The sequence below is a fragment of the Microvirga soli genome, from assembly GCF_016734765.1.
Lineage (GTDB): Bacteria > Pseudomonadota > Alphaproteobacteria > Rhizobiales > Beijerinckiaceae > Microvirga > Microvirga soli.
This window is the reverse complement of sequence record NZ_JAERQE010000036.1, coordinates 1-43,790: the sequence shown is the minus strand read 5'-3', so window position 1 is coordinate 43,790 and position 43,790 is coordinate 1. Positions and strand designations below refer to the sequence as shown.

General features: G+C 59.8%; 36 protein-coding genes and 2 pseudogenes. 14 read left to right on the top strand and 24 right to left on the bottom strand.

What is annotated here, in order from left to right:
* Positions 1–441: 441 nt before the first annotated feature.
* Complete coding sequence (locus JKL45_RS22425) at positions 442–687, top strand: hypothetical protein (RefSeq protein WP_201863893.1); 246 nt, start codon at positions 442–444, stop codon at positions 685–687.
* Between the two features lie 299 nt (positions 688–986).
* Here the strand turns inward: JKL45_RS22425 and JKL45_RS22420 are convergent, their stop codons facing one another.
* Complete coding sequence (locus tag JKL45_RS22420) at positions 987–2,267, bottom strand: PRC-barrel domain-containing protein (protein WP_201863892.1); 1,281 nt, start codon at positions 2,265–2,267, stop codon at positions 987–989.
* A 783-nt stretch (positions 2,268–3,050) separates the two neighbouring features.
* Between JKL45_RS22420 and JKL45_RS22415 the strand changes: the two genes are divergently transcribed.
* Positions 3,051–3,509: a hypothetical protein gene (locus JKL45_RS22415; protein ID WP_246498815.1), complete on the top strand. Its 459-nt coding sequence runs from the start codon at positions 3,051–3,053 to the stop codon at positions 3,507–3,509.
* A gap of 399 nt (positions 3,510–3,908) precedes the next feature.
* On the opposite strand, the gene JKL45_RS22410 is transcribed toward JKL45_RS22415, so the two are convergent.
* The gene (locus JKL45_RS22410) at positions 3,909–4,718 is read right to left on the bottom strand and encodes a hypothetical protein (protein ID WP_201863887.1); all 810 of its coding nucleotides are present in this window, start codon (positions 4,716–4,718) and stop codon (positions 3,909–3,911) included.
* A gap of 261 nt (positions 4,719–4,979) precedes the next feature.
* Positions 4,980–5,924: an endonuclease/exonuclease/phosphatase family protein gene (locus JKL45_RS30110; protein ID WP_201863885.1), complete on the bottom strand. Its 945-nt coding sequence runs from the start codon at positions 5,922–5,924 to the stop codon at positions 4,980–4,982.
* Between the two features lie 745 nt (positions 5,925–6,669).
* On the opposite strand from JKL45_RS30110, the gene JKL45_RS22400 reads away from it, so the two are divergent.
* The 4 genes and pseudogenes from JKL45_RS22400 (at position 6,670) to JKL45_RS22385 (ending at position 11,007) form a co-directional block, all read left to right on the top strand.
* Positions 6,670–7,101, top strand: a complete 432-nt coding sequence (locus JKL45_RS22400) for an EF-hand domain-containing protein (protein WP_201863880.1) — start codon at positions 6,670–6,672, stop codon at positions 7,099–7,101.
* A 154-nt stretch (positions 7,102–7,255) separates the two neighbouring features.
* Positions 7,256–8,497: a DUF1236 domain-containing protein gene (locus JKL45_RS22395; RefSeq protein ID WP_201863877.1), complete on the top strand. Its 1,242-nt coding sequence runs from the start codon at positions 7,256–7,258 to the stop codon at positions 8,495–8,497.
* 166 nt (positions 8,498–8,663) lie between these two features.
* A pseudogene (locus tag JKL45_RS22390) lies at positions 8,664–9,036 on the top strand (transposase); the annotation flags it as partial.
* A gap of 294 nt (positions 9,037–9,330) precedes the next feature.
* Positions 9,331–11,007: a DUF4118 domain-containing protein gene (locus JKL45_RS22385; RefSeq protein WP_201863875.1), complete on the top strand. Its 1,677-nt coding sequence runs from the start codon at positions 9,331–9,333 to the stop codon at positions 11,005–11,007.
* A 257-nt stretch (positions 11,008–11,264) separates the two neighbouring features.
* On the opposite strand, the gene JKL45_RS22380 is transcribed toward JKL45_RS22385, so the two are convergent.
* The 4 genes from JKL45_RS22380 to JKL45_RS22365 all read right to left on the bottom strand — a co-directional run bounded on the left by JKL45_RS22380 (position 11,265) and on the right by JKL45_RS22365 (position 15,347).
* The gene (locus JKL45_RS22380) at positions 11,265–11,447 is read right to left on the bottom strand and encodes a hypothetical protein (protein ID WP_201863874.1); all 183 of its coding nucleotides are present in this window, start codon (positions 11,445–11,447) and stop codon (positions 11,265–11,267) included.
* A gap of 252 nt (positions 11,448–11,699) precedes the next feature.
* Positions 11,700–11,840 carry a hypothetical protein gene (locus tag JKL45_RS22375; protein ID WP_201863873.1) on the bottom strand — a complete coding sequence of 47 codons (141 nt, stop codon included), beginning with the start codon at positions 11,838–11,840 and terminating at the stop codon, positions 11,700–11,702.
* 703 nt (positions 11,841–12,543) lie between these two features.
* A complete protein-coding gene (locus JKL45_RS22370; protein WP_201863871.1) occupies positions 12,544–13,212 on the bottom strand; it encodes a response regulator transcription factor in 669 nt (222 codons plus the stop codon).
* Positions 13,209–15,347: an ATP-binding protein gene (locus JKL45_RS22365; protein WP_246498813.1), complete on the bottom strand. Its 2,139-nt coding sequence runs from the start codon at positions 15,345–15,347 to the stop codon at positions 13,209–13,211. The genes JKL45_RS22370 and JKL45_RS22365 overlap by 4 nt, the downstream gene beginning before the upstream one ends.
* 265 nt (positions 15,348–15,612) lie before the next feature.
* Here JKL45_RS22365 and JKL45_RS30880 point away from each other — a divergent pair, with 265 nt between their 5' ends.
* From JKL45_RS30880 to JKL45_RS22350, 3 genes are all read left to right on the top strand, one after another.
* Positions 15,613–16,443, top strand: coding sequence for a Crp/Fnr family transcriptional regulator (locus tag JKL45_RS30880; protein WP_376771061.1), 831 nt, complete (start codon positions 15,613–15,615; stop codon positions 16,441–16,443).
* A 239-nt stretch (positions 16,444–16,682) separates the two neighbouring features.
* Positions 16,683–17,240 carry a PRC-barrel domain-containing protein gene (locus JKL45_RS22355; RefSeq protein WP_201863869.1) on the top strand — a complete coding sequence of 186 codons (558 nt, stop codon included), beginning with the start codon at positions 16,683–16,685 and terminating at the stop codon, positions 17,238–17,240.
* 118 nt (positions 17,241–17,358) lie between these two features.
* A complete protein-coding gene (locus tag JKL45_RS22350) occupies positions 17,359–18,825 on the top strand; it encodes a phospholipase D-like domain-containing protein (protein ID WP_201863868.1) in 1,467 nt (488 codons plus the stop codon).
* An 81-nt stretch (positions 18,826–18,906) separates the two neighbouring features.
* On the opposite strand, the gene JKL45_RS22345 is transcribed toward JKL45_RS22350, so the two are convergent.
* Entirely contained in the window at positions 18,907–19,620 is a 714-nt protein-coding gene (locus JKL45_RS22345; protein WP_201863867.1) for a PRC-barrel domain-containing protein, read from the bottom strand.
* 350 nt (positions 19,621–19,970) lie between these two features.
* Between JKL45_RS22345 and JKL45_RS22340 the strand changes: the two genes are divergently transcribed.
* The gene (locus JKL45_RS22340; protein ID WP_201863866.1) at positions 19,971–21,506 is read left to right on the top strand and encodes a Do family serine endopeptidase; all 1,536 of its coding nucleotides are present in this window, start codon (positions 19,971–19,973) and stop codon (positions 21,504–21,506) included.
* A 242-nt stretch (positions 21,507–21,748) separates the two neighbouring features.
* Here the strand turns inward: JKL45_RS22340 and JKL45_RS30875 are convergent.
* The 10 genes and pseudogenes from JKL45_RS30875 to JKL45_RS22290 form a co-directional block, all read right to left on the bottom strand.
* A pseudogene (locus JKL45_RS30875) lies at positions 21,749–21,988 on the bottom strand (superoxide dismutase family protein); the annotation flags it as partial.
* A 399-nt stretch (positions 21,989–22,387) separates the two neighbouring features.
* A complete protein-coding gene (locus tag JKL45_RS30870; protein WP_376771062.1) occupies positions 22,388–23,275 on the bottom strand; it encodes a cytochrome c oxidase assembly protein in 888 nt (295 codons plus the stop codon).
* A gap of 37 nt (positions 23,276–23,312) precedes the next feature.
* Positions 23,313–23,678, bottom strand: coding sequence for a hypothetical protein (locus JKL45_RS22325; RefSeq protein ID WP_201863863.1), 366 nt, complete (start codon positions 23,676–23,678; stop codon positions 23,313–23,315).
* Positions 23,679–23,683: 5 nt separating this feature from the next.
* Positions 23,684–26,239 (bottom strand): cytochrome c oxidase subunit I, encoded by a 2,556-nt coding sequence (ctaD, locus tag JKL45_RS22320; RefSeq protein ID WP_201863898.1) that lies wholly within the window; start codon positions 26,237–26,239, stop codon positions 23,684–23,686.
* Between the two features lie 23 nt (positions 26,240–26,262).
* Positions 26,263–27,174 (bottom strand): cytochrome c oxidase subunit II, encoded by a 912-nt coding sequence (coxB, locus tag JKL45_RS22315; protein WP_201863862.1) that lies wholly within the window; start codon positions 27,172–27,174, stop codon positions 26,263–26,265.
* Positions 27,175–27,305: 131 nt separating this feature from the next.
* A complete protein-coding gene (locus JKL45_RS22310) occupies positions 27,306–27,734 on the bottom strand; it encodes a c-type cytochrome (RefSeq protein ID WP_201863860.1) in 429 nt (142 codons plus the stop codon).
* Positions 27,735–27,744: 10 nt separating this feature from the next.
* Positions 27,745–28,752 carry a c-type cytochrome gene (locus JKL45_RS22305; protein ID WP_201863858.1) on the bottom strand — a complete coding sequence of 336 codons (1,008 nt, stop codon included), beginning with the start codon at positions 28,750–28,752 and terminating at the stop codon, positions 27,745–27,747.
* Positions 28,749–30,398 (bottom strand): GMC family oxidoreductase, encoded by a 1,650-nt coding sequence (locus JKL45_RS22300; protein ID WP_312897017.1) that lies wholly within the window; start codon positions 30,396–30,398, stop codon positions 28,749–28,751. The genes JKL45_RS22305 and JKL45_RS22300 overlap by 4 nt, the downstream gene beginning before the upstream one ends.
* 132 nt (positions 30,399–30,530) lie before the next feature.
* On the bottom strand, positions 30,531–31,325 hold the full coding sequence (locus JKL45_RS22295) for a gluconate 2-dehydrogenase subunit 3 family protein (RefSeq protein WP_201863854.1): 795 nt from the start codon (positions 31,323–31,325) through the stop codon (positions 30,531–30,533).
* 361 nt (positions 31,326–31,686) lie between these two features.
* Positions 31,687–32,241 (bottom strand): c-type cytochrome, encoded by a 555-nt coding sequence (locus JKL45_RS22290; protein ID WP_246498810.1) that lies wholly within the window; start codon positions 32,239–32,241, stop codon positions 31,687–31,689.
* 30 nt (positions 32,242–32,271) lie between these two features.
* Here JKL45_RS22290 and JKL45_RS22285 point away from each other — a divergent pair, with 30 nt between their 5' ends.
* Both JKL45_RS22285 and JKL45_RS22280 read left to right on the top strand, forming a co-directional pair.
* On the top strand, positions 32,272–32,448 hold the full coding sequence (locus tag JKL45_RS22285; protein WP_201863850.1) for a hypothetical protein: 177 nt from the start codon (positions 32,272–32,274) through the stop codon (positions 32,446–32,448).
* A gap of 271 nt (positions 32,449–32,719) precedes the next feature.
* The gene (locus JKL45_RS22280; protein ID WP_201863847.1) at positions 32,720–33,322 is read left to right on the top strand and encodes a DedA family protein; all 603 of its coding nucleotides are present in this window, start codon (positions 32,720–32,722) and stop codon (positions 33,320–33,322) included.
* On the opposite strand, the gene JKL45_RS22275 is transcribed toward JKL45_RS22280, so the two are convergent.
* The 4 genes from JKL45_RS22275 to JKL45_RS22260 all read right to left on the bottom strand — a co-directional run bounded on the left by JKL45_RS22275 (position 33,308) and on the right by JKL45_RS22260 (position 38,901).
* On the bottom strand, positions 33,308–35,047 hold the full coding sequence (locus JKL45_RS22275; RefSeq protein WP_281401795.1) for an ABC transporter ATP-binding protein/permease: 1,740 nt from the start codon (positions 35,045–35,047) through the stop codon (positions 33,308–33,310). The two genes, JKL45_RS22280 and JKL45_RS22275, sit on opposite strands and share 15 nt — an antisense overlap.
* 403 nt (positions 35,048–35,450) lie before the next feature.
* On the bottom strand, positions 35,451–35,603 hold the full coding sequence (locus tag JKL45_RS22270) for a DUF3309 family protein (RefSeq protein ID WP_201863896.1): 153 nt from the start codon (positions 35,601–35,603) through the stop codon (positions 35,451–35,453).
* 1,767 nt (positions 35,604–37,370) lie between these two features.
* A complete protein-coding gene (locus tag JKL45_RS22265) occupies positions 37,371–38,147 on the bottom strand; it encodes a hypothetical protein (RefSeq protein ID WP_201863843.1) in 777 nt (258 codons plus the stop codon).
* Positions 38,148–38,295: 148 nt separating this feature from the next.
* The gene (locus JKL45_RS22260) at positions 38,296–38,901 is read right to left on the bottom strand and encodes a cupredoxin domain-containing protein (RefSeq protein WP_201863841.1); all 606 of its coding nucleotides are present in this window, start codon (positions 38,899–38,901) and stop codon (positions 38,296–38,298) included.
* 105 nt (positions 38,902–39,006) lie between these two features.
* Between JKL45_RS22260 and JKL45_RS22255 the strand changes: the two genes are divergently transcribed.
* Together JKL45_RS22255 and JKL45_RS22250 are read left to right on the top strand one after the other, a co-directional pair.
* On the top strand, positions 39,007–39,726 hold the full coding sequence (locus JKL45_RS22255) for a BON domain-containing protein (RefSeq protein ID WP_201863840.1): 720 nt from the start codon (positions 39,007–39,009) through the stop codon (positions 39,724–39,726).
* Positions 39,727–39,914: 188 nt separating this feature from the next.
* Positions 39,915–40,685 (top strand): PRC-barrel domain-containing protein, encoded by a 771-nt coding sequence (locus JKL45_RS22250; protein WP_201863839.1) that lies wholly within the window; start codon positions 39,915–39,917, stop codon positions 40,683–40,685.
* A gap of 502 nt (positions 40,686–41,187) precedes the next feature.
* Here JKL45_RS22250 and JKL45_RS22245 read toward each other — a convergent pair.
* Together JKL45_RS22245 and JKL45_RS22240 are read right to left on the bottom strand one after the other, a co-directional pair.
* Positions 41,188–41,670, bottom strand: a complete 483-nt coding sequence (locus JKL45_RS22245; RefSeq protein ID WP_201863838.1) for a PRC-barrel domain-containing protein — start codon at positions 41,668–41,670, stop codon at positions 41,188–41,190.
* 508 nt (positions 41,671–42,178) lie between these two features.
* Positions 42,179–43,317, bottom strand: a protein-coding gene (locus JKL45_RS22240) for an IS3 family transposase (RefSeq protein ID WP_201863837.1) whose coding sequence is annotated in 2 segments (ribosomal slippage) — positions 42,179–43,050 and positions 43,050–43,317 — 1,140 coding nt in all. Because the reading frame shifts where the segments join, the coding sequence is not laid out codon by codon here.
* Between the last annotated feature and the right edge of the window lie 473 nt (positions 43,318–43,790).

The following is a 43,790-nucleotide window of genomic DNA, read 5'->3' as shown; positions in this document are numbered from 1 at the left end:
AGATCGCCGGAGCTCAGCATCGTCGGCTTGGGTCCCATGGCAAAACACCGGTTTTGATCGGGGCACTTCCCAGATGCTGGCATTCTACAATGCTTCGCAAAGGTGAAGAATCCTTCAACCTCAATCAGTTGTGGGTTATTCAGGGTCGACTACAGTACATCGTGGTCCGGGCCCCTCTGGCAATCGCTGCCGAGGGTGCTATGTCGGACTCTCTCACCTGACGAGCTCGAGTGACGTGTTCTGAACTTGAGAGATATCTATGCAGCATTCTTGCGATTGAGCTCTGGGGCTGAGGAGCGTCTCTTCAGGTGCGCCTCATGCAGGCAGTTGTGCCGAGCGCGTGAGGGCTGCACCTGGCTCTGCTTTCTCTGGCCGATGCGGCCCCGGGCGCAAGCGCCCCAACCGAACTGTCTATGACAGCCACTACGAATGGGATCTCGAATGATCAAGACTATTGCCAAACTCATCTTCGCTATCTGGCAAAGTCGACAGCACGGCTATCACGATAGCCATGGCAAGCCATGGAAGTCCGAAAAGCGGCAAGGGTACAAGCATGGCCGGAACTGGGGTCACCGCGGATATCCACCTTATGGAAATGAGTACGGATACCCAGGGTATCATCGCCCGCAGGGTGTGAAGGGACTCATCCTTGAGGCCGTTCTGCGCCAACTGCTGCATCGCCGCTGATCAACAGATACCAGTCAACGGACTACGCCAAGGCTGCGACGGTGCCACAGCGGGTCCGCGATCTTCGAAACCCGGCCACGTGGCGTGTGCCGGGTGTTTTTGTCCGTAGCCGTTCCATGCGCATGCTCTCAGCCAAGGGATTGCCGATGATTTTGCTGCCAGCGGGTGGAGCGCGACGGCGAAGGACAACAGGAGCGCGGAAATCTAATCCGGTTCTCCGATCCGGACATGGCGATGGAGCGCAGCATGGCCGGGCCACTCGTGCCCGGCCATGCTGGTTTCAGCTAACCTTCGAACACTCAGAACCACTTGCGCTCTGCGAGGTCGTTGAACTCGTTCTGGGCCAGGGCTCCATCCGAGTCAGCGTCCCATATGTCGTACATCCCGGTGCTGAACTCGCTCTCAGCCAACAAGCCGTCGCGGTTGACATCCCAGCGGCCGTAGTAGCCGATGCGGTCGAACCCGGAGCGGAATTCGTTCTGATCGAGAACGCCGTCGCCATTCGCGTCGAACGTGCCGTAGGAGACCTGCTGGTTGGTCAGGCCCCAGTTGCGCCAGCCTCGGTTGAACTCGTTTTGCGCAACGCGCCCGTCGCGATTCATGTCGAATACATTGTAGACGCCGTTGTAGAACTCGTTCTCCTCCAGCCGCGAATTCTGGTTGGCGTCCCAACGGCCGTAGATGCTGCCAACGACGCGTGAGAATTCCCGGTCGGTCAGTTCGAGGTTCTGGTCCCTGTCGACGTTTCGGAACGTCCACTGGGTCGGAACGGCCCCGGTGACGTCTGTCCGGGTGCCCGTCGGCGCGGTGTTGCTGGCCACCGCCTTGTTCTGCATCTCAAGCCGGTTCGGCAGCCGGTCGTAGTCGAAGCGCGCCAGATTGACGATGTCGGCGTCGGCATAAGGCAGATTGTAGTTGGCCAACCCCGGGCTCCAGGCATAGCCATCGTAGTACGGGAAGGCGCGGAAGCCGGCACCGTAGGCGGGCGTGGCGTTCACAACCAACGCCTGGAGCATGCCGTCGGCCGAGAAGATCAGGTCGTTGACGTAGCCATAGCCGCGGCGGTTGGCGAGATAGGCATAGTCATCGATGAGGTCCGTCGCCTTCCAAAGCCGGGAGCTGGTGTCAAGATCGTCATTCACCACCTGGGTGCGCTGAGTGTCGGAGCGGGTCAGGAAGAAGTCAGCGGCATAGGTATAGTCCTCGACATTCTCCTGGGTGACCGGAATGGTTACCCGGTCGAGAGTTGGGCTGACCTGTACCTGATCCCAGGGGACGAACACATGCGTGTCACCGATGTCCCAGAAGCCGCCGACCTCGGCAACGATGCCTTGGATACGCCCTCCCTGCCCGATGATGATGTTCTCGACATCGCCGATCTCCTCGCCCGTCACGCCGTACACCTCGGCGTTGTCCATGAGCCGCTCGGCGCTCCAGCCGTTCTGGTAGAGACCGTTGTAGGTCCAGTTGTTCAAGGCAGCGCCTGGACTGGTTCCAACTTGGGCCCCCACGGGAGATATGGATCCTAATCCGAGTGCCAGTGCGAGCACGGCGGGAGGGATCAAACGCCTGAATTCCATGGTGTTGCTCCTGTCCGGTTCTCAATGGGAACGTGGAATGCGGCCAAGTGCGGAGGCGGTCCGCCTCCATGGATCGGGCCACGCGCACGGTCGAGGGAACAACCGGGATCTCGGACCGGGGGTTCGGCGCGAATCCCTGAAATGGGTACGGTAACAGACGCAGCAGGCGTCATGTGCCGTCGGGAGCCCTGGGGCCGCTGCCTCTCCGAGCTTCTCGCGTACAAGGGGTAGACCGCCACGGCTCACACAGGCGTTGCCGCTGACAGTGCAATGGTCTGCTTCCGTACCGGAATTGCCCGGGCTAGCCGCCGTCGGCCAGAACCGCCACAGGTGCAGGGCATTATCTCTCCAGCTCGTGCGTGCGTATCTTACAGAAGTTCCACTGGTCTTGAGCCGCGCTGGCTGTCTGGAGGGCATGAGCCAACATGTCGAGCCGGCCTCGTTCCCGCGACGGGAATCGGGACCAATAAGCACCTGGGAGTACCCGCGCCGCAGGACTGGGTGACGGCCGGGCATAAGGGAGATGGCGATGGTGTTTCAGCGTGATCCATACGATCCCGCCGCTCCTGCTGGCCAGCCTCGCTATCGGAGCGAATCCCCGTGGAGCTGGGCCATCGGCGCATTGGCAATGATCCTTGTCGTTGCCGCCATATTCGTCTGGGGCCTGCCTGCCGACGAGCCCCTCACGACAGGTGCTGTATCTCCCGTCTGTTGATGCAGCCGCGCCAGCCGCTAGGCCATAGCGGTGCCGCCTTACGATCATCCTCTGGAAAGGAGAGTTCGATGGAACACAGGGATATCGATCAGATCCGCGGTCTCGCAGACGTGCAATCGAGCCCGCCACAAGTGCTGACCCGGCGCGAGCGCCTGGGGCGCTGGGCCGAACTGCTCGAGCGCGATCCCAACCGCCGGCTCAGCACCCTGGGGGAGATCGAGTTCGCGCCGAGGGCCGAGCGCCCCTCCATGCGGGCCGACAATTCCCCCTTGGCGGTTGCCTTCGAGGATCCGGTCCTGCGCACTGCCGGACTCAGGAGCGACAGGCTTGGCGACGCAATGGCCTTCTTTCAGATCTCGGAGGACGGCGCTCATTACATCATGTGCTCCTGCCTTTTCGGCCAATCCATGTCTGCCGGCACGGCTGCCGCCCGGGTGAGAAGCCTGGATCAAGTGCATTGGCTCGTTCCAGCCAGTGTCATGGCCGGGCTGGCCAGTATTCCTGTTCTTCTCCACCTGCTCGGATGAAGAGCGTCCCGATGGCTCCATGCGCTTCGGATAAAAACGGCACGCGGGTTTACACCGCTACGGCTCCTGTGCTCGCTCCTGCCGCACATTCCTGAGAGCAAAATGGAGGCGGCCTGGATGATCATCCAGGCCGCCTCGCAGATGGTAAAGGCGTTGCTACAGGGAGCGTCTGCCTGCAGAATCCGGGCACTTGATCGGTATGTGGAGTCAATCAGATTCGGCGCCCTCATTAAACCTCGCTCTTCAGGCTGGGGGTGCCCTGACCAACCCCCTCCACCGTCCTGCGTCGGCCATCCCTCTCCCTTGGCTGCGCCGTGATCGGACCTTGAGAGTGTCCGCAGCCAGCTGGGTTCCGCCGGCAACCTTTGGGTACAGCCCCATCATGGCCGAGGAGCGGGGTTACCCGCCTCTTAGGGTATTCAAATCTTCACGCATGCCCTGCATCTGGTTGGGCGTGAGTGGGCGTGGTTCATAGATGAAGCCCGTGCGCCCATCCACCCGAATGTTCACCTCCCGGCCGCGCCAATCCGCCGTCGCGGTATAGCTGTAGCCTTCCCTGCTCAGGTTCGAGATGTTGGAGAACCCGCGCGACTGCAGATCTCGCCGCACCTGGTCAGGATTCAACAGGGGAGCGGAGAACTGGTCCTGATTGGACGCTGTTTCAGGGGTGCCGTTTGAGCCGAACTGCTGGCCAGGAGCGGATGCGCCACCTTGGCGCTGATTTGAGTCGGAAGGCTGGACCCGCTGGCCTATGGAGGCGGTCGCTCCCGACGCGGCCGTTGGCGGAGGATCGACCAACATCAGCACAGACCTTCCATCTGGGATGCGGGCTTGAACCAGATAGGTGGCATTCAGGATCCGGATGTTCTGGAAACCGGCTTGGCGCAGCTGGTGGCGCAGCGCAGCGCGCTGGTTGAGGCGGCTATGCCCGTCGAGACGACTTTGGCTTTGTGGGCTCTCGCCCGCAGCCGAAAGATCGCCCGCAGGCCAGGTCCTGTTGTACTGCACCGAATCCCCGTGGCGCTTCGCGGCGGGAGAGAGCGGACCGGGGATCCAGTCCCGTTTGATGCCCGGCGCATTGGAGCCGAAGATCTGGTTCCGCACGCCTTGGTTCTCGTGAGAGTCGCCGGACCTCGATTGGGCGAGCGCGACAGTCGAGCCGCCCGCCAGCAAGGTGGCCGCGAGTGCGGCAACTGGCATCTTCCGCATGTTCACCTCCTGTGACGTCCTAATTCTGACTAATGGCTGCTGATGTCAGGAGATCCAGGCAGGGCTACGTATCAGTACGACACCGGACAGAGAACCGGTTGGCGCCACCCTCATGGCCAGCTTCGGGGCGGCGGCCATTCCGGACCGCAAGGGACATACCGCAAGGGACATGAAGTGTCTTGTTCATCTCCACAGGCACACTCTGTTGAAATCTCAGCCTGTGGAGATGGCCGGTGCGGTCTGACCTGGAGCGCCTTTTTGTCAGTTGGCCGCCTTGGTTTGGCGGTCGTCAAGGATCAGGTCCGCCACAACGGGGAGATGGTCCGAGCCCACACTCGGACCTGTCTCAACAGCCGTGAGCACGACGCCCTTTGGAACCAGCACATGGTCGAGCAGGACGATCGGGATCAGCCGATTGGCTGGCCAACTCGCTGCAAACGTCTGTCCCCATCGCAAGTCCGCCCACTCGGCCAGCTTGATGAGCTTCCATGAGAACGGTGTCAGGTTGAAGTCGCCACCAAGGATCAACGGCGCTCGTCTTGAGCGAGCAAACCTGATGAGCCGGTCGATGTCACCAGGTTGGTGCCGCCACTCGAACGGATTTGCAGTATGCACGCTTGCGATCTCGAACAAACGGCCATCCTGCTCAAAGCGGGCCCAGACGGCCAATGGCCGGCCCCGTCCGCTTGGAATGATCCCACTGTCGGACCAACGCCACTTCGACAGTAAAGCAGGCCCGGAGCGGGAGTGCTCGTCGAACAGAACATAAGGGTAAGCGGAGGCAAGCTGATCGAGGACAGCGGCCTGGTCACCTTGACCGACTTCTTGGAGCAGGATCACATCCGCATCGGTCTGTTTGATGAAATCCATGATCCTGTTTGCCTGTCCCCTCATGACCCAGGTGTTGAGGGTCGCCACCCTCAAATTGGGCTCAGCGGCCGGATCTTCCGGTGCGCCATAGCTGAGGGCAGGGACGATCAGCAGTGCGAGGTTGACGGCAAATAGGACAACTGCGGTGGCAGTGAGCCTCCGGGAGCGGAGCCCGAGCAGGAGAATCAGCAGCAAGCCCGCGCCCAGAGCCAGGAACGGACGGAAATGGTTGATCAACTCAAGGGCTGGCCACAATGGCGCCAGCAGCCCTGCGACAGTCAGGGCGGTGCCGAGGCTCAAGCCTGCGTCAATCAGGTATGAGGAGAGTTCCCGCACGGATTCCTACCGCAATTGGCAGGGGTGATTGCGCGTCACAACCGCCACCCCTGTACGACAGTGCTGCCACAGCGACACGACTGGCGCGGGTCGGTCATGCTAAGACAGGGTTAATTCCCGAGCCGGTCCCTGATCTTGGTCCTGTCAGAGATCTACAGGGCCCACTCCATCGCAAGGCCAAGGCTGAGCAGGGTGGCGGCGTCCCGTCCTCGCGTGATGATGTCTGGAGTGTCAGATGGGTTGCCGACATTGTGATAGCGCTTGCTGACGTTTCAGCTTTCCTTCTCGTACAGCCCCTCTCATCAGCGCCGTCGATCGCCTTGCGCGCTGGCCGATTGCCATCTCCATGGAGGCCGAGGCCCCTAGGCCTCCTGCCGAATGAACCCGAGTGCGGATCCGACCAAAGCTGCTCACTCTTTTGGCCCGGAAGGCTATCGAAGACGAGAGAGGACGGTTGAATTTGCTTCACCATGAGGGGGACCTCGACTGGCTCCAATAGGAACCAACTCTTTTCTGATCAGAGACATTGTCAAATATAAAGTACCTTAAGCTGCATATAGTGGCACACCAATCAGGTAAAACCTGAGTGAGTTCTTCTATAAAGCAAGCAGAGTACGCTATTGTACAATCCAAAGATCGAACAAGTAGGGAAATCGCTCGTTGCTTTTTTAGTGTCTGAGTGTTGTGACGCGATGATGTCTTGCGTACCTGAGCTCAGTCCCCACTAAGCAAAGGAGATTATCCCATGAAACTGTTCAGCAATGTTTCCCGTCTCGGAGTGTGCGCCTTTGGTCTGATGCTGTTCGCAGCTCCCGTGAGCGCTGCGGAATTCGGCGACTGGGACGCGAATGCAGATGCGCGGCTGACGAGCGAGGAGTTCCGGATGAACTTTGAAGAGGTTGGTGTCTTCAACGCCTGGGACGAAAACGACGACCTGGGTCTGACGGAAAGCGAGTTTGAAACCGGCCTTGGAGACGATGCTACAGCTTTTAACACCCGCTTCGGCGATAAGGCGTTTGACGAGTGGGATGTGAACGACGACGACAGGCTGTCGAACGATGAGTTCTACGACGGTGTCTATGCCTCCTACGACAGCGACGACGACAAGATCATTGAGGAGCCCGAATTCGGCGACATTGGCGACGACATCGGCGACGGCGGCTTCTGGGACGTCTAAGCCCATCACAAGCGGAGGCGGGCTGCGGATACCCTGGGCCGATAGGACAACGCAGCAAGGGCCACCACACCGCAACTGTGGTTTGCAGACCCGCCTCTTCCAGCATCGGGCAAGCCTTGGGCTCGCCCACCTCAACAGATGTGGAAGGTTCCTCATGCATACGATCCTGCTTTCGACCGTCGCCGCCTTTGCCGCCGCCGTGTCATCCTCCTCGTTTGCTCAAGAAGCGTCAGCCCCAAAGAAACAACCGATCCCGCAGTCGGCATCCGACGGCGCGAATGCCACGCCCAGTGGAGCCGCTTCGCAAGGGTCGGCCCCGACCAAGCTTCCGCAGACCAGCGGCCCTTCGACCGACAGGGTTCAACCTGATTCCGGGAAGGCGAACTCCTCGGCAAGTTCGCCCTCAAGCGGATCCGATCAGAAGAAGCCGATCACGGGGGCTGGGGGGGAGCGGAACGGGTCACCAACCGGACAGGCCCGCCACCAAGCTTCGGAGCAGCCGTCCGCGGCACAGGCTCAAGATGCCGGCAAGTCCAACAGCTCCGATGCTACGAAGAAGACAACCGCGTCCAATGGGGAGGGGCAGGACAAGTCCCGCAAGCGCGCGGTCGACAAGAACGGCAATGCCGACCAGAAGACATCGCCGAGCACAAGCGCCAGCGATGATAATGGCGACAGCGGCAAGACCGAGCAGAGGATGCCGACCTCGGGAACCCCGCGCGGGACCAGCACCGAAAGCAACAGGGCTGGTCAGGCCACGACCACGGAGACTGCACCCTCGGAGACTAGCCGCTCGTCCTCCAGCACGCAGCAGAAGTCCTCGAATTCCGCTCAAGAGCAGAACGCCGGTGCCGATACCGCAAGCTCGACCTCTACCAAGCTTTCAAGCGAGGAGAAGACGCGTGTTGTGCAATCGTTCACCACTCGGGAGGTTAAGCCCGTCGAAAATGTCAGCTTCTCGGTCTCGGTTGGCGTAAGCGTGCCTCAAGACCTGAACCTGCATCCAGTGCCAGCCGACGTCGTGGAGATCATTCCAGCGTACCGCGATTATCGCTATGTGGTGGTCCAGGATCAGATCGTGATTGTGAACCCGAAGACCCGCAAGGTCGTGGAAGTCATTGAGCAGGGCGCCACAATGGCACGCGTCGGGACCTCCCAAGGATCGGGCTCGCTGAGCCTCTCGCAGGAAGAGGAGACTACCGTCATCAAGACCCTTCGCAGCAATACCTCGGCCGTGTTCCACGAGGGGGCGACCGTGCCGCAATGCGTGGAGCTGAGGCCGATTCCAAGCGCCATCGACGTGCCGGAGCTCCGGTCGTATCGCTACGTGGTGGTCGAGGACAGTGTCATTCTCGTCGAGCCGGACTCCCGGCGCATCGTGAAAATTCTCGAGTAGAGGTCCGACAGGCCAGGGTCGACAATCTCGGCCCGGCTGGGCCGAGATCTTTACTGGCATTGCCGGAGCCATCGGCAGAGCGGCAGCCTACAGAGGCCACTCGACCGGAAGGATACGCATGCCTACCGTGAGCAACCGCGCCGGCAGCGTGGCGTCCGGCTCCCGGGTCTATGACCGCCGCTCGGTCGAGGAGGCCCGGCGCGATCTGGCGGCCTGGATTGCCAAGTGGGAGGCGCGCTACCCGCGCTTGGTCGCCTGGGCCGAGGAGACGATCGAGGAGACGCTGACCTTCTATCGCCTGCCGCGCCAGCACCACAAGCACCTCAAGAGCACCAACATGCTCGAGCGCCTAAACGAGGAGATCAGAAGACGCACCTATGTGGTGCGGATCTTCCCCAGTGCGGCCTCATGCTGCCGGTTGGTACGGGCTGGCGGTGGAGACGCACGAGAACTGGCTTGAAGCCCACCGCTACCTCAACATGGACGACTTGAAGGAGCATAAGAAAAGCACTCTGCGCGAAGCCGCTTGGCCAGCCTGACCGGTCGCCCCGCTTTGCAGAACTTGACGCACACAATCTAGCATCTGAGCCGGCTATTCCTCCGGAGTTTGGAAGTCCGCCTTGAAGCAATACCATGGCAGTTGATGCGGGCGCGGTCGATCGGGAAGATGTTGCCGTCGACTATTTACCCGCTTAGGCTTGGCTACAAAGTTGCGCAAGTCGTTGTCGCACGCCGACCTAGAACAGACCGATTCTAAGTAACTTGGCATAACGACAACTCAGGCCTACAGTGGGCCCGCCGCATGTGGCCAGTTGCAACAGGTGGTTCCCACCATGGTTGGATCAGACTCCCCAAACCGCGATGTTGCCCGGTTCCCTTTGGTAGGAACCGACAAGTCCGAGTTGACTGGCCTTGAAGCTGTCCTTCGGAGGCTCGCAATCTCCATCTCCTCTCAAGAGGTGATGGAGATCATCGCACAAGCAGCCCGTGCCCTCCTGCACGCGGATGGCGTCACCTTTGTGCTACGGGACGGCGACCGCTGCTACTACGCGGAGGAAGACGCAATCTCCCCCTTATGGAAGGGTAAGCGATTCCCTATGGAAGCATGCATTTCCGGATGGTGCATGATCAACGGGCAAGGTGTCATCATTCCTGATATCTATGCTGACGCCCGGATCCCGCACGACGCATATAGGCCAACGTTCGTGCGCAGCTTGGCAATGGTGCCGATTGGACAGGATAATCCAATAGCAGCAGTCGGGGCCTATTGGTCTCGGTTACGGGAGATTCCGCCTCCCGAGCTGGACCTATTACAGGCGCTTGGGAACGCCGCCGCCCTAGCCCTCTCCCATGTAGAGCTCCGGCGGGCGCGGGAGCACGAACGAGAGCTTCACAATGCTGAAGGTTCAGTCGGCCAGCCTTCAGAGAGGTGTCCTACTCCGCCAGCGTCAGGCCCGCCACATCAGGGGCTCACGACTTCGGCCGGTTGGCAACCCGCTGGCGGGCAAGTGTCTGCGTCTTCCGTGAGCACCGTCTCGGGGAGTCGCGTCGCACCTCCAGCGAATGCGGAGAGCTGGCTTTCATTCGATATACAGCCACATTCGCCAGCCGCCTACGCGGCAGCTATCACGTGCGTCTTGTTAGCGACTTTGACTCGCCTCTCATTCGGGTGGTGGTCGACGGCAGAGTTAGCCCCATTCACCACGTACTTTCCTGCCGTTCTCGCGACAACGCTCATTGCCGGAGTGCCGAGCGGTGTGCTTTGCTTAGTGTTAGGAGGAGCTGTCAGCTGGTGGGCCTTCATGCCTCCCGAGTTCAGTTTTGCTGTGGGATCGCCGGCTCACATTGTGAACTTCTCACTTTATGTCATCTCATCCATCATGATTCTTTGGGTCGCTGAAAGGTACAGGCGCGCCCATCGCAGCCTGAGGCAAGAGCAGGGATGGAGGACGCTCCTGCACGAAGAACTCCAGAATCGTTTGAAAAATGCGCTAGCTGTCGCGCAAGCAGTCGTCAGCCATACCCTTGAGACTTCTCCCCAGAAGGCTCGCAAGATCAACAGGCGACTTGCGGCGCTGATGGCGACTACCAGTTCCGCCGGGGTGCCGCGCCAGCAGGAAGTTGACCTTAAGAGCCTGGTAGCAGCTGAACTGGAGCCCTATGGAACGGCTCGTATCGAGATCAAAGGTCCACACGTCGGCTTAGAACCTAAGCTCGGTCAGGCCCTTGCTCTCGCCCTTCACGAACTCGCGACGAACGCAGCGAAATTCGGTGCCCTCTCCGTTCCGGAGGGAAATCTAGCAGTCATTTGGTCGATTTCCGCTGGTCAAGTCCACCTCACATGGGCCGAACATGGCGGCCCGCATGTAGTCATTCCAAAGACACGGGGATTCGGCACGTCTTTCCTTGAACGGATCCTATCTGATGTTGATGCCACGATCGTAATGAGTTTCGAGCCCGAAGGCTTGGTTTGCGGGGTCAGGTTTGTCGCTGGCCCAGCAGGCAGGTAACTAGCAGAATCAGACCGAGTTCGTGCCCGCAATCCTGCCATCGAATGTCTTCTGACTCATGCATTGGATTGCCATTCCCGAGATCGAAGATCATCTACAACATACTCGGGCCGCGCTGACGTGATGACCTGATCGTCTTTCATTTCCCAATCTGTCTGCCATGCCAATCACATCCGACCCACCGGAAGGCACACGTTGAGCGGCGGCACCGCAACCACCTCGAAGGTGGCTGATGCAATCCCGATGCACGCTTGCTCCTAGGCGGTCAGAATGTCCCGGGTCATCACGTCCTTAAGTTCACGCACCCCATGGTCTCGAGCGATGAAGCGCACCGTCAGCTCCAACCAGTTGTCCGTCATGCGCCAGTATACGCGCGGCTCGAACTCGGACTCCTGCATGAAGTAGCGGCGTTGCAGTCCCTTCTTCTCAGCCGCCTTCATCTTTATCAACGATATGGTGTACCGCCGTGCCACCTCCAGCATAATCAACTTGTTGAAGACGCTTCGGGTCCCACTTGCAGCAGGCCCCACCCTTAAGGCCCTCGAAGTTAGTAGATCCTGGAATGTGATCCAGCTTGGGAAGGCAATCGATGCTCATCTCCTGACAAGCATTCTCTTCCGACGGAAGAGTTGGGTAGTGGACTAGGAAGCCCACCTCCTCTTTACAATGCACTCGCGCTCGGAGCGAGTACGTCAACGATCCACAGGCACGATAGTATGTCCGCCATTGCTCGAGGTTCCCAAAGCCCCGTCGATCGCCCCGAGCAAGTCCTCGACCTCGGCGAGTTCGAGTTCCATCGTCACATGTGCATCATCACCGAACTCGATGCTCAACGTCACAGCTCCGTTGCTCGACCACGCGTGGGAACGTCTCGTGCTGTTGGTCATTAATACCCTTGCTTTCGACGGGCCAAAGTATGACCGTTCTACTCTGAGAGATGCTCCTCAATGGTTCAGGCGTCATCTGGCAGCCGCACGATCTCGGTCCGCGTCCGTACTGAGACGGGCGGTCAGCCGCGATATGGTGGACAGCCACCCCTCAATGGACGCATTTCCCTTTGAACGGCATCATCGAAGGAGCATCCAATGAGATGGCAAGCGAGAGCCATGCGCTGAGTGCTGCGCGAACTTAAGCGTATCGAAGAAGCCAATTGTAGCAACAAACCAGATGGTTGCGACCGTGGCAACCATCTATCCCGCATGATCGGTGTGCGCCGGCTGCAGGCGGTTCAGAGATTTGAGGTGCTATTTCTTGACGGGAGCTCCTGCTGCAGGCGGAACTTGGTGCGGGAATACGGGCGCTCAACGAGGCGAGTTAACCTGTCCTAGTTAGACGATAGGCAAGGGTGTGACCCGCAATCTGGAGCCGTCCTGTACCTGCATATTTTGAGTGTAGCTTTTTGGCAGCTCCGCCTCCCACGATCTGAAAGTTCCCAGCCCCAGCGTGAGCCGAGGGTCCGAACCTTCCTCGCGAAAGCCCGGCCGATATTGCTGCGGCGCCGAAAGGTCAACAGAAGTCGAGCGAAATACCTACTCTTCAATCATGATTGAGATCTACGAGCCAACCTTGCGATGCACCGTAGCGCACGATATCAGCGCGCGTTCGCAATCCCAGTTTCTCGGCCGCTCGGGCCTTGTACGTCTCAATTGTCTTGACGCTGATGTTGAGGCGCGCGGCAACTTCCTTGTTGCTGTAGCCCTGAGCAGTCAGCTTCAACACTTCAGTCTCTCGTTGGCTAAGCGCCTCTACGTCATCGGATGGTATCATCCCGCCCCTGCTTCCACGGACTGCATTAGATAGCGCTCGGTCCGCAACAGCAGGATCCAAGTAGACGCCTCCGGCTGCCACGGCTCGGATTGCACGTACGAGGTCTTCAGCGGCAGAGCGCTTCAAGAGATACCCCCTGGCTCCTGCCTGCAGCAGAGGCTGGACGTACGCTCGATCCTCGTGAACAGTCAGGGCCAGCAGTTTCACTTGAGGACAGGTTGATGCGACCCGCTTTGCCAGATCGATGCCGTTCAAGTCTGGCATCGAGATGTCAATTACTGCCACGTCGGGCAGTTGTTCGCATATCATCTGGAGAGCAGCGGCCCCATTCTTAGCCTCTCCGACGAGCTCAATTTCAGGAGCCTCCTGAAGGAGAGCCCTCACGCCAGCTAGTACGACGGGATGATCGTCCGCAAGAGCGACTCGGATCTGGGTCATGGCCTCAGCTCGTAATGAGAAAGCGGGATTTGGATGAAGAGGGCTGTTCCCTCGCCAGGAGTCGACTCGATCTCCAGGGTGCCGTTGACCAACGTCAAGCGTTCTCTGGCGCCCGAGAGGCCTAAAGGCGGCCCGTTGACCCGGCTGCCTTCCGCGGACATTCCAGCCGTCTCATCAGGGTCAAATCCCACCCCGTCATCCTCAATAATTATCCGGAGCCTTTGCCCACGGCGCTCGACGACCACGCTTACATTGTTGGCCCTCGCGTGCTTCAGAATGTTAGTAAATGCTTCTTGAACTACTCGGTACACAACGGTCCCGATTTCGGGAGGCAACTGCTCGTCCACACCCACAAAGTGAGTGTCCACCTTAATGCCAAAGCGTTCACCCCAATCGGAAGTGAACGCGATAAGAGACTCTCGAAGGCCAAGATCGTCAAGAGCCGTCGGCCGAAGGTCCGCTGCCGCGCGATGAATATCACGCCCGATATCGGCCGTCAGCGATTGGAGCCAGCGTACATGCTCCTGGATGCTCGCCGCCTCAACCTTCTGCTCAAGGGCCTTCAAACCCAGCGACAGACCAGTGACTGTTTGCCCGACTTGATCGTGGAGTTCACGTGCGATGCGACGTTGCTCGTTCTCCTGCGCCTCAGCGAGACGTCGCAGAAGATCAAGACGTTCTGCCTGAGCTCTCTTTTCGGGCTCGATGTCGGCGATCACCCCATGGATGACTGACTGGTGCTCACCCGATGCATTGAGTGCCCGTCCGGTAATCCTCACCCAATGAAGGCTGCCATCCCGCCGTTCAACGCGGATCTCGCTGTTGAGCGTGGAGCCATCTCCGAGACAGCGTTTCGCAGCAGTTTGAATTGTGGCGCGATCATCTAAATGTATCGTTTCAAGGAAGCGCACTGTCGGCACGCTTTCTTCAGGGCCGGGAACCGGTCCTCTTGGCAAATCCAGCAGAACCCAGCACCTCTCCGAGCCAAAATACTCGGCGCGATCAAGCTCCCACCGCCAAGTGCCTAGCTCTGCGGCCTCAATGGCGACAGCGCCCCGTTCCTCGCTGAGGGCGAGTGCAAGATTGGTACGTTCCGCCTCGGTTTGCCTGCGTTGGGCGATATCCCGCGCCATGAGGGATGCAAGGACCAGCGCGAGCATAAAGCTCGCGATCCCTCCACCAGCCAAAAAGTACACCGATCTGGATACCGGAGCGTTCAGAACGTCGCTTGGCACACCTAGATGAACGGACCATTCACCGGTTCTCGGAAGGGTCCGGTAGAACGTCTCCACCTCGACTCCCTCCAGCGTGGGCGCGACATAAAACCCTGCCGGAGCTCGCTGGATCGCCTCCCGCAGACCGGGCGATGCCGGACGTCCAAGCTCTGTATCCTGAGCAAGCGTCCGGGCGATGAAGTTGCCGCGCGCGTCCACGACAGCGCCTACCCAATCGTTAGGAACGCCGGTGCTTTTAAGAATTTCGCTTATGGCGTTCGGAATGAACGATATAGTAATAACATAGATGAGCTGCCCCCCGCGAATGACGGGAGCGCGAATGGCAACAAGGCGCTTGCCCGAGATTACCCCGACCGGACCGACGCCGCCCACGGCGGACTGGCGGGTTTGGAGGACTTCGTCGAAGCTTTCCCGGTCAGCCGTTGGGCCAAGCCTCACCCCGAGAGGCCGCAGGAGATTGACTAACTGGGTCCCGGAAGGATCCGCAAGCTCGACTGTCTCCCACAAAGGATGGGTCGCTTTCACGCGCTGGGCTTCCGTGTAAAAGCTTTGCAGTGATGGTGTGTCGAGAGACGCGGAGGAAGCAAGGGTCTCGACAACTTGGAGCTGCGCGTCCATTTCGGAGGCGATCCGCTCCGCCACCTTGTTAACCGTCTCCACCGCCCGCTGACGCGCCTGCTCACGCTGCTGGGTCGCAGTGATGTAGGCGACCCAGCTGCCGAACAGGAGGAGCGGAATGACGGCAGCAATGATAAGAGACAGGAGGGGCCGCCGGTTAAACCCGAGCGACAACCAGAGCCGGCGCCCCAGAGGATCTGATTCGTCCCCGTCCATTAAGCGCGATCCCGCACGGAGCTGATCGTTGCTGTGCATCATGCTGGCCTTGATCGGATATTGCATCCAGGGTGGGCAGCGCTGGCCTGGGTACACCAAAGCGCTTTCCTTTCTAAATGGTCTCTCATCTAGCCTACAATGTCACCTTTCTGCCCTACACGCCTGAAAGGGATTAGCGACGTCGCGGTCAGGGAAAACCTGACAGCCGTGCGGTATCACCCGACTGCCAATCCGGCCCGCCTTCCACGACATTATGGTCATGCACGGTTGCTTCGGAAGTGACCTGAGCTGAAGCCGACTTCAACCTGACCGTTAGGACGGGAGCCCGGAAATGTTCGTTCAACCGCAAGACCTTAGCCTTAGCAGCCAAAGGCCACTCAGGCCCGCTGCCCAGCTCAAGTCCGTTCATGCACCTCCTTCTCGGCTCGACAAGGGGCCGGTGAGGAATGGATTGTTGAATACTCTGTCGGCTGAAGTCCTCGAGGAGTTGCAGCCTTATCTCGAACGAGTGGTTCTTAAGCGCCGCCAGGTGCTGTACGAGCGTAATCTACCAATCGCGCATGTTTATTTCATCGAACGAGGACTGGCCTCATTGTTGGCGCGATCCGGCGATCAGAGCACGTTGGAGGTCGGAACGCTCGGCCATATGGACTTTGTTGGAATACCCCTTGTTCTTGGAACCGCACGGACGCCATACAGATGCGTTGTACAGGTCCCAGGCGAGGCCCTGCGCATTACGGCAGAAGATCTTCGTCGAGTGCTGAGCGGCATTCCATCGTTGCACCAGCTCCTGTTGCGATACATTCAAGTAAGAACGGTGCAGAGCACCCAGCTCGTGGTCTGCAATACCCGGCACACCCTGAAGCAAAGGCTCGCTCGATGGCTGCTCTTCGCTCAGGATCGGACCCATGGCAACGAGCTGCCCTTAACCCATCAATTCCTCGGGCGTGCCCTCGGCGTCCGCCGGGCCGGCGTGACGACCGCAATGGGACGGATGGAGGAAACTGGCCTGCTTCATCGGGGACGCGGCCGGATCGTCATCTTGGACCGCGCTGGTCTCGAGTCCGAGGCTTGCGACTGCTACCGCACTCTTCGGGCAGAGCATGGGCGAATTGTATGTGACGAAATTGCTGCGCCGCCACTTGTCGCCTTTCGGCAGTAGCAGGTGCCCGTCAAGTCAAAAGCTTGCGCCAATCGCCTTCCCGATCCTATGTCGACGTGGCGAGGAGACGGGCGCAGGCCGGGCATAGCTTCCTGCAACACGCAAGGAAGCCCTGAGTACGTTGTCGTACGTAGAATATCGTTGGATGGCTGACACGTGAAAACTGCCCGCCGCCAGACCCGTTCTTTCACTTCAAGGAGAATGGGATGCCGGCCACCTGATACGTCATGGAGGTAACGATGCTTAGATTTGCCTGGGAAGGTTCCAAGACGAGCGCGGACGCCCTGCCGATATTCCTCACCGCGATAGCTTTGTCGATGGCCACAATGACGTTAAATGAGGCGCGGGCGCAGACGACCGCACCAGCTCCCTCGCCGCAACCGAACCAAGCTGCCCCTAACCAGCCAGCCGCTCCCAATCAGCAACAACCGAACTCCCCGCCAGCGCAGCCCGGAATCCGTGCAGTCGACCCGACCACCGTCCGACTTACATTCTACACTGTCCAGCCCGCCGACATGCTCGTCTCGAACCTCCTCGACGCAGACGTTTACAACCTGCAGAACGAGGAAATCGGAGAAGTTGAGGATATCATTGTCGATCAAGGACGCGTCATTCGAGCCGTTATCATCTCGGTTGGAGGTTTCCTAGGCCTGGGCGAACGCAATGTCGCGGCTGATCCCGGTTCTCTCGTCCTCATGCGTGAGGCCGGGGGTGACATCCGCGTCGTCGCCAACACGACACGCGAGGATCTTCAGAATGCACCCGAGTTTAAGTTCGAGGGCAATATGAGTCGATAAGGTGTGTAGGGCTCAATCTGCACAGCTGGTTGTGCCTGCGCGTCACGGCCAAGTTACCTTCCGAACCAAGGGTCGGCCAATCACAACAGTACCGCCGCGGTCCTTGACGAGTGCCCCGATGGAAAAGCCGATCGTGGAACCGGGCGAAACGTGCTGGCGAATGGCCAAGGCGGGCCGGCTCGCCTTAATCATTGATGCAGCCTCCTATTTCGCGAGCTTGCGGAGAGCGATGATCCACGCCAAACGCTCGATTTACCTGATCGGATGGGACTTCGACACGCGTATACGCCTCGACCCGAGCGTCGAGGATGAATGGCCACTCAAGCTTGGCCACTTGCTAAATGTCCTTGTAAAGGCGCGGCCGGAGCTGGAGGTTCGCGTGCTCAAATGGGACGTCGGCGTTCTCCAAACTCTCGGACGTGGTGCGACACCTCTGTTTATCCTCAATTGGATGGCAAGCAGGCGGGTCCACTTTCGACTCGATCACGTTCACCCAGCCGATGCATGTCACCACCAGAAGCTCGCTGTGATCGACGATGTGCTGGCATTCTGCGGCGGCATCGATATCACGGTCGGCCGGTGGGACACTCGCGAGCATTGCGAACAGGATCCGCGCCGGACCAGCCCCTGGGGCTTCACTCAGCCCCCCTGGCACGACGCGACAGCTGCTGTTGACGGAGAGGCTGCATCGGCTCTCGGCGACTTGGCCCGCGAGCGCTGGAAGCATGCAACCGGAGAGGATCTCGCCCCGCCTGGATTCGCCGACGAGATTTGGCCGGAGACCCTCCCTCCCACTCTCATGGATGTTGAGGTCGGCATTGCCCGTACTCAGCCCGCCTATGATGGGCAGCCCGAAGCACGGGAGATCGAGGCTCTCAATCTCCGCGCAATCGGCAGTGCGCAGGATGTCATCTATATCGAGAGCCAGTATCTCGCGTCTCACACGATCGGCGAGGCTTTGGCCGCACGTTTGGAACAGAATGGGGGGCCGGAGGTCATCATTGTCGCGCCTCTAACAGCTGAGGGATGGCTTGAGGAGGAGGCGATGGGGACGGCTCGTGCACTCATCGTCCGACGCCTACGCGGAGCAGACCGGGAAAGCCGGCTCCGCCTGCTCTACCCAGCGAATGCGAGTGGAACACCGATTTACGTGCATGCCAAAATCATGATCGTTGATGACCGCTTCCTGCGTGTCGGATCCTCTAACTTGAACAATCGCTCCATGGGTCTCGACACTGAGTGTGACATTGCCGTGGAGGTCCGGCCTGGAGCGCGAAATGAGGAAGCCTCGCGAGCAGCGATCCGTACGGCCCGCAACGATCTCCTCGCGGAGCACTCTGGTGTTGCGATTGAGCTCGTAAATGCTTTGCAAGACGAGGGGAGAAGCCCGATTCAAATCATCGACCTTCTGTCGAGGCCATACGGCAGATCGCTTCATCGGCTTCCACTCCTGCACCTCAACGCAGTGGAGGAGAAAATTGCGGCAAGCCATCTCCTGGATCCGGAGAAGCCGGATACGTTCCAGCGCAAGCTGCGGCGATTTTTGGCGTGGGCCATACCCAGAGCCCATGTGAGAGGCGACTAGAAACGGCTGTGGCGCTCGCGCAACGCTTCCATGTCCTTGAAACCGGATCACACCGTCCGGCCTCGCCCGCAGCGCAGTTCCTTACAGCGCTGCGCCTGTGAACTTGGTTGAATCGACGCGAAGCCCTGCCATCTGAGCCTGAGAGGCCGTCACGAACGGCAGGCCGTAGTAGCCGGCGCCCGGATCCCACCGGCCAGTCGTGCCGGGGTAAGGGAATGCATAAGTGCCGCCACCGGAGGCGACATCGCGAGCTATAAGCATGGCAATAAGTCGCCCAGACTTGTCGAACACGGCATCTGACACATAGCCGTAGCCATAGCCGGTCTGCAGCCGAGCATAGTCCCCAAGAACCTCCGTCAGCCGAAACTCCCGCGGGACAGTTGGAACTCCCTCCGTTCCAGGGAACAGACCATATTGCGGCTTCTCGCTGTTGTCTGCCAGCCCGGTCCTGATGCCATCATGGCCAGGTGTGAGATCCACTTCGTCCCACTGAATGCGATACACTGCGTCCGGGATGCCGAGGGAGCCGCCTCCTTCCATCACCATTGCCGCGAGACGGCCCTCCGCGTCGATAATAAGGTCGCGCACGGTTCCGACGCGATCTCCACCCTTGCGCATAACAGACTGCCCGAGCAGCTGCTGCGCCCGCCAGCCCCTGTACAGAAGGTCCGGCGAGAGTTGGCTGACCTGGCCTTCAAGTCTGGGTTGGACAGCCGGGTTCTGCTGCTGCGCGAGCACGGGCGATGCAACAATCGCCGCCATGAGCAGTGGAAGTTGAATCCGCGAGAGCCTCATATCTCGTCCTCTTCGCAAGCGCGATCAGCCAGCATAGAACAGACAAAAAATGCCGAGGGCACATCCCGAGTTCTCTGCTCTGTTCAGCAGCGTACCGAGACTCTGCATCGTGTGCGGTCCAAACGTCGGATGTCACGAAACGTCTCCGCGGCTCCTCCGTTCATAGAAGGCGAGAAGGGCATTACTTTGATTTGTGAAGCACACGCGGCTGCCCTCATTAGATCCTGAAGCTGCGAGCCAGGCGAGGATTACCAACCATTCATCTTGCCGTAATGACACCTTCACGCGCCTGCCCTCAAGTTCTTCTGCATCTGGGGCATGTCCCCGACGAGCTGATGGAGTACGCAGCAATGAGACACTCTCTTCTATTCTCTCCGAAGCCGCAGCACACACGGCGGGCACCCAAAGCAAGATCCGCTCTCCTTGGCGCGGTCGCACTGGCTACTCTTGCCATTTCCGCCGGAGGCGTCGCGGTTCCTGCGTTCGCTCAGGCGCCACAGACGATTGTCGCCCCCCAGTCCACCCTGCCTTCCTTCGCCGACGTGGTCGACCGGGTGAAGCCCGCAGTCGTGTCGGTGCGCGCCAAAGCAAAGGACGTTGAGGCGCAGGCCAGCACCGATCAAGGGAGCGGCCGCAACTTCAATCTTCCTGACTTCGGCCTGCCGGACGACCATCCCTTCCAGGAGTTCTTCAAACGCTTCCGCGGGGAGGGGGGGCAGAATGGAAACCCGCGCTTTGGTCAACCTGGTCCCCGCCAAGGCACCTCGCAAGGATCCGGGTTCTTCATTTCGGCCGATGGCTATCTCGTGACCAACAACCACGTAATCGACAAGAGCTCCGAGGTCGAGGTGCTCATGGATGACGGCCGCACCCTCTCGGCCAAGATCGTCGGCACTGATCCGAAAACCGATCTCGCCCTGCTCAAGGTGGAGCAAGGCGGGCCGTTCAAATACGTCGAACTCGCACCGGAAGTTCCACGCGTGGGCGACTGGGTCCTTGCTGTCGGCAATCCGTTCGGCCTTGGTGGTACCGTCACGGCCGGCATCGTCTCGGCCCGCGCCCGGGACATCGGGGCTGGTCCTTATGACGACTTCCTTCAGATCGACGCGCCGGTGAACCGGGGCAATTCCGGTGGACCCACCTTCAATCAGAAGGGCCAGGTCGTGGGCGTAAACACTGCCATCGCCTCTCCGTCCGGCGGCAATGTCGGCATCGCGTTCGCGATTCCATCCGAGACCGTTCGCAATGTCGTGACGCAAATCCGCGAGAAAGGTAGCGTTGAGCGGGGCTACGTGGGAGTTCAGATCCAGCCTGTTACGAAGGATATTGCGGCGAGCCTAGGGCTCGACAAAAGCGAGGGAGCCATCGTCGCCCGCGTTGAGGATGGCGGTCCCGCAGCCAAGGCTGGCATCAAGACCGGCGACGTGGTCATTTCGGTGAATGGCAAACCGGTTGAGGATGCACGGGACCTGTCACGGACGATCGCATCGCTGAATGCCGGCGCGACCGCCACTCTGCAGATCTGGCGTGACGGCAAGAGGCAGGAAATCTCTGTCACGATTGCCAAGATGTCAGGCACCTCTACGGCTGCGGCAGATGCGAAGCAAGGCACCGAAATGGGCAATCTTGGACTGAGCCTCGCCCCAGCGGGGAACAACAAGACGGGTGTTGCCGTCGTCGGCGTGGAGCCTGGAAGTCCGGCAGCTGAAAAGGGCTTCAGCACCGGCGACGTGATCAAAGAAGTCGCGGGCCAGGCGGTACAAACGCCAGCTGACGTGAAGGCTGCACTGGAGGCAAGCCGCAAGGATGGCAAGAAAAGCGTGCTGTTCCTCGTCGAGGCAAGCGGAGGTACCCGCTTCGTCGCGCTGCAAGTCCCTGCTGCCTAGCATCCACGAAGTGGCTCACTGCGGGCTCGACCGCGGTGAGCCAAATCCGTATTCCGCTGACCCTCTGTAGCCTCAATGTTGCCTCTCTGCGTGGGAAGGTTGAGGATACAGAGGATAAGGACATTCGGTTTCGGTCGAGCACCGTGCAACGTGCAAGAGAGGTTATCAGGCCTGTGCGATACTAGGCGCCAACTTCCCAATGGCAACGACGCCTCCTACATACTCCTAGCGGTCGCGTTGGATCACGCCGCACGTAATCCGATCCCCGGCCGCTCCTGACGGCTGGCTGCGGTAATCTTCGGCGATGGTATGATTACGAGCGCGGATCCATCTTGATCGAACAAAGGTCCCTTGCCATTGAAGCTTACGTTCCGGTTGAAAACCTCAGCTAGGAGCTTGCCACTATCATCCACGGTCGGGTTCGGCATGTCGCCGGCATGCGGCCCTCCCGGTTGCCAGTAGCCGTGCTGTGATTCCATCGGATTGTAGTGGCCTCAGGCGGACTCGAAGCCGCCTTGCACTTCGCAGCGCCGCACCTCGTAAATGTGGAATCCGTGAAGGCCACGTGAAAGCTTTGCGGCCTCTGCCCTGTCCAGTACGTCGTTAGGCGTTTCGATCAACGTCGCCGTTCCAATAGTTTGACCTTTCTGGCCCGTGGAGACGGTTCTTGCACCTTTTTGCATCCTGGAAGACGGAGCACAAAGTCGTCGATCCAAGCGCTACATGGTGGGTGTAGTCTACGGATCTGTCGCTCCATGAGGCGCCTCGACGCAGAACTAGCGGCACTCGGCGGCTGCTACAGGCAGCAACCTGCCTCAGTCATCTAGTCAGTACGCTGACGAGCCTACGACAGGCGACCTCGAAACTTACCGAAGGTTCCGTCAGGAGGATTGGCGCGCTGGCTTGCGGTACGACCCCGGCATTACGAGAAGCCGGGCGGCTAGAACTAGACAGGCGAAGAGATAGATAAAGCTAGCCGGCACCCACATGATCAAACCAGCGAGTTGCTGGTCAGCGAGGGGATCAAGCCTCCAAGAATCCGGTCCCCGCCGATACCAAGGATAGAGCAGTGTAGGTGAGAAGGTGATGAGGGCACCAAGGAACCCGCTATGAACAAGCGTCAGGAAACCTGCTGCAATACCCGAAGGCACAGTAGCGGGGCCCCGCGAGCTTACAGCGAGGCTCTGCCAGAACAGCATTGCGGTTACGAAAAAGGCGATATGCTCGAACGCATGAATGGCTTCATTCCCCAGTGCAGCCTCGAAGGGCGCTGGAGCATGCCACAGCCACAGTGCAGCACCATGGAGGGCACAGGTCGGGAGAGGACGGATAAGGAATGCGGCCCGCCGGCCCATCGTACGAGCGCCAGAACTTCGTCCCACGGCGCGCCGCGTTAACCTGGGTAGGATCCATGGCAGGGCCACTCCGGGCAAGCCGGCCAGCAGGAGAGGGGGCGCTACCCCGATGAGAAGGACGTGCTGGACCATGTGCGCCGTTAGTAAGGTGCCGCTCAGGGAATCTAGAGGGGAGGCCAAGGCTACAATGAGGATCGCTCCTCCACCTGCATAGCACGTCACTCGGATAACGGAGATGCCGCGACCTAGACCGGCATTGCTCCAGAGATTCCTGACTCCAAACCCATAGAGCACAAAGGCCAGCGGCAACGAGACCAACACCCACGGCTCCGCCGACCAGTGGTGCCATACGTTGCTAGGGTCTATAGGCTGAGCGCTTTCATGCGCGAAGGCAGGAATGGAGAGAAAGATCATCAGGACAGCTGATACGAGCGGCCTCGTCATGCTGGGGTCATCCGCAAGGTGGGACTATGAAAACGGGCAGGCCGTTCCAGGTGATGGCAACGAAGGAGAGAGCAGCGATTGTCATTGTGGTGTACCGCATGAAGTCGTCGACGGGTCTCCGGTCCCACGACGCACGGGCTGGCCCCCGCCTCCAGAGCGCGAGAAGAAGAACGACAAGCACGCCAGCCAGCGCGACAACCGTGGTCCCGACAATCACCAGTGGAACGATGCCAAATCCCAAGTAGCTCTCGCCGGCAAAGTGCCGGGCACAAGCCAGTGCATTGAAGGCGTAGACGAGACCGAAATGGACGCCCCAGATAAGGAGCCCCCCGATCATGAATAGCGATTTTCGGATGAAGTCGGTGCCGCCCATCGGTCTTACCCCAGGAATCGTGGGAAGGCGTGGATGATGAGGAGGGCAACGAGGCCCTGTGCGACGCCGTAGTGCCAGAACAGCTGCGTGTTGTCGAAGGTCGACCGCCGCACCCGATTCAGCCGGCCGGTCAGTGAACGGACGACGGTGTAAAGCCCCATGATCGCCAAGACCGCAACGACGAAACCTTGGTAGGAAGCCAGACTGAAGACCACTGCACCATAACCCGACTCGGAGGGGCGCAGGCCCATCTCAAGCTGTCCGAAAACCTCAAGCGCAACGCTCCCGATGAGCATGGGTACAGCTACGAAGAGGGCAGTTCGGGTCGGCCACGCGCTCCGCTCGGGCACCTGCGAGAGCCTCCTTCCTGCAAGCCAGACGAGAAGGCTGCTTGCTATAAGAAGTGCCGCCGCACCGATGGGCCACCCTATGGGAGGCAGCGCGGCTGCTGAGGTCGGCCAGATGCTCGGGTTGACGGTCCAGAGAAAGAGATAGGAAAATACAATACAGCTGAATACCATCCCCGTCACGATCATCAGGATGATCATCGCCCACCAGGAATGATTCATCGACCCCGTGACATAGGTTGGCAGTCTCAGCCCGCCCCCAATATCGATGTCACCGACTTCAGCAGGACCTGGATCGGTGTCCCACAACCACCAGATGACGCAGACGACGGCAAGAACCCCGCAGATGAAGGCAGGAATGTAGAGCTTGATCGTCAGGCCGATGAAGAACGAGGCGGTAAAAAAGGCCGCGAAGACCGTGCGCCAGCTCGGACCCGGGATCTGCAGCACATATTGCGCTGTCGCATCAATGGGGCTGGTAACGATGGTTTCGCGCCCGCGCGTCGGTGCGCCCGGCAAGTAATACCGGCCGGCTTCAACATCGTCAGCCAAGCTTGGCTGATCCCACATTGGTTCGCGACTGGTGATGATGGGAATAGAGCGTGTCTGATAGTTTCCACTCGGAAGCCATTCCAACGTACCGGCGTTCCAGACGTTACCCAGGTCGCCCTTGTAGGGTCGGAAGTTCTTTGCCAGATCGATGAGGAAGACCAACACGCCTGCGCCGATCATGTAGGCGCCAAGGGTCGAGATCAGGTTGAGCGTGCCCCACCCCATTTCCGCGATATAGGTATAGGTGCGCCGAGGCATGCCCATCAGACCTGTGATGTGCATGGTGAAGAAGGTCACGTTCACGCCAATGAAGATGAGCCAGAACGCCCACTTGCCGAGAGTCTCCGACAGGGAACGTTGGGAGGCGACTGGAGCCCAATAGTAGAAGGCCGCGAACATGGGAAACACCATGCCGCCGATCAGGACATAGTGGAGATGGGCGACGATGAAGTAAGTATCATGAGCCTGCCAGTCGAACGGCACCATCGCGACCATCACGCCCGTCAGCCCGCCGAGGACGAAGATGAACAGGAACCCGAGGATGAAATAGGCCGGCGTCTTGTTCTGCAGCTTGCCGGACGCAATCGTCGCGATCCAGGCGAAGACCTGGATGCCGGTCGGGATCGAAACCGCCATGCTGGCGGCCGAGAAGAAACTTAAGGAGAGCTGCGGCAGCCCCGTCGTGAACATGTGGTGGACCCACAGGCCGAAGCTGAGAAAGCCTGTGCCGATCACTGCAAGCACGACCAAGCGGTAGCCGACGAGCGGCGTTCGCGCCATGGTGGGCACGATCATCGAAACCATGCCGGCAGCGGGAAGGAAGATGACATAGACCTCCGGATGGCCGAAGAACCAGAACAGATGCTGCCATAGCAGAGGATCGCCGCCTTTCTCGGCGATGAAGATCGGCCAGTGGAAGGCGCGCTCGAGCTCCAGAAGCAACGTTGCCGCTATGATTGCCGGAAACGCGACGATCACCATTAAGGCGAAGACGAGCATCGCCCACGAATAGACCGGCAGCTTATCGAGGCTTTGGCCCGGGGCTCGGGTCTTCAGGACGCCGACGATGATCTCGATCGCACCTGCAATAGCCGATATCTCGATGAAGCCTATACCAAGGAGCCAGAAATCGGCGTTAATGCCTGGCGAGTAGATGTAGCTCGTGAGCGGCGGGTACATGAACCAGCCGCCATTCGGCGCAAGGCCGAAGAACAGGCTCGTGAAGAACGCGAGCCCGCCGAAGAAATAGGCCCAGAAGGCATAGGCCGAAAGCCGCGGGAACGGCAGGTCGCGGGCAGCCTGCATGTTGGGTAGCAGAAAGACACTTAAAGCCTCCACCATCGGCACGGCGAAAAGAAACATCATGATCGTGCCGTGCATGGTGAAAAGCTGGTTGTACAGCTCATGTCCAACGAGCCGGAGCTCCGGCTGCGCCAGCTGTGTCCGCATGATCAGGGCAAGGATGCCCGCCAAAACAAAGAACAGGAACGCCGTGCCCACATACCAGACACCGACATAGTTATTGTTCACTGCGGAGATGAAGTGGATGCCCTTGGGCTGCTCCCAAACTCGCTTGAGCTCCTCAAGTTCGCCTTCCGGGCGAGGAGCCGGATTGGGAAGCCGGACCGGCTGGCCTTCCTGCCCGACGCGGGTGTCCGCAATTCCGCCTTGGAAAGTTGCATCGCTCACTTAAGGCTCTCCAGATAGGCCGCGATGGCACGCAGCTCCTCGCCTTGCAGATTGCCGAAAGAAGGCATGAGGTTGTCCGGCTTCAGGTGCTGGGACGATGAGACCCAACCGGCGAGTGTCCCGACATTGGTGGGATATGTCCCGGCAGCGATTGAGCGGCGCCCGCCCACATACGTCAAATCAGGCCCGATCAGTCCGGCGGCCGACGTGCCCCGAATGGTATGGCAGGCACCGCAGCCATTCTCCATGAAGAGCGCTTTTCCCCGTGCTAGGAGCGGAATCACAGGCGCAACGGGAGGGGTCGCCTCCCGAGCGTACCAGGCCTCGAACTGGTCCGGCGGTAGCGCGATCACGTAGAAGGCCATCAAAGCGTGTTGCGCACCGCAATACTCGGCGCACTGTCCCCGATAGATCCCGGGGCGATCAGCGGAAAAGCGGGTGACGTTCACGCGCCCAGGGATCATGTCGAGCTTGCCGGCAAGGCTGGGCACCCAGAAGGAGTGGATTACATCCTGAGTCTTGAGGACGAACTCGATGGACCGGCCCGTTGGTACCTTGATCTCGTTTGCGCTGACGAGACGAACCGCTCCATCGGCGTCCACATAATGTACGCGCCACCACCAGCGCTCACCGATCACCTCCACGCGCAGAACCGGCGGCTCGCCCGTCACGAGTGCTCTGGAAATGGATAGCCCCCAGGTGAGCAAAGCAGTCAATGTGACGACTGGAAAGATGATGCCGAGGCCGATGATAAACTTTCGCCCTGTCATCCAGCCTCGCATCCTGCCCTGGGCAAGGATGGCAAGTGCGGCCAGCGCCATGACCAACAGGAAAATCAAGACCGCGCCGATGATCATCACCCAGCTTAAGGTTTCGGTAACCGCGGCGTGGGGTCCGTATGTCACCATCGTGGATTGGATCCACATCAGTGCTCTGTCCAAAATATCGACAGGCTGGGCCGAGGCTCCGGTCGTGCTAAAAACACCAGTGATCAGGTATGAGACGAAAGCAGCTAGGAGTCGATCGCGTCTCATGTGCGTCACCGTAACGTATAGAGGTAGGCTGCCACGTGGCGGGCTTCGTCATCGGACAGGCCGAGATCCGGCATTCCCGTGTGCGGGGCAATGGACGGCGCGTCTTGCACCCAGCGCACGAGCAATGTCGGCTCGTTGGGGACGACGCCGCCGATGAATTGACGCCTGCCGAAATCTGTCAGCGGCGGCCCTACGATCCCATGTGCGCCCTGGACGCCGGGAATGACGTGACAGACACCACATTCATAGGCTGCGATGATGCGGCGTCCCTTCTCGGGCTCGCCGCCAGCTACACGCGCAATCCTCAACTCATCGAGTGGCTGGCTGGCCTTCTGAGGAGAACCGTCGTCATTGCAGCCGGCGAGCATCATGAGAAGCGCTGCCGTCACTATCCTGCGCATTTGACCCGGGCCGTTCCGCTGCGATTGGAGCATCTGTCCACTCCTACGGCTGGGTGCGGGTGGGGGCCCCGGTGGTGGTCGTGGTGCCACGTGGCCTTTCATCAACAGGGGGCGGGAGATAGGGTGGCAAGGCGTTGGGAGGGAGCGGACGCCGCGGGAGGCCCAGAGGCAGTTCCATTGCCGGAGCCGGAGGCCTAGCGGGCTCCGTGCCTGGGACCACGACGGAGCCACGGCCCCGCCCGGGCCTTTGCACAGCACCAACATCAGTAGGATTCCGCTCGGGCGATGGCGCAGGCTGTGCTGCCGGAGATCGTCCCCGTTCGGGAGCATAGCGGGCATCCTGAGGGATCACGTCCCTCGGTCGTACGGAGGCATAGTAGAGCGAAACCGCTCGAATCTGCTCCTCCGTCATGGCCTTGGCGATCAGTTCCATGATGTTCATGGGATCGCCGTCCCGCTGCCCTTGCTTCCAGAGCATCAGTTGATGCTGCAGATAGGGAGCGAACTGGCCGCCCAAAAACGGATAGATGGGGGCCTGGCCGACGCCGTTCGGACCATGGCATCCATCGCAGGCGGGCACACCCTGGGAGGGTATGCCAATGGCCGCAATGGCGCCGCCGATCTGCCGAACCTGGACATCCGCACGCGGCTCGGCTGGGTATGGCGCGTCCTTGATGCTGGCGTAATAAGCTGCGACATCCTGCATCTGCTGCGGCGTGAGCGTCTGGGCGATCGGCGCCATGATGTCGCTTGGGCGAAGGCCCGATGCATAATCCCGCAAGGACTTATAGAGGTACCAGCCATCTTGGTCGGTCAGACGCGGGAAGGCTCCGCTCGAGTTGCCTGCTCCGTCGACTCCGTGGCATTGGACACACCCGATTCTCTGCTCCGCAAACATGCCTCCGATTGTAATGAACCTGCCACGATTTGGATCGGCTTCGTGGCTGGGCTCGCGCTGATCACTCAGGCCGAGCAGGGATTGTGAGAGCGCGGCGGAGGTGATGACGATGGCCGCGATCGCGGCCGCACCGATTTGGACGGCGCGGATCATGGCTGCACCAGAGGGCCAGGGTTTTTCAGGTACTGCTTGATCATGGCATCCGCCGCCCAGTAGGCGAGGGCGCCGACAGTGTCCGTGGGGTTGTAGCCCGCGTTCTGTGGAAAGACGGACGAACCCATGACCCACAGGTTATGCAAATCCCAAGACTGCAAGTAGCGGTTCACGACGCTCGTCTTCGGATCGGTGCCCATGATGGCGCCGCCTGTGTTGTGCGTCGTCTGGTAGGGGACGATACTATAATGATCGTCAAGCCAGCCTACACTCATCCGTCTACCGCCCATCGCCTGAGCGATACCGGCCATTTTCTCGGTAACGTAACGGGCCATGAGACGGTCATTATAAGGGAAGTCATAGGTGAGCATCCCGAGCGGCTGACCGAACGCATCCGTATAAGTCGGATCAACGCCTAGGTAGTTGTTCGGATGAGGGCTCGAGGATCCATGGAACCCGAGGCCCACCGTGCTGTTGTAGTGCCGCCGAACTGCCTGCTTCCACCCAAGCCCCCAGCGGGGCGTTCCTTCGGGCACCGGATGGTGGTATATGGGTCGGCCTGTCGTCTGATAGGCCGCAATGTAACCCCCGCCGATGAAGCCCAAGCCGGAATGATCGAAGCTTCCATTGTTGAAGTCGTCAATGGCGGTTCCGAGGGCTCCAGCGGCCATGAAGGGGTTGATGCGCTTTTCACCGTCATAGAAAACCTCGGCGCCGGTCATGGTTTGGTAAGTGTAGTTGCGTCCGACGGTTCCGGTCCGGGTCGCCGGGTCGTATGGCTGACCAATTCGTGACTGCAGCATCAGGATGGGATTGTGGTGCGCAAAGGCGCAAAGCACGACCATGCTTGCCGGCTGGAAGACCTCCTGACCCTGTGCGTCCACATAGGTCACCCCGGTGGCAACCTTCGCTTGCCTGTCCCATTCCACTCGAAGGACATAGGAGTGCGTGCGCATCTCAAAATTCTTGTTGGCCATAGCAAAAGGCAGGATGCACACCTGAGGGCTTGCCTTCGCGAAGTGTTCACAGCCGAAAGGGTCGCAAAAGCCACAGTACATGCACGGCTTGATTTCCGCCCCGAAAGGGTTTGTGTAATGCCGCGTCACGTTCGCCGATGGTACGGGGAATGGACGGTATCCAAGTTGTGCTGCGGCTTGCCCGAAGAGAAAGCCGGAATGGGACTGTTTCATCGGCGGATTAGGATACGGCTCGCTGCGCGGCCCCTCGAAGGGGTTGCCGCCGACCTGAATCTGCCCCTTGATGTTGCCTGGCGCTCCGCTGATCCCCATCACCTTCTCGAAGAACGTATAGTAAGGTTCAAGCTCTTCGTACGTGATGCCCCAATCCTGGATGGTGACATCCTCATCTAGGAAACCTCGCCCGTAGCGCTGTTCCACCCAGCTTTTCAGGACGAACCACTCTGGCTGAAACCGCCAAGTCTGGCCGTTCCAGTGCGTCGCTCCGCCCCCGACACCTTCTCCCGGCAGGAATGATCCAAGCTGGCGCATCGGCAGAGCCTGCTGGCCGACGAAGTTGCGGAAGGTGATGGTCTGGACGCTGACGTCCTGGGCATAGGCGTGACGTATATCGTACTTCAGTTCGTCATGCATTGTAGGCGATTGAAAATCCGGCACTGTCTGGCGCATTCCACCGCGTTCGAGCGCAACGACTGTCTGGCCGGCCTCAGCAAGCTCCTTACCCAGGATAGCGGCTGTCAGGCCACCTCCGACGAGCGCTACGTCCACAGGTTTCATACGTACCGCCATGGTGTGCTCCTATCACCTCTGAGCGCCATGCGTGTGGCCGTCGAGGTAAGCCTCTCGGGCTCCAGCCTCACCGATGCTGATTGGCGGGCGCGTGTATGGAAGATTGTAGAGCTCGACTAAGTCGATGAACTGCGCGTAGGCGCCAGGAAATCCAACCATCCGCCAGCCCACCATATCGCGGTTTCCACCATAAACGGGATCACCGAAGAAGCCCTCGATGGCGTTGGCGAGCAGAGTCTCGAAGAACACGGGTGCTGCGAGAGAAGGAAGCTCAATGGCGCCGCTTTCAAGCGCGGAAAGCACCTCGTCCATCACGGGCGCACCGAGATCCCAGAACTCGCGTCCGCCATAATTGGCAGTGACATGGGCGCGAGTTTCCGCGATCCCTATCCTGTAGAGTTGGGCTGGAGTGTAGCGCAGCTGGTAGCCTTGCTGGGGAGGTGCGTCAGGGACCCACGGACCTTTCAGGTACATCCGCGCTCCGGCACCATACGCGGCAGCGAGCTGGCGATCGATGAAGTTGAGAACGCCCGCCCAAGCGGCTCCCGGCCATTCGGGATCCGCGGGGATGAGGCGTTCGACAGCAGCCTCGACGAACCTAGCTTCTTCGTCGTTGAAGAAGAAGAGCATACCGCGTTCGGCCGGCAAGTCTGCCCGCGGCGATGAAGAGGACGGAGCATTCTGTCTGCCAACCTGCGCGACCTGAACAGGATGCTCCTCGGCGGACGCATGATCCGGGACGGTAACGGCCACTCCGGCAGCCCCGGCGACTTTAAGGAGATCACGGCGTGAGAATTTCTCAGTCACTGTCTTTTTCCCTTCGTTCAGTCTTCGAGTGAGACCCAAAGACATGTCTGGTAAACGGCGGGTGTGCTTCGGTATGGCTCACACAGCTCGGGTCGCGGCAGAGGGGGCACCCTGATCTGTCCCGGCGCACTCTCCGTGACATCCTTTGGACCGCTGTAGCCTGTCGTTGATCCGCTGGTCGTTCCTGCGCCCACCTGAGCCGTCTGAGCCTTGCTGACACTTCCCTGAACAGGCGACGAACTGCCTTGTTCGGAGCGGTCACTGCTCCTATTCGAGTTGCCTTGCGCAAGAACCGGCATGTGACTGAGGCACATAATAGCAAATCCTGCGGCAATGATTGGACGAAAGGTTAAGCGCATCGTTACCTCACCGAGTTTGGGCTGGGTGTCGGGGGCAGGGGAGCCGTCAAAGCTTGATGTTCAGACTTCTCAGGGGTGACAACTCGCGGGCGGATTGCTGCGTAGTATTGAGAGACAGCGTGGATATCGTCGTCCGTCAGACGCTTGGCGATGTGCTCCATGACGCCGAAGCCGTCTCCCTTGCGCTGGCCGCTTTTCCAAGCCTGCATCTGGGTCTCCAGATACCTTGCGTACTGGCCCGCTAAATAGGGGTACGTCGGCGGCAGGCCGACACCATCCGGGCCATGGCAGTTGATGCACCCTTGAACGCCGCGTGTCGCATTTCCGACTGCTGCAAGTGCGGCACCGTGCTGCAAGATTTGAGGATCCACAGGATCCGCAGGCGGATAATCGGCTGCCTTCTGCGCAGCGTAATAAGCAGAGACGTCGCGCATCTGCTGGTCATTCAAGGCCTTGGCGATGGGCGCCATTACCGCACTTTGGCGCACACCTGACGCGTAGTCCCGCAAGGAGTCATAGAGATACTTGTATGTTTGATCCGTCAGCCGCGGGAACATAGCTGCCTTGTCACCTTTGCCATCCATTCCATGGCACTGGAAGCACGCTCCCGCCTGCGGACTTATCGCAGGCGACCCGAGACCCGCATCTGGGCCGGGTGGGACGGCGTAGGCTCCAACGACGACGGCGCGCCCTCTCTCGACATCGGCTCTGCCAATGTCGTACGCAGCTTCCTCCGCCCGGCCACTCTGCGCCTTGAGCTCTGAGAGGGCTGACACACCGGCCATCACGACCAGTGCTACCGTTGGCAGATTTTGGACGGACACTCTCTTCCCCTCGGGACGTCAGTTGGGGTGCAACGGGAGGGTGCTCCGCCCGTTCCTGATCCGCAATGCTGAGGTTGATCTTCTTAGTACGGTGGCGGACAGATGTTTGTTTAACGGCTCAAAACCAGGAGGGGCCCGTGCGGTTCAAGGAGACACTACGCTCAGCGCCGAGTGCTACGCCGAGCTGAAGTCAGCCCTGCTGGGAGATGTCATGTTCGAGTGGATTACAACCTTCATCGAAAGGACAGGCTATCTTGGCATCGCGCTGCTGATGTTGGCGGAGAACCTTTTCCCGCCCATACCGTCTGAGGTGATTATGCCGCTCGCTGGTTTCACGGCAGCCCGCGGGGAGCTCCAGATCATGCTCGCCGTGCTGGCCGGCGTCATCGGCTCGGTCATCGGCACGTCTCTCTGGTATCTCCTCGGACGGTGGATCGGTATGCATCGTATGAAATCCTTCGCGGCCCGCCATGGACGATGGCTCACACTGATGCCGCAGGATCTGGACAGTGCTGAAGCGTTCTTCTCCCGCCACTGCGGGAAGGCAGTCTTCTTGGGACGTTTGGTCCCCGCGATACGGACCTTGATCTCAGTTCCTGCTGGCATGGTAAAGATGAGTTTCGGCCGCTTCCTGTTGTACTCGACGCTGGGCACCATTCTCTGGACAACCCTCCTGGCCGGAGCAGGTTACGTGCTGGAGTCCCAATATCATGTGGTGGCCGAATGGCTTGATCCTGTCACGAACGCGATTCTAACCATTGCTGTGTTTTGGTATATCTATCGGGTAGTCACCTTCGGCTCAAAGGCCGGCTAACGCGCCGTTCCGAGCTTGCAAGGCCGAGCCAGTGGAAGCCCCTGCTGGAGGGGCCGGCATCGCCAGGAGCCTTGCACCGTTGCCTGTCCTGTGGAGATGAATTGTCCGGGTGTGGAAATCCTCCAGGCCCGGCCTGTGCCCGATGGAGACGACCGACACATCCGCAAGCTCATCCCACAACAAAGAAAGCATCGAATCCTGGCATTTATCGTCGAGAGCGGAGGTTGCTTCGTCCATAAACACCCAGGACGGCCTATGGAGGAGAACCCGGGCAAAAGCCACCCGTTGCTGCTGGCCAAGTGAAAGGGATTGATCCCACCTCTTATGCTCTTCCAGGGCCTGATAGAAATCCGTGAGGCCGCACCGTTCAAGAGCATTCCGAACCGTCGCATCATCGAATGCATCGGGCGCGGCCGGGTAGCACAGTGCCGCGCGCAGAGTTCCGAGCGGGAGGTAAGGACGCTGCGGGAGAAACATCATCTGATCGGGATGAGGCGTCTGGATCAGGCCCTTCCCCCAGGGCCAAAGCCCTGCAATCGCGCGGAAGAGCGTGCTCTTTCCTGTTCCTGAGGCTCCTACGATCAGGACGCGTTCGCCCGTACGGATCTCAACAGTGGCTTCCTCGATGAGCGGAGGCCCATTGTGGAGCGAAACCGAAAGCTTCTGGAAGCTCAGCCAGCCCTTTGGGTGGAGCTGCCTCCCGATACGCCCCCGCTCGCCGAGGGAGCGTTCCAGATCGACGGCAGCATGGCGAAATGTCACCACGCGAAGCAGGGCCGACCGCCAGTCAGCAATTTTTGGGAAGTTATCGACAAAGTACCGCAAGGCGCCTTGAACGTGGTTGAACGCTCCCACGACCATCATCAGCTCGCCGAATGTGAGCCGGCCGCTGAAGTATCCGGGCGCGGCGGCAAGGATCGGCACGATGATCCCAAGCCAGCCATATCCGGATGTAATCCAGGTCAATCGTGCGAGGGCGCCAGAAAGCCTGCGCGTTGCTGTCAATACGGCGTCGACCGCATGATCGAGACTCCGCCGCTCGTCTCTCTCGCCAGAATAGAGAGCAACGCTTTCGGCACATTCATTCACCCGTACTAAGGCAAACCGGAGGTCTGCCTCGCGGGCGTAGCGGATCGTGTTCAGGCGGATCAGCGGGCGCCCCACCAGCCAAGTAAGGCCTGAACCGATCCCGGCATACCCGATCGCTACCCAGACCATGTAGCCAGGTATCACGACCTCTTCTCCGCGGAAGTCAAAACTCGCGTACGACGAGAGCGTCCACAGAACCCCGATGAAACTTGCGAGCATCATGAAAGCCTGCAACATTCCAACGCCGAGTTCCGTAGAAAACTCCGAGAGCAGACGACAGTCCTCTTGCATGCGTTGGTCGGGCTGCGTGGCGGATGCTTCGGCCAACCCGAGCTGGTATGCTCTCTTCGGCATCATCCAAGTGTCCAGCAAAACGTGGGTCAAGCGCTCCCTCAGACGGATCTTGAGCCGCTCCTGCAGCCAGGTCTGTGCGACCACCATAACGAGCAGGAACGCGATGACACCTAGGAACACTGACAGTTGGTGGAGGAAGGCATTGGAGTTTCGCCGCTCCACCGCATCGAAGAATGCGCCATTCCACTCATTGAGGCGGACCTGGCCAAACATGTTCCCAATCAACACGGCAACGATCACCAGGGACAAACCGATGATGGGCCAACCTTTGCCTCCCTCCATTACTTCTCGGAAGAGCATGTAAAACTCGCGAGAGATATCCTCTCCCCCACTGCCCGGTGCAGGCTCCGGCATCATCCGTTGGCCAAGTGTCTCAGCGCTGGGCCCGCATGAGGGGTCAAGTTCCTTGTGAACCGCCCACGATGCCGTTGCCCGTCGCAACCAGTCCGGCACAGATCTGACCAAATCTCTCATGGTACGCATCCGCTCAAAACTAAGTGCTCAAGTTGCACCCTTAGTCCCAAGCGTAATCTAGCCATTTCTGTTCCTGTACTTTGGATCTGATCACAGGGGAGTGTTTTGCTTCTGTTCTGCTCTTGCCGATCTGGCCGCGTTGCATGACAGACAGGGAAATCCACAACGCGACCTGGCTCCTCATCGCCGCGCAACCGACGGCAGTGCCTGGCTAGCCCAAGACTAGCATGCCGACTAGCACCACAAGGATCAGGCCAAACGCACCACTGGGCCAAAGACCCCATGTACGGCTATATGGCCAGACCGGCACAGTCGCGACGATAAACAAGACCACTACCAGGATTAGAATTGCGCTAAACGGCATCACGACTGACGCTCCGCTTTGGTTGAACAGAGATTAGCCTATTTCCCGAGATCCTGGAATCTGATCCGTGAGTGAGTGCCGGAAGCGTCGAGGATTTGACCCGCAGGCACATCTCGGACAGCCTAAGTCGCTCGACGCAGAGGGCCCCTTGCCCGGTTGCTGGTTTCGCGGGTCGCTTAGAGGAGTGCCTGCACACAATGCCGCGCAGGTCGACACCTCGCCGGTGCTGCATACGGCCACCCAGCAACGCTATGATGGTGGCGGAGTTGTAACGCAACCAGCGTAAGCCGATCCTTGCATGTCCCCCAAGTCACGCGAATGCGATGCCCGCTCGCCACCTCAGATGTCGGTGCCTCAATATTGCGATCAACTTGACGGTGACCACGTTAATACGGCTGTGCGACCTCTGGATGCCCATTGCACATCTACTCGCACGCGAGGGGCGGTGACATCCCGCCCCTCGCGCTTGATCTGTAGACGGTGTGGTCGAACAACGCCATTACTGTTTGGGTGCAGTAGAGGTGCTCCCGCCCGAAGACCCGGCGGATCCACCCGACGGCCCGCTAGTAGCCCCGATTGTCGCGGGTGTTCCAGTACGATCCAGTGCCGGTGGATTGAGGACGACCAGGATTTGGTCGCCGTCCTTTGTCGAAGCCTGGACCAAGTATGTGGCATCAAGGATCCGGACGTTGGTGAAGCCTGCGTCCTTCATGACTTGGCGAACTTTATCCTGAGACATGGCTTTCGGCATCGTGCTTGATGCGGGCTGCGCTGATTGGGAGGACGAGGATGGGGCGGGTGTCCCGGATTGGGACTGCGCAAGCGCTGCGGTGGACCCGAAGGCCAGTGCTGTTAGCACGGAAGTCATCAGTATCATATCACGCATTGTAAGCTTTCCTCTTCGTCTTTCGATTTCGTACGGCGCGCAGACGGTAGGGCATCCCACCTCCTGACCCCGCACGGTTCATTGGACTGTGCAGTCCAGAACCAGCGCCAACCATTCTCAAGCGGCCGCTGGTCACCTTTCAGCGGGAAACTGTCGGCTTGCCCCTCTAAGGGACCGTTAGCGACAGTCGGCACCGTCAATGGCGCCTGATCAGTGAACCGGACCGCAGGGGGGACGTTCCTGCCCGATGGAGCGAAGACAGTACGCTGACGAACCAGTGATGCCCGAAACAAACGGGGTTGGACAGCCCGTGATCACGACATCAATTTCATGAAGTCATCCGGAATGGAGCTGGTGACCCGTGCAAGTCAGGCAGTGTTGGTGCGAGTAACCTTTGAGCCAAAGATGCAGCGTAGACCCGCACACACGTTCAACTGGGATACCCGGTTCGGTTTACGAGGTTCGACTCTGTATGAAAGCTCCCTGTAAGTTTAGTCGCGTTCTCCTCTCAGAACAGACGATACCGCTGGTCCGATCGTCCCGCGTCTGTTGCAGCCTTTTGATATGGTCGAGGGACGCACCGTGCCAGGTCAGCCGCTACCGTGGGAGCAGGATCAAGCCGAGACGCTTACGTCGGCAACTCATTCCACTCCTCCCAAGGGTAGGACCAATAGCGGCAATCAGCCCGGATCGGCAGCCGGGGGCACGTAAATCGCCTTCCAGTCCACCGAGCACCTGTCCGCTCCAGTCATAGAAGCCGTAGCCAACGAGGTTTGAGGTGCAGTGCAGATCGGCTATGGTCCAGCCAATGGATCGCCCACGTCACTTGTGCGATCCCACTTCCGAGCTCGCATCTTCATCCAAGCCGCCTGTTGGATTCCTTATTGCCGAGGGTATGGTACGCTCTGGTGCAGCCGCTCGTCGCCCGCTGACACGCCTTCTGCGGAGCAAATCCAGCCACTTTCATTGTCATCGCAGCGATAGATCTGCTGCCCCGTGTTGGCCAAACCTTCATTGACCAGGGTTGAACCAGTTTGGCGGGGAGTATCGTCGCGGGAGGGTCGGGCGGACCGTTGCTCCTCAAGAGCAGCCAGCTCACTCCGTCGTGACGCCAGCTGGTCCGCAATTCCTGCGAGTTGCTGCTGCAGGGCCGCGGACCGCTCTCGCGCCTCGTTTAGTTCCGCCATGACGCGATCCCGGCTCACCGTGATCTCGCCGACCACTCTTACCATTTCCGCTTGGCGGCGCTCCAACGCAGCTAGCTGCTCGCGCGCGGCGGTGAGATCCTGTTGAACTTTTGCCTGAGCCTGCCGGGACTCCTGAAGCCGCCTATCTGCTGCCTCCGTCTCACTGCGGATAGTGGCTAATGCCTGGACCGTTTTCTCCTGCTGCTGTTTAAGACTCGCCAAGTCCGCGCGCGCCGTGCTGATCTGGCTCTGGAGGCTTTCGGCGGTTCCTGCCGTGCGCTTCAGTTCTTCCAGCTGGCTCACGGCGACCTGGTGAGTGGCTTCCAGCTGCTGGATGCGTTCGTTGAGATAGTCCTCTTGACGCGAGCTGGACCCGATCGACCAGATTGCTACGATCCAGCCGAGCGCCGCCACAGCGGCTAGGGCAATGAAGCTTGGTCGTCTAGAAATCTGCGAAATTTCATTGGACATGGTGCACCTGAGAGCAATCTCCTGGCAAACAAGGTAAGTGGTATTCAGCCGGTTCCTGGCTGAAGACACCCTCTGTACGCCAGTGATCCGACTTCCGAGCGTATCTCCTTCCTCGCGCCAGCAGACGCAGCTGCTAGGCCCACGCGGATCAGGTTGCGGCAGGCACGACGATCAGGAATCCGCTTGATGCAGGATTCGGTATGCTATTCGGGTGGAAGCAGGAGAAGTAGTACTCGCCGGGCGCCGGAGTCCGCAGAAGGACCCTGACCGTGCTCTTGGGTGCAACGAGAAATCCTCCCTTCACAAGATCCATAACAAAGCCGGCGGACTCGATGTGCTGCGATGCCTTGAAGAACTCAGGCGCAACAAACATGATCGGGAACTCGGAACGGTTCATAACCCTCAAGTCAAGAGGATCGCGCGCCGGCAATCGGGCCCGTGGCGGACCGCACTGGACGTCACTGTTGACCGTGTTCATCGTGATTTCGACGGGCGTCGCAATGTCGCCGCCGACTGCAGATGAGCCCGGTGCCTGACCGAAAGCTCCTTCCTCAGCCGCGGTTAGAACTGCCACGGCTGCGACAAACAGAGTGGCGAGCTTTAGCGCATCATTCATTCTATCCATGGGAGTAAACCTCAGTGACGCCAGCGATGACCTAAGAACCCGCCGAAGATGATCGCCGGTGCTGCGGGTAATATCTTCAAGACGGCCCTTGGTTCGGCTGATGGAGGGTTTTGGTCCGGTGATGTACACACAACCGAAGCTCCTACCGACCTCCACCAGCTTGCTTTGACGGAACCTGGAAGGATCAAAAGAATTCCCCGGTGACACTGGACCTTACATTGAGAGGACTTCAACATGGCCGATCAAAAACGGAGCTCCAGCAGCGGTTTTCGAACAGCCGACGAGGATCTCAGCGAGTACCTACGGAACGAGTACCGCGCCGAGGAGGGGGCTTACCTTGAGCGGCGCCCTGCACATGCACGTTACGGACACGGCGAAGAGGACCCTCGGCTCTTGGACCCACGGCTGCCAGGCAGGTACTATGGAGAGGGAAGCTTCCCCGGTCACGAATGGGTAACTACTCGCCCAGAGCCGCTTCGCCGAGAAGAGGACGGATTTGAGCGCCGGGACCCCAGTACCTCACCGCGCGGCGCAAGGGATTACTCCGGCAAGGTCCGATATGGCACCTCCGTTCCGAGTCGCACTGCGGGCCAGTCCAGCCAGCGGGATCGCGAGGCGGCGCACAAGCTCCTCCGCGCCGCCGAAGCGTTCTACGAGGACCTGACCAGGGCTGTTGGCCTGGAGAGCCACGACGATCTCCAGCAGGATTACCGTGGACGCGGACCCCGCAACTACCGGCGCCCGGACGATCGGATCCTTGACGATGTAGGCCACCGGCTCACTGAAGACGGGCATGTCGACGCGTCTGACATCGAGGTCTCGGTTAAGAGCCAGGAGGTGATACTCTCCGGAACTGTTTCGACTCCCTTCGAGAAGCGCCGGGCGGAGGATATCGCCGACACCGTGTCAGGAGTGACACATGTCCAGAACAACCTGCGTATTCGACCGCTTTGATGAATCCCGCAGCGAGCATGCAAACATTAAGCAAGACATCGCTCAACAGACTTCAGCAAACACCAATCAACAGGATCGCGAAGTGCATCGTCCGCTGGCGTACCACGTCTATCCATATTCCTAGGAACGGTTCGTGTATCCTCGGACTTCGTCACAGGGCGACTGATTAACTGGCTAGAGCTCAGCACATGCTTCTCAGAACATCAAGTCTCACGAACTTGTCGATCGCGGCTCGGGACGGTGAGATCGGTAACATCAGTGACCTCTTGTTCGAGGACGACACCTGGCGAGCACGCTGGCTTGTCGTAAGCACCGGATCATGGCTCTTTGGCCGTAAGGTGTTGCTTCCCGCCTCTCACGTGGCCCCCGCCAAACCCGATGCGCCCTCGATTGCCGTCGATTTGACAAGAGAGCAGGTAGAGAACAGCCCAGGAAGTGGGATCGACCTGCCGGTTTCGCGTCAGATGGAGACGTCGATCTATGACGCCTACCGGTGGACGCCCTACTGGTCAGCCCCCGGCATTGCCTATGCATCGACAACTGCTTATCCCGTGTTCCCTGTGGCCCCCATCCTAGCACCCACATCGGCTGCCGCCGCGGGTGCTGTGACCGTTGACGGCACCCGCGGAGGCGGCCGGGGTCACGAGCAGCCGAGCGGCGATCCTCGTCTGCGCAGCGCCAAAGAGGTGACCGGCTACTATGTTCGCGCCTCGGACGGCGATATTGGGCACGTCGAGGACCTTCTGGTCGATGGGAGCAACTGGTTGATACGTTACTTGATCGTGGACACGAAAAACTGGTGGCAAGGCAAGATGGTTCTTGTCACGACGGAATGGATCGATGACGTCTCCTGGACCGATCACACCGTGCAAACCTCCCAAGCGCGTGACGAAATCAAGCGTGCTCCGGAATACAATCCGGCTCTGCCCATAGACGGTACCTCAGGAAGTCCCACCTAAGTGAGGCTCAGCCTCGGGGGCGCCCTGCCACCGAATAATGCCCCGCACACCTTGCCCTCCCTGCGGGAGCAGGCATGCAGGAAGCCACGCGCTCGCGCCGACGCTCCCGGCGCGAGTTCGCGGCTGAAACGATCTCGCCGGCTCTCCGTTCCTCGAATTGCACTGCTCCTTTAGCCAATCCCGAAGTGGGGCTATGATAGCGGGGTTTCACCTGTAGACAGGGCGAAACTAACATTCGCTGCCTTGTCATCGAACGATGTACAAAACGCTGCGCTTTGGCCTCATATAAGCGCAGGAATCACGATGCCGAACGGGAATGCTCGGTCCGAATGGCGGCGTAGATCTGATCAGGAGCGTACAAACACCGCACGAGCGTCGACGGCTCATGATGCATCGAATGACTCACCCACCGCAGATTAGCGCTGGTTAAGGTTAGGCTTGGGCCGAAGCCGCGTGGGTCCTGATCACTGGAAGCATGGTACATGCATCCAGCGACGAACATTCACCTCCGGCTTACATTGATGATCTCCGAATCTGCTAACTCGCGATACTTGTGGTCATTCACATCCCAGTCGGCCACCGCTTCGAGCTCTGCCTCCGTAAGGCCCGGAACGACAAGGCGTCCACCCTGGACGTACACGCGATCCACTGGAAGCGGGAACTCTTTATCACCCAAGCCGACAAGGCCGCCACGTTCAAGCACGAGGAATGTCCGTCCATCAGTCACATTCAGAACGATCCGCCTCACGCTCCCAAGCCTCTCACCACGAGGAGTATAGATGTCGCGCCGCTCGACTTCTCCCACGCGCATAGCTTGGTTGGGCAGGACCGCATTATCCTGAGCCTGCAGAATGCGTGCCTGGGCCTGGAGCACTGATGGCGCTGCCTTGCCCTCACCCCCGCCCAGGGCGGTCTGAGCCGAGGCAACGTCTGGACTTAGCAAAGCGGTGCCGAGCAATGCCGCGACAAGAGACCCTTTCATCATACTCAACTCCTTAAGTAGTTTGCCCAGACGCGCGTCTAATTGCCAGACACGAAGCGTCGTCTCGGCTAGAGCCGCGCGGCAGCAATGCTTCAGCGCACCAAACTGTCTGACAGACAACATAACCTAGCGGCAAGCGTTCCTAGACTGGACCTGCGTCTCTGTCGGGTTCGTACGCTGGAGAGCAGATTTTGTGGGCGAGGCGTCAGGTTGCTGGTCGTCGGATGTCGTTAAGGCTGGGTGCGCACTGCTCGTCTGCCCGTTGTGCTCACCACTTATACAGTGTCCGTTGGAGTACACGGTGGCCGGCTAGGACGAGAACCGCCCAGGGGGTTTTACGTTGCCTTTACAACGACGAGCGGCGATGGTCCGCTCTGGCACTTCGGATTGCGCGACCGGATCTTGCCGCGAACAAAGCCTCAGGGCCATTAGCGAGATTTATTGGCGTTATGAGGTGGCTCGGTTTGTCTGAACAGCGTTTTTGGTTCGCTAAGTGGAGCGTCTGCCGGGGTTAGGCTGCCACAAGCTGCGGCAGCGGATTGAAGTAGGCCTGATTGGGGGTCCTTCGGTCAAGGCTCGAATGAGGCCTCCGGCCGTTGTAAAAGGTCAGATACCGACCATTCGAAGCGCGGGCCTCGGCGACACTGTCGTAGGCCCTCAGATAGACCTCCTCGTATTTGATGCTGCGCCAGAGCCGCTCGACAAACACGTTGTCCCGCCACGCGCCCTTGCCGTCCATGCTGATCGCGATCTCGTTCTTGAGCAGCACGCTGGTGAAGTCGTGGCTGGTGAACTGACTGCCCTGATCGGTGTTGAAGATCTCAGGGCAGCCGTGGCGCGCGATGGCTTCTTCCACCGCCTCGATGCAGAAGGCTGCTTCCAGCGTGATGGATAGTCGCCAGGCCAGCACGCGCCGGCTGAACCAGTCGACCACCGCAGCCAGATAGACGAACCCGCGGGCCATGGGAATGTACGTGATGTCCATGGCCCACACCTGGTTCGGTCGGGTGATCGGCAGCTTGCGCAGCAGATAGGGATAGACCTGATGCCCCGATGCCGGCTTGGAGGTGTTCGGCTTGCGATAGAGCGCCTCAATGCCCATCCGCTTCATCAGCGTGGAAACATGCAGGCGTCCGACCGTGAAGCCCTCCGCCAGCAGCAGATCGCGCAGCATGCGAGAGCCCGCAAACGGGTACTCCAGATGCAGCTCATCCATCCGCCACATGACGGCCAGATCGGCTCCTGAGACAGGCTGCGGCTGATAATAGAGGCTGCCACGGCTGATCCCGAGTTCCTCGGCCTGCCGGGACAGCGACAGGGCATGCGAGCGGTCGATCATCGCTTTGCGCTCGGCCACAGTCCGGCTTTGCCGAGCGCGCTTTCCAAAAAATCGTTGGCCAGGGTCAGCTCGCCGATCTTGGCATGCAGCGTCTTCACGTCCACCGGCGGGGCGTCAGCTCCCGCCTTGGGCTCAGTCCCGAATACCCCGGCGGCTCCGTCGAGGAGTTGGGCCTTCCATTGGGTGATCTGGTTGGGATGCACATCGAACTGCTGCGCCAACTCGGCGAGGGTCTTCTCACCCTTCACGGCAGCCAGGGCCACTTTCGCCTTGAAGGCCGGAGAGTGGTTCCGGCGCGGTCTCTTGCTCATGGTTTCTCCTGTTCGGCAGCCATTCTGGCCGCAGTCAGGCAGAAACTCCACTTATCTCACTGTTCAAATTTCCCGAGCCGGCTCTTCAATCCTCACGGCTGTCGAACATCGTGGCTCGCAACCGCTAGCTCTGCTCTCTTCACCAGCTCGGGCGTGCCACTTAGAACAGTGGAGTTCCGGTATGAAAATCTTGAAGGGAATCCCTTTAGCGATCATCGCAGCTATCGCTTTCGCCCATAGCTCTCATCCGAGCTGGGCTCAAGTGCCATGTGCCCCACGTGATGAAATCGTCGAAGCACTTAGTGAACACTATAAGGAAGTTCCTGCGGGATTCGGCTTGGCGCATCCTAGCCGCGTGTTCGAGCTATACGTCTCTGACAGTGTTGGGGTGGACGGCCCCTTACGGCATCGCTGTGCCAGAATGAGGCCGTGAGAGGCTCAAACACAGGAGACCGTCCGTGGACCAGATTATC

Excerpts from the sequence above, each read along its gene's own strand:
- JKL45_RS22275 (WP_281401795.1), bottom strand. The coding sequence starts at position 35,047 with ATGGAGGGAGGCAAAGGTTGGCCCATCATCGGTTTGTCCCTGGTGATC.
- coxB (WP_201863862.1), bottom strand. The coding sequence starts at position 27,174 with ATGGTGACATACGGACCCCACGCCGCGGTTACCGAAACCTTAAGCTGG.
- JKL45_RS22245 (WP_201863838.1), bottom strand. The coding sequence starts at position 41,670 with ATGATGAAAGGGTCTCTTGTCGCGGCATTGCTCGGCACCGCTTTGCTA.
- JKL45_RS22385 (WP_201863875.1), top strand. The coding sequence starts at position 9,331 with ATGGTTGGATCAGACTCCCCAAACCGCGATGTTGCCCGGTTCCCTTTG.
- JKL45_RS22365 (WP_246498813.1), bottom strand. The coding sequence starts at position 15,347 with ATGCAATATCCGATCAAGGCCAGCATGATGCACAGCAACGATCAGCTC.
- JKL45_RS22270 (WP_201863896.1), bottom strand. The coding sequence starts at position 35,603 with ATGCCGTTTAGCGCAATTCTAATCCTGGTAGTGGTCTTGTTTATCGTC.
- JKL45_RS22340 (WP_201863866.1), top strand. The coding sequence starts at position 19,971 with ATGAGACACTCTCTTCTATTCTCTCCGAAGCCGCAGCACACACGGCGG.
- JKL45_RS22395 (WP_201863877.1), top strand. The coding sequence starts at position 7,256 with ATGCATACGATCCTGCTTTCGACCGTCGCCGCCTTTGCCGCCGCCGTG.
- JKL45_RS22380 (WP_201863874.1), bottom strand. The coding sequence starts at position 11,447 with ATGAAGGCGGCTGAGAAGAAGGGACTGCAACGCCGCTACTTCATGCAG.
- JKL45_RS22290 (WP_246498810.1), bottom strand. The coding sequence starts at position 32,241 with ATGTTCCCGCGGCTGACGGATCAAACATACAAGTATCTCTATGACTCC.
- JKL45_RS22305 (WP_201863858.1), bottom strand. The coding sequence starts at position 28,752 with ATGATCCGCGCCGTCCAAATCGGTGCGGCCGCGATCGCGGCCATCGTC.
- JKL45_RS22425 (WP_201863893.1), top strand. The coding sequence starts at position 442 with ATGATCAAGACTATTGCCAAACTCATCTTCGCTATCTGGCAAAGTCGA.
- JKL45_RS22325 (WP_201863863.1), bottom strand. The coding sequence starts at position 23,678 with ATGGGCGGCACCGACTTCATCCGAAAATCGCTATTCATGATCGGGGGG.
- JKL45_RS22410 (WP_201863887.1), bottom strand. The coding sequence starts at position 4,718 with ATGCGGAAGATGCCAGTTGCCGCACTCGCGGCCACCTTGCTGGCGGGC.
- JKL45_RS22280 (WP_201863847.1), top strand. The coding sequence starts at position 32,720 with ATGTTCGAGTGGATTACAACCTTCATCGAAAGGACAGGCTATCTTGGC.
- JKL45_RS22350 (WP_201863868.1), top strand. The coding sequence starts at position 17,359 with ATGGAAAAGCCGATCGTGGAACCGGGCGAAACGTGCTGGCGAATGGCC.
- JKL45_RS22400 (WP_201863880.1), top strand. The coding sequence starts at position 6,670 with ATGAAACTGTTCAGCAATGTTTCCCGTCTCGGAGTGTGCGCCTTTGGT.
- JKL45_RS22250 (WP_201863839.1), top strand. The coding sequence starts at position 39,915 with ATGCTTCTCAGAACATCAAGTCTCACGAACTTGTCGATCGCGGCTCGG.
- JKL45_RS22415 (WP_246498815.1), top strand. The coding sequence starts at position 3,051 with ATGGAACACAGGGATATCGATCAGATCCGCGGTCTCGCAGACGTGCAA.
- JKL45_RS22300 (WP_312897017.1), bottom strand. The coding sequence starts at position 30,398 with ATGCGCCAGACAGTGCCGGATTTTCAATCGCCTACAATGCATGACGAA.
- JKL45_RS30870 (WP_376771062.1), bottom strand. The coding sequence starts at position 23,275 with ATGATCTTTCTCTCCATTCCTGCCTTCGCGCATGAAAGCGCTCAGCCT.
- JKL45_RS22255 (WP_201863840.1), top strand. The coding sequence starts at position 39,007 with ATGGCCGATCAAAAACGGAGCTCCAGCAGCGGTTTTCGAACAGCCGAC.
- JKL45_RS22285 (WP_201863850.1), top strand. The coding sequence starts at position 32,272 with ATGGCACTGGAAGCACGCTCCCGCCTGCGGACTTATCGCAGGCGACCC.
- JKL45_RS22370 (WP_201863871.1), bottom strand. The coding sequence starts at position 13,212 with ATGACCCAGATCCGAGTCGCTCTTGCGGACGATCATCCCGTCGTACTA.
- JKL45_RS22310 (WP_201863860.1), bottom strand. The coding sequence starts at position 27,734 with ATGCTCCAATCGCAGCGGAACGGCCCGGGTCAAATGCGCAGGATAGTG.
- JKL45_RS22420 (WP_201863892.1), bottom strand. The coding sequence starts at position 2,267 with ATGGAATTCAGGCGTTTGATCCCTCCCGCCGTGCTCGCACTGGCACTC.
- JKL45_RS30880 (WP_376771061.1), top strand. The coding sequence starts at position 15,613 with ATGTTCGTTCAACCGCAAGACCTTAGCCTTAGCAGCCAAAGGCCACTC.
- JKL45_RS22345 (WP_201863867.1), bottom strand. The coding sequence starts at position 19,620 with ATGAGGCTCTCGCGGATTCAACTTCCACTGCTCATGGCGGCGATTGTT.
- JKL45_RS22355 (WP_201863869.1), top strand. The coding sequence starts at position 16,683 with ATGCTTAGATTTGCCTGGGAAGGTTCCAAGACGAGCGCGGACGCCCTG.
- JKL45_RS22265 (WP_201863843.1), bottom strand. The coding sequence starts at position 38,147 with ATGTCCAATGAAATTTCGCAGATTTCTAGACGACCAAGCTTCATTGCC.